At 59.8% G+C, this 56069-nt stretch carries 55 protein-coding genes, 1 tRNA gene, 1 pseudogene and 1 riboswitch (2 of these 58 running past the window's edge); of the genes and pseudogenes, 26 read left to right on the forward strand and 31 right to left on the reverse strand.

Translation table 11 applies throughout. The features are described 5' to 3' along the window. Positions 1–616 carry the 5' portion of a TatD family hydrolase gene (locus tag DFP86_RS05950; RefSeq protein WP_133679147.1) on the reverse strand. It extends 197 nt beyond the left edge of the window, so 616 of the gene's 813 nt are visible here — the first part of the coding sequence; the start codon lies at positions 614–616; its stop codon lies off the left edge, out of view. A 123-nt stretch (positions 617–739) separates the two neighbouring features. Between DFP86_RS05950 and DFP86_RS19260 the strand changes: the two genes are divergently transcribed. Genes DFP86_RS19260 through DFP86_RS05960 form a run of 3 tightly spaced genes read left to right on the forward strand, consistent with a single transcriptional unit; the run spans position 740 to position 4747 of the window. Further along, complete coding sequence (locus tag DFP86_RS19260) at positions 740–1600, forward strand: DUF6502 family protein (RefSeq protein ID WP_166642171.1); 861 nt, start codon at positions 740–742, stop codon at positions 1598–1600. Next, positions 1560–3443 (forward strand): FecR domain-containing protein, encoded by a 1884-nt coding sequence (locus tag DFP86_RS05955; protein ID WP_166642172.1) that lies wholly within the window; start codon positions 1560–1562, stop codon positions 3441–3443. The genes DFP86_RS19260 and DFP86_RS05955 overlap by 41 nt, the downstream gene beginning before the upstream one ends. A 23-nt stretch (positions 3444–3466) precedes the next feature. Further along, complete coding sequence (locus DFP86_RS05960; protein ID WP_166642173.1) at positions 3467–4747, forward strand: tetratricopeptide repeat protein; 1281 nt, start codon at positions 3467–3469, stop codon at positions 4745–4747. Between the two features lie 5 nt (positions 4748–4752). On the opposite strand, the gene DFP86_RS05965 is transcribed toward DFP86_RS05960, so the two are convergent. After that, positions 4753–5019, reverse strand: coding sequence for a hypothetical protein (locus DFP86_RS05965; RefSeq protein WP_133679153.1), 267 nt, complete (start codon positions 5017–5019; stop codon positions 4753–4755). 811 nt (positions 5020–5830) lie between these two features. Here DFP86_RS05965 and yjeM point away from each other — a divergent pair. Further along, positions 5831–7468: a glutamate/gamma-aminobutyrate family transporter YjeM gene (yjeM, locus tag DFP86_RS05970; RefSeq protein ID WP_279526891.1), complete on the forward strand. Its 1638-nt coding sequence runs from the start codon at positions 5831–5833 to the stop codon at positions 7466–7468. Positions 7469–7561: 93 nt separating this feature from the next. Here the strand turns inward: yjeM and DFP86_RS05975 are convergent, their stop codons facing one another. Next, complete coding sequence (locus DFP86_RS05975; protein ID WP_133679157.1) at positions 7562–7879, reverse strand: PAAR domain-containing protein; 318 nt, start codon at positions 7877–7879, stop codon at positions 7562–7564. A 124-nt stretch (positions 7880–8003) separates the two neighbouring features. Beyond that, a riboswitch (cobalamin riboswitch) is annotated at positions 8004–8211 on the reverse strand. A 53-nt stretch (positions 8212–8264) separates the two neighbouring features. Continuing rightward, positions 8265–9146, reverse strand: coding sequence for an EamA family transporter (locus DFP86_RS05980; protein WP_208108248.1), 882 nt, complete (start codon positions 9144–9146; stop codon positions 8265–8267). A gap of 107 nt (positions 9147–9253) precedes the next feature. On the opposite strand from DFP86_RS05980, the gene DFP86_RS05985 reads away from it, so the two are divergent. Beyond that, complete coding sequence (locus DFP86_RS05985; RefSeq protein ID WP_133679159.1) at positions 9254–9766, forward strand: MarR family winged helix-turn-helix transcriptional regulator; 513 nt, start codon at positions 9254–9256, stop codon at positions 9764–9766. Between the two features lie 30 nt (positions 9767–9796). Here DFP86_RS05985 and DFP86_RS05990 read toward each other — a convergent pair whose 3' ends face one another. From DFP86_RS05990 to DFP86_RS06035, 10 genes are all read right to left on the reverse strand, one after another. After that, complete coding sequence (locus DFP86_RS05990) at positions 9797–11068, reverse strand: carbohydrate porin (protein WP_133679160.1); 1272 nt, start codon at positions 11066–11068, stop codon at positions 9797–9799. Positions 11069–11192: 124 nt separating this feature from the next. Beyond that, the gene (gene treC / locus DFP86_RS05995; protein WP_133679162.1) at positions 11193–12845 is read right to left on the reverse strand and encodes an alpha,alpha-phosphotrehalase; all 1653 of its coding nucleotides are present in this window, start codon (positions 12843–12845) and stop codon (positions 11193–11195) included. Positions 12846–12868: 23 nt separating this feature from the next. Further along, positions 12869–14308, reverse strand: a complete 1440-nt coding sequence (gene treP / locus DFP86_RS06000; RefSeq protein WP_133679164.1) for a PTS system trehalose-specific EIIBC component — start codon at positions 14306–14308, stop codon at positions 12869–12871. 135 nt (positions 14309–14443) lie between these two features. Further along, a complete protein-coding gene (gene treR, locus DFP86_RS06005) occupies positions 14444–15148 on the reverse strand; it encodes a trehalose operon repressor (RefSeq protein WP_133679166.1) in 705 nt (234 codons plus the stop codon). Between the two features lie 145 nt (positions 15149–15293). Next, a complete protein-coding gene (locus tag DFP86_RS06010) occupies positions 15294–16013 on the reverse strand; it encodes a LytR/AlgR family response regulator transcription factor (protein WP_133679168.1) in 720 nt (239 codons plus the stop codon). Continuing rightward, positions 15998–17029 carry a sensor histidine kinase gene (locus DFP86_RS06015; RefSeq protein ID WP_166642174.1) on the reverse strand — a complete coding sequence of 344 codons (1032 nt, stop codon included), beginning with the start codon at positions 17027–17029 and terminating at the stop codon, positions 15998–16000. Before DFP86_RS06015 ends, DFP86_RS06010 begins: the two co-directional genes overlap by 16 nt. A gap of 24 nt (positions 17030–17053) precedes the next feature. Further along, positions 17054–18271, reverse strand: coding sequence for a hypothetical protein (locus tag DFP86_RS06020; protein ID WP_133679172.1), 1218 nt, complete (start codon positions 18269–18271; stop codon positions 17054–17056). 17 nt (positions 18272–18288) lie between these two features. Next, the gene (locus DFP86_RS06025) at positions 18289–19056 is read right to left on the reverse strand and encodes an outer membrane lipoprotein-sorting protein (RefSeq protein ID WP_133679174.1); all 768 of its coding nucleotides are present in this window, start codon (positions 19054–19056) and stop codon (positions 18289–18291) included. A gap of 9 nt (positions 19057–19065) precedes the next feature. Then, positions 19066–20454 (reverse strand): ABC transporter permease, encoded by a 1389-nt coding sequence (locus DFP86_RS06030; RefSeq protein WP_133679177.1) that lies wholly within the window; start codon positions 20452–20454, stop codon positions 19066–19068. Then, on the reverse strand, positions 20451–21152 hold the full coding sequence (locus DFP86_RS06035) for an ABC transporter ATP-binding protein (RefSeq protein ID WP_133679179.1): 702 nt from the start codon (positions 21150–21152) through the stop codon (positions 20451–20453). Before DFP86_RS06035 ends, DFP86_RS06030 begins: the two co-directional genes overlap by 4 nt. A 346-nt stretch (positions 21153–21498) precedes the next feature. Here DFP86_RS06035 and DFP86_RS06040 point away from each other — a divergent pair, with 346 nt between their 5' ends. After that, the gene (locus DFP86_RS06040) at positions 21499–23115 is read left to right on the forward strand and encodes a methyl-accepting chemotaxis protein (RefSeq protein ID WP_133679181.1); all 1617 of its coding nucleotides are present in this window, start codon (positions 21499–21501) and stop codon (positions 23113–23115) included. Here DFP86_RS06040 and DFP86_RS06045 read toward each other — a convergent pair. The 9 genes from DFP86_RS06045 to DFP86_RS06085 all read right to left on the reverse strand — a co-directional run bounded on the left by DFP86_RS06045 (position 23110) and on the right by DFP86_RS06085 (position 32542). Next, on the reverse strand, positions 23110–23799 hold the full coding sequence (locus DFP86_RS06045) for a 2'-5' RNA ligase family protein (protein ID WP_133679183.1): 690 nt from the start codon (positions 23797–23799) through the stop codon (positions 23110–23112). The two genes, DFP86_RS06040 and DFP86_RS06045, sit on opposite strands and share 6 nt — an antisense overlap. A 4-nt stretch (positions 23800–23803) precedes the next feature. Beyond that, positions 23804–24076, reverse strand: coding sequence for a DUF2164 domain-containing protein (locus tag DFP86_RS06050; RefSeq protein ID WP_133679185.1), 273 nt, complete (start codon positions 24074–24076; stop codon positions 23804–23806). Positions 24077–24328: 252 nt separating this feature from the next. Further along, positions 24329–24586 (reverse strand): hypothetical protein, encoded by a 258-nt coding sequence (locus DFP86_RS06055; RefSeq protein ID WP_133679187.1) that lies wholly within the window; start codon positions 24584–24586, stop codon positions 24329–24331. A gap of 358 nt (positions 24587–24944) precedes the next feature. After that, positions 24945–25577 carry a hypothetical protein gene (locus tag DFP86_RS06060; protein WP_133679189.1) on the reverse strand — a complete coding sequence of 211 codons (633 nt, stop codon included), beginning with the start codon at positions 25575–25577 and terminating at the stop codon, positions 24945–24947. A 133-nt stretch (positions 25578–25710) separates the two neighbouring features. Next, positions 25711–26514, reverse strand: a complete 804-nt coding sequence (locus tag DFP86_RS06065) for a hypothetical protein (protein ID WP_133679191.1) — start codon at positions 26512–26514, stop codon at positions 25711–25713. A gap of 89 nt (positions 26515–26603) precedes the next feature. Further along, entirely contained in the window at positions 26604–27398 is a 795-nt protein-coding gene (locus DFP86_RS06070) for a hypothetical protein (RefSeq protein WP_133679193.1), read from the reverse strand. Beyond that, positions 27399–28709, reverse strand: coding sequence for a hypothetical protein (locus DFP86_RS06075; RefSeq protein WP_133679195.1), 1311 nt, complete (start codon positions 28707–28709; stop codon positions 27399–27401). A gap of 4 nt (positions 28710–28713) precedes the next feature. Continuing rightward, complete coding sequence (locus DFP86_RS06080; protein ID WP_133679197.1) at positions 28714–31368, reverse strand: type VI secretion system Vgr family protein; 2655 nt, start codon at positions 31366–31368, stop codon at positions 28714–28716. Positions 31369–31537: 169 nt separating this feature from the next. Further along, complete coding sequence (locus DFP86_RS06085) at positions 31538–32542, reverse strand: nitrilase family protein (RefSeq protein WP_133679199.1); 1005 nt, start codon at positions 32540–32542, stop codon at positions 31538–31540. Positions 32543–32640: 98 nt separating this feature from the next. On the opposite strand from DFP86_RS06085, the gene DFP86_RS06090 reads away from it, so the two are divergent. Then, positions 32641–33516, forward strand: a complete 876-nt coding sequence (locus DFP86_RS06090; protein WP_133679201.1) for a LysR family transcriptional regulator — start codon at positions 32641–32643, stop codon at positions 33514–33516. 140 nt (positions 33517–33656) lie between these two features. Here DFP86_RS06090 and DFP86_RS06095 read toward each other — a convergent pair whose 3' ends face one another. Beyond that, positions 33657–34043 carry a hypothetical protein gene (locus DFP86_RS06095; RefSeq protein WP_133679203.1) on the reverse strand — a complete coding sequence of 129 codons (387 nt, stop codon included), beginning with the start codon at positions 34041–34043 and terminating at the stop codon, positions 33657–33659. A 467-nt stretch (positions 34044–34510) separates the two neighbouring features. Between DFP86_RS06095 and DFP86_RS19820 the strand changes: the two genes are divergently transcribed. From DFP86_RS19820 to DFP86_RS06110, 3 genes are read left to right on the forward strand one after another with little or no spacing between them, the layout of a single operon-like run. After that, a complete protein-coding gene (locus DFP86_RS19820; protein ID WP_133679205.1) occupies positions 34511–34738 on the forward strand; it encodes a hypothetical protein in 228 nt (75 codons plus the stop codon). Then, entirely contained in the window at positions 34735–36933 is a 2199-nt protein-coding gene (locus DFP86_RS06105; protein ID WP_133679207.1) for a DNA cytosine methyltransferase, read from the forward strand. The genes DFP86_RS19820 and DFP86_RS06105 overlap by 4 nt, the downstream gene beginning before the upstream one ends. Next, positions 36930–38081: a hypothetical protein gene (locus DFP86_RS06110; protein ID WP_133679210.1), complete on the forward strand. Its 1152-nt coding sequence runs from the start codon at positions 36930–36932 to the stop codon at positions 38079–38081. Before DFP86_RS06105 ends, DFP86_RS06110 begins: the two co-directional genes overlap by 4 nt. Before the next feature lie 40 nt (positions 38082–38121). On the opposite strand, the pseudogene DFP86_RS06115 reads toward DFP86_RS06110, so the two are convergent. The 3 genes and pseudogenes from DFP86_RS06115 to rsmI all read right to left on the reverse strand — a co-directional run. After that, positions 38122–38391, reverse strand: a pseudogene (locus DFP86_RS06115) (DDE-type integrase/transposase/recombinase); the annotation flags it as partial. Positions 38392–38647: 256 nt separating this feature from the next. Next, positions 38648–38732 (reverse strand) — tRNA-Leu (locus DFP86_RS06120). Between the two features lie 46 nt (positions 38733–38778). After that, complete coding sequence (gene rsmI, locus DFP86_RS06125; RefSeq protein ID WP_243729318.1) at positions 38779–39678, reverse strand: 16S rRNA (cytidine(1402)-2'-O)-methyltransferase; 900 nt, start codon at positions 39676–39678, stop codon at positions 38779–38781. On the opposite strand from rsmI, the gene DFP86_RS06130 reads away from it, so the two are divergent. Genes DFP86_RS06130 through DFP86_RS06145 form a run of 4 tightly spaced genes read left to right on the forward strand, consistent with a single transcriptional unit; the run spans position 39673 to position 42438 of the window. Continuing rightward, a complete protein-coding gene (locus DFP86_RS06130) occupies positions 39673–40881 on the forward strand; it encodes a penicillin-binding protein activator (RefSeq protein ID WP_133679214.1) in 1209 nt (402 codons plus the stop codon). The genes rsmI and DFP86_RS06130 overlap by 6 nt on opposite strands. After that, positions 40878–41216, forward strand: coding sequence for a YraN family protein (locus DFP86_RS06135; RefSeq protein WP_133679217.1), 339 nt, complete (start codon positions 40878–40880; stop codon positions 41214–41216). Before DFP86_RS06130 ends, DFP86_RS06135 begins: the two co-directional genes overlap by 4 nt. A 20-nt stretch (positions 41217–41236) precedes the next feature. Continuing rightward, positions 41237–41827, forward strand: coding sequence for a phosphoheptose isomerase (locus DFP86_RS06140; RefSeq protein ID WP_133679219.1), 591 nt, complete (start codon positions 41237–41239; stop codon positions 41825–41827). Continuing rightward, a complete protein-coding gene (locus DFP86_RS06145) occupies positions 41824–42438 on the forward strand; it encodes a BON domain-containing protein (protein WP_243729319.1) in 615 nt (204 codons plus the stop codon). Before DFP86_RS06140 ends, DFP86_RS06145 begins: the two co-directional genes overlap by 4 nt. 30 nt (positions 42439–42468) lie before the next feature. Here DFP86_RS06145 and DFP86_RS06150 read toward each other — a convergent pair whose 3' ends face one another. From DFP86_RS06150 to DFP86_RS06165, 4 genes are all read right to left on the reverse strand, one after another. Then, positions 42469–43671 (reverse strand): sensor domain-containing phosphodiesterase, encoded by a 1203-nt coding sequence (locus tag DFP86_RS06150; RefSeq protein WP_133679221.1) that lies wholly within the window; start codon positions 43669–43671, stop codon positions 42469–42471. 157 nt (positions 43672–43828) lie between these two features. Beyond that, positions 43829–44782, reverse strand: a complete 954-nt coding sequence (locus DFP86_RS06155) for a Tim44 domain-containing protein (protein WP_133679223.1) — start codon at positions 44780–44782, stop codon at positions 43829–43831. Positions 44783–44837: 55 nt separating this feature from the next. Next, complete coding sequence (gene tsaA / locus DFP86_RS06160) at positions 44838–45539, reverse strand: tRNA (N6-threonylcarbamoyladenosine(37)-N6)-methyltransferase TrmO (protein ID WP_133679225.1); 702 nt, start codon at positions 45537–45539, stop codon at positions 44838–44840. A gap of 60 nt (positions 45540–45599) precedes the next feature. Continuing rightward, on the reverse strand, positions 45600–46352 hold the full coding sequence (locus DFP86_RS06165; RefSeq protein WP_133679227.1) for a GNAT family N-acetyltransferase: 753 nt from the start codon (positions 46350–46352) through the stop codon (positions 45600–45602). 206 nt (positions 46353–46558) lie between these two features. Between DFP86_RS06165 and mnmG the strand changes: the two genes are divergently transcribed. The 12 genes from mnmG to atpD all read left to right on the forward strand — a co-directional run. Then, positions 46559–48451 (forward strand): tRNA uridine-5-carboxymethylaminomethyl(34) synthesis enzyme MnmG, encoded by a 1893-nt coding sequence (gene mnmG, locus DFP86_RS06170; protein WP_133679229.1) that lies wholly within the window; start codon positions 46559–46561, stop codon positions 48449–48451. Positions 48452–48531: 80 nt separating this feature from the next. After that, positions 48532–49158 (forward strand): 16S rRNA (guanine(527)-N(7))-methyltransferase RsmG, encoded by a 627-nt coding sequence (gene rsmG / locus DFP86_RS06175; protein ID WP_133679489.1) that lies wholly within the window; start codon positions 48532–48534, stop codon positions 49156–49158. Continuing rightward, a complete protein-coding gene (locus tag DFP86_RS06180) occupies positions 49155–49946 on the forward strand; it encodes a ParA family protein (protein ID WP_133679231.1) in 792 nt (263 codons plus the stop codon). The genes rsmG and DFP86_RS06180 overlap by 4 nt, the downstream gene beginning before the upstream one ends. Positions 49947–49949: 3 nt before the next feature. Continuing rightward, complete coding sequence (locus DFP86_RS06185; protein ID WP_133679233.1) at positions 49950–50795, forward strand: ParB/RepB/Spo0J family partition protein; 846 nt, start codon at positions 49950–49952, stop codon at positions 50793–50795. A gap of 90 nt (positions 50796–50885) precedes the next feature. Further along, on the forward strand, positions 50886–51245 hold the full coding sequence (locus DFP86_RS06190; RefSeq protein ID WP_133679235.1) for an ATP synthase subunit I: 360 nt from the start codon (positions 50886–50888) through the stop codon (positions 51243–51245). 15 nt (positions 51246–51260) lie between these two features. After that, entirely contained in the window at positions 51261–52067 is an 807-nt protein-coding gene (atpB, locus tag DFP86_RS06195; protein WP_133679237.1) for a F0F1 ATP synthase subunit A, read from the forward strand. 65 nt (positions 52068–52132) lie between these two features. Further along, positions 52133–52423 (forward strand): F0F1 ATP synthase subunit C, encoded by a 291-nt coding sequence (atpE, locus tag DFP86_RS06200; protein WP_133679239.1) that lies wholly within the window; start codon positions 52133–52135, stop codon positions 52421–52423. Between the two features lie 47 nt (positions 52424–52470). Continuing rightward, positions 52471–52941, forward strand: coding sequence for a F0F1 ATP synthase subunit B (locus tag DFP86_RS06205; protein ID WP_133679241.1), 471 nt, complete (start codon positions 52471–52473; stop codon positions 52939–52941). Between the two features lie 7 nt (positions 52942–52948). Continuing rightward, on the forward strand, positions 52949–53485 hold the full coding sequence (locus DFP86_RS06210; RefSeq protein WP_133679244.1) for a F0F1 ATP synthase subunit delta: 537 nt from the start codon (positions 52949–52951) through the stop codon (positions 53483–53485). An 8-nt stretch (positions 53486–53493) separates the two neighbouring features. After that, entirely contained in the window at positions 53494–55038 is a 1545-nt protein-coding gene (gene atpA, locus DFP86_RS06215; protein WP_133679247.1) for a F0F1 ATP synthase subunit alpha, read from the forward strand. A 47-nt stretch (positions 55039–55085) separates the two neighbouring features. Then, positions 55086–55952, forward strand: a complete 867-nt coding sequence (atpG, locus tag DFP86_RS06220) for a F0F1 ATP synthase subunit gamma (RefSeq protein WP_133679249.1) — start codon at positions 55086–55088, stop codon at positions 55950–55952. Between the two features lie 39 nt (positions 55953–55991). Next, positions 55992–56069 carry the start of a F0F1 ATP synthase subunit beta gene (gene atpD / locus DFP86_RS06225; protein ID WP_133679251.1) on the forward strand. 1320 nt of this gene lie beyond the right edge of the window, so the window shows 78 of its 1398 coding nt (coding positions 1–78); it begins with the start codon at positions 55992–55994; the stop codon falls past the right edge of the window.

Raw genomic sequence — 56069 nt, forward strand, 5'->3', positions numbered from 1 at the left:
GTGCATCGGTTTCCAGCACTAGGCTATCGAACGGTAGCTCGGCGGCCAGTCGGCGGATACGTTGCGAGCCGCTGTAGGTCATGGCGCCGCCAAAGCCCAGCTTGAAGCCCAAGTCGATGAACGCGCGCGCTTGCTGTTCGCTGCCATTGAAGGCATGCGCGATACCGCCGACCACCGGAATCTGGCGCAGGTATTTCAGCACGCGATCCTGCGCGCGACGCAGGTGCAGGATGACCGGCAGATCGAAGCGTCGCGCCAGTTTGAGCTGTTCGGCGAACAGCACTTCCTGGCGTGCCATATCGGCTCCCGGCTGCCAGGCGTCAAGACCGATTTCGCCGACGGCGACCGGGCGATCCTGTGCCAGGCGCTCGGCCAATTGCGCGAGATGCTGGTCGAGGTGCTCGCGGTAATACAACGGGTGTAGGCCGAAGGCGATCAGGCAACCATAACGTTGCCGCATGGCGAGCGTATCGGCGAACGACCGGGCGGCTACCGACGGCACGATCACCTGATCGATGCCGGCGTCGAGCGCGGCCAACACGACCCGGTCGCGTATGCCGGAGAATTCGTCGGCATCGAGATGGCAGTGGGTATCGATCAATCGGGACGCGTTCATCTGTTGTATATACGGCATAACACTGGCCGCTGGCACAGTGGCGTGGGAAATTTGCCCATTTTTTACTGTAAGGTGCAATGATTCATGCTACGCTAGGCTCTGTTATAGGCTCAGATTATTCGCATGAATACCCCCGCCAGTCCACCGCCGAAGATGTTACAGGCCCTGCGTTATCTGCTGGAACCGTTGGTTCGGTTGCTGCTGGATCACGGCTTGGCCTACCCCGCATTGGCGGAGCTGCTCAAGCGCGTCTACGTGGATGTGGCGGCCAGGGATTTCGCCTTGCCTGGCAAGGTGCAAACGGATAGCCGGCTCAGCGTGCTCACCGGCGTGCATCGCAAAGATGTCAAACGCCTGCGCGAAACGGCCGATGCGCCGCTCAACCTGGCCAAGACCAGCCATGTTTCGGTACAGGCACAATTGCTCGCCAAATGGCTGGGCGATTCGAATTACCTGGATGCGGATAGCCGCCCTCTACCTTTGCCGCGCCTGGCGAACCATGGCGGGCCCTCCTTCGAGCAAATGGCCAGCGAGATCAGCAAAGACGTTCGTGCCCGGGTATTTTTGGATGAATGGCTGCGCGTCGATATCGTGCGACTCGATCAGGACGACGTGGTACACCTCAATGTGGCGGCGTTGCTGCAATCTCCGGCGCTAGAAGAAAAGATGGACTTCTTCGGCCGCAATATCCACGACCACTTGGCGGCCGTGGTGTCGAATCTCGAAGGGCAGGCGGCCCCCTATATGGATCGCTGCGTGTTCTATCATGGGCTGACCGAGCAGCAAGTCCAGCAATTGAAGCAACGCGCCGAGCATCTGAGCATGGATGCCTTGCTGGAAATCAATCGCATCGCGCGCGAAATGGTCATGCAAAACCAGGCATCGACCGACCCTCTCGCTGCGCAAACCCCGCAGCGCATGCATTTTGGCACTTACTTCTATCATGCCGACGACTCCCGATCGCAAGAAAACGATCCTGCCTGAGTGGCTTGGACGCGTCGTCTGCCTGGCCGCGCTGGCCATGGTCAGCGTGCACGCCTCGGGTGCGGCGACCTGTGCATTCGATGCGCATGGCCGGCAGATCGCGCCTGCGATCGAGCCGACTGCCGTCGACCCGCATACCGGGCACAACTGGGGCGGCATCGGCGGCACCGGTATCCGCACGGCGTCGGCGGTGGCGAAGCCCGGCCAAGACGATGGCTGGGGCGGCATCGGCGGCACCGGGGTCAAGCATGCGGCACCGCTGCCGGCAGGGCTAGTCGCGGATCGCGGCACGGCGACGGAACACGAGGGCTGGGGCGGCATCGGCGGCACAGGTATTTCCCACACGCCGGCGGGCGGCCAATCCCATTTGGCAGGCTATGTCCTGTTTGCCAGCGGCCAGACCATGGCGCGCCAAGGCGAGCTGCCGGCGCGTATGCTCGCCCGTGGCGACGCGATCTGCGAAGGCGATGCCGTCGCCACGCAGGCGGGCATGCTGCAGATCCGTATGGCGGATCAGGGGTCGGTGATGTTGTATTCCGGTTCGAAGTTGCACATCGACACCTTCAATCTGCCGGCGAAGATCGATGGCAGCGAGCGTTTGGCGATGACGTTGACCGAGGGCGGCATGCGGGCGATGACCGGTGAAATCGGTCACGTCAACAAGGCCAATTACCTGATTCAGACGCCGGCGGCGCAAATCCATATCCGCGGCACTGATCACCAGGTGTTCCACGTGCCGGCGGCCGTCGGCCGCTTCGGCAACGTCGCGCCCGGCACGTACAATCATGTGATCAGCGGCGGTACCACCATGCTCAATGGCGCGGGTAGCGTGCGGCTCGAGCCCGCCCAGTCCGGCTTCATTCCGCTAAACAATGGTCAGCCGCACGTCATCGAGGCTTTGCCGGAGGTGTTGCGCACCCTGCCGCTGCGAGGCGCGCTGCGCGCCACCGGTACGTCCTCGACCGGCAAGACCGATTCGGCGGATGCCGGTATCACCTCGCCGCTCGACCCGCTTACGGCGATGCCGGATCGCATCGTCTCCAACAGTGTCGCCCTCGATTTCAATGTCGATCCTGTCGATAGTCCGGCAATGTCCGCCTATGTCGGCGCGACCTTATCGGGTGGTAATGTGGCGCTAGGCGCGATCGACGGCAATACCGACGAGGCTTGGCGTATCGGCGTCGACCCCCGATATGGGATACCGCTGTATGCGGTGACCGCCAACCCGAGCACAGACTGGCAGTTGCTGTTCTTTGTCGACGACGACACCGTACAGCCTGTCCAGTTCCAAAGTACCGAGCATGACCTGGACGGTGCGAAGGTGTACTGGGGCATCTACTATGGCGGCGCTTCCTCCGACATTAACGGCGATTGGCAATACGCGGATGCCCATGCCTATGCGTTCGCACCGGGCGGCAGTACCCCGCTATCCGTCATTCAAGCCATGACGGGGTCGCTGACTTATTCGACGGTGGTGGGCTCGACGGCACCGATCGACGAAAATGCTAGCGCAGGCGGCCGGCTCAATAGTCTGAGTATGGGGGTGCGTTTTGACGGTAATCCCCAGGTCACGAGCTACAACATCAACGTGACAGACGGCCAGAATCGAGTGTGGAATGCCTCGGCTACCGGTTCGGTATCGCTAGCCGGTTTCAAGAACGGGCAGATGCAGTTGAGCGGCGGCTGCACCGGCTGCCAAAGCAGCACCATCACGGCCACCGGCACGGCGGCTGGGGTATTGATCGGTCAACATGCCGGCGGTGCGATCACCAGTTATACTCTGCAGACAAATCAGCCAGATCAAAATCAATCTGTCAGCGGAGTGGCGGTATTAAAGCACTAGCCTTTACCTTTTTGCTGTCCCTGTTGTCGCTAAGCGCATGGGGCGCCGACCAATGCGTCGGTGTCACCGGCGATGCGCGTCAGGCGCTCGAGCGCGGCGACGCGGTCGGTGCACAGCGCCTGCTGCAAGCGGCCGAAGCGAGCTGCGCCGGTAATGCGGCGTTCGATCAGCTACTGGGCTTTGTCCTGCTGCGCAACGATCAGGCCGCCGAGGCCTCCTGGGTGCTGGAGCGCGCGGTGGCCGCCAATCCGCGCAATGGCGCCGCTTGGCTTGACCTGGCGGACGCCGGCCTGCGGTTGGGGGATACGGAACGGGCGCAGGAAGCGCTGCAGCGTGCCGTCAACCTGAATCCTCCTCCCTCCGCGCAACAAAAGATCGCCGTCCTCCGCGACGCCTTGCAGCACATGAACCGCCGCTGGTCGTTCGACGGCTACTTCGCCAGCGAGGCCGGTTGGGACTCCAACGTTAATTCCGCCACCGATCTGACGGCTCTCTCCGCACCGGGTTTCTCGCCTCTGCCGATCAAACTGGATCCCGATTCGCGTCAAGAAGGCAGCAGCTATGCGGACGTCGAGCTGGGCGGGACGCTGGCTTGGCGCGCCGACGACGCCCTGACCCTATATTTGTTACCCAAGGCCAAGAGCCGGTCGTTTCTGCAACGACACCAATTCGACCGCGCGATCTTCGGACTGCAGGGCGGTGTCGGCTGGCGACTGGGCGATAGCATGCTGATCGCTCTGCTGCAATCGGAGGATCAGCAGCTGAGCGGTCAAGAGTATTTGCATAGCGAAGGGGGGGTGTTGGAGTGGCGCTTGCCGCTGTCGAACACCCGGCAATTGAGTTTGACCTCGCAATTTACCAGTACCCGCTACGCGGATCCCAAGATGCGCAACTACGATAGCGACCAACTGCTGGCAGGTTTATCGCTGACGCAGCTATTTTGGCAGGATCGGTTGCGATGGATGGTGAGCGCTTACCGCGGCGAGGACGACGGGGTCAATAATCGCGCGGGCGGCAGCCGGCGCATGGTCATTCTGTCGTCGGATCTAGGCTACAAGCTGTTGCCCGAGCTGGATGCCCATTTGGCGCTGACGCATGAGTCGGATGCCTACCGTAAGATCGATCCTGGCTTTCTCCGGCCGCGCAACGAGTCGATCTGGAACTATTCGGCGACCCTGGCCTGGCAGTGCGGCAAGCAGCATACCCTGACTGCCGGCTATACCTACATTCGCGACGATGCCAGCATCGTGCTCTATACCAGCCATCGGCAGATTGTCAGCCTGGGGTGGCGCGCGGCGTTTTGAACCGCCTACTGTTTTGGATCTTGCCGTTGGCTGACGTGGGCCCAGAAGGCGGTGTTCGATTTCTTGACGATACGCGACCAACGCGCAAGCGTGCGTTCGTTCTGCAGTGTCCGGCTCGTTCTGCGCGTCAAGTGTTGCATGCGCCATGGTATCTCATGTCTGGGATGGCGCTGGGCATGCCGGATAGCTCGCCGTAGCGACCATATCGCCAAAATCGCCAGCACGAGCAGCAGACCCCATAACCATGCCTGCAGCGTCAACAGCCTGTCCATTTGCCATTCCATCCCGCGTGATCAGGTTGTGGATGATAGCCTTTTCTTTCCCTTTCGTGTTGTTGTCAATGTCATTGGCATGATGCCGTGGCGCCATTTCTGCAGGTTTCGACTCGTTCCTATTGGGGTGGCAAGCCTTGCGTCTCATGAAAACGCCATAGCGCGCTTATTCCCATATCAGCAATAGATAATTTTTTACTTGGCATGATTTGTGCACTGCGGCAAAAACGTGCGTTTCCAGCCTGTCGCCTTGCTGGCGGTTGACGGCTGTCGGTGCGTCATCGCAGGTGATTTCCGCAAAGTTTTCAGGCGGCTAGCGATGATGAACGCATCCGGCATCTCGTTGCTTTGTTATACCTAATGACAAAAAATCATGCTATTGAATTTGATTTATGCGGCATATGTGCGATATGGCTGCGCGAAAGCATGGTTTTTTTGATAAACGACAACGTCTTGTCATTTTGTGCATGAGCATAATGTGCGCGAGCCGCCAAAGGTATCGAAAAAAAACAGTGGGTGGGCCGTGAAACGTGCATGCGATGGATGCAAATCGCACGTCTTTCGGCGCCGAGACCAAGCCGTGGTGGCCAAGTACTACACCTGATGCGTTTTTGGTTGACCTGCAAGGGATGCACAGCATCTTTTGATCGCGAACAGGGCGAATGGCCCGCGCAGCGGCAGGCCGCGCGAAGTCGAATCAGGCGTCATTGCCCATCAGGCAATAGCTCGTAGTTAGAACCGGTTTCGTCGCGGTTATGTTGCAGGCGGTCATGGCCGCCGCCGCCTCGAAGCCTACTCAGGGAGATGTATCGTGTCAGTTAAAACTCCAGCTCAAAAAATTACATTAGTCGGATTCGTCCTTATGTTCTTTACCTCGGTACTTGGGTTCTCCAACGTATCGCGCGGTATTTTCTACATGGGGCAATCTTCCATCCTGTTCTATGTCTTTACCGGTTTCTCGTTCTTCCTGCCGTACTCGATCATCTGTGCCGAGATGGGTGCGAGCTTCAAGAATGAAAAAGGGGGTATCTACTCCTGGATCGAGAAAAGTGTCGGCGGCAGCTTCGGCCGTAAGTTGGGCTTCATCACCATCTTCATGTGGTGGTTCTCTTACGTGGTATGGATGATGAACGTCGCCAGCATGATCACCATCCCGCTGTCGTACGTTCTGTCCCCGTTCATCGACGGCGGCTTCAGCCATGCAACCAAGATGGTCAAGGATCTGCTCGGACCGGTCGGCATGGGCCTGATCGGTATCGTCGTGATCTCGCTGATCACCTACCTGATCACCCACGGTGTCACCAAGCTGGCCAAACTGGCTTCGGTGGGCGGTATTGCCGTGATGTCGCTGAACGTGATCTTGATCGTCTGCTCGCTGTTCATCCTGATCAGCCATGGTTTCCATCCGGCCAGCACCTACTCCTGGGCTGACATGACCACCGTACCGAAATTCTCCAAGTACGCTGGCGACGGCCTGATCGGCATGGTCGGCCTGTTCGGTTTTGCCGTGTATGCCATCTTCGCCTATGGCGGTGTTGAAGCCGTCGGCGGCCTGGTGGACAAACTGGAAAACCCGGAAAAGAACGTCAAGCGCGGTCTGCTGATCGGTGCCGGCGTCGGGATCTTTGTCTACTGCTTCGGTATTTTTGCTGCAACGTGGTTCATCGACCGCAATTCGGTGCAAGTCATGCATGACATCATGACCACCAAGCAGGGCGGTACGGGGCTGTTCTATGCCGGTAATGCGGTGTACTACTTCATGTATACCCTGGGTTCCACCGTCGGTTCCAGCCTGCACCTGAGCGCTAGCGCTTGCGGTACGCTGGGCAATATCTTTGCCGCCTACACCGGCGTGTCGATGTTCTGTGCACTGTCCGGCGCCTTCTTCGTGCTGATTTACGCACCGCTGAAGCAGATGATCGAAGGCGTGCCGCAAGGCATCTTCCCGGCCAGCTGGAGCAAGGAAAACAAGAACGGCATGCCGACCGTCGCCCTGATGTGGCAACTGGGTCTGGTGATCTTCCTGGTGCTGATCAGCACCCTGGGCGGCGATGCCGTAGCCGATCTGGTGCAAAACCTGGTGACTCTGACCAACGTGACCATGACCGTACCGGTGATCTTCATCATCTACGCCTACATCCACTATCTGAAGAACGACAAGGTTGAAAAGCCGATCCGCATCTTCAAGTCGGATGGCACGGGCATCACGATGGCTTGGTGCGCCATGCTGACCATCGGCTTCGCCAACCTGTTCACCGTGGCTGAACCGCTGATCCATGTCTACATGGGCGACGATGTTGCGACCAACATGAAGGAAGCGCTGATGTCCATCGGTGGCGTGGTTGTGTTCGCCATTATCGGTTGGTACATGGTGGCTCGTTACGAACGTCACTGCGCAGAAGGCAAGCTGCCGATGCCGGCGACCGAAGCCGAATCCAGCGGCAAGTAATCCTCGTTGTTAGAAGTGCAAAAAGCCGATCGCGCGAGCGATCGGCTTTTTGTTTTTAACCGTAGGCGCAATCGCCTACGGCATTGCGCCATCTCAGTGCCCCAGGTAAGCCGGATCTAGGAAACCGACGGCGCGTTTACCCTCCGGCATCACCGCGCAGCTAGTCTGGGTGGTGGTCACGATGCGATCGCCGTTGGCCAATTCGCTGCCGACGATGGCCGCCGGTCGGCCGGCGATCAACAACAGGCTGCCGGCGCCGGAAACGATTTCGGTCTCCGATCCATCCGGATAACGGACCTTGTCGCCGACTCGGGCGATCAGTTCCATCCCGGAGGAAGCCGTGACGACGGTGCCGCCGCGACGGGTTCGCGAGCCGATAGTGGCGAGGTAATAAGGTTGGGCTGTAGTCATGGTGTCCACGCTTTCCGTGCTGTATCCCCCCACCGGGGAGGCAAGGTTGGCGGTTCAACGCAGAGGGTGGAGATCGAGCGGGCACGCAAGCGAGCCGGCGAGACCATACCCCATCCCCAGGGTTGAACCTCGAACGACTCAGGCCGGTCTTCTGGCTTGCCTTCATCCTCGGCGGCCGGCCTTCCCGGGTGGTGTACCCAGTGGCATGGTGGTCGCGTCGTCAGGCCTACAGCAGCGGGGGCTGCGCCGGACTGGCTGCATAGCAGCGGCACCGGCTTCCCGTTTCACCCTGGCCCGGATGGGCGTTGGGCACCTGAATCAGTACGGTCATGATCGACCGGCGGCGTATCGCGCGTCAAACGATAAAAAATCAGTACGTGGTGCGTCACGGGCAAGATCTTGCCGGCCGCGGCATCATGCCGCGCTGCACCGTCAACACGCCGGCCAAGACGGTGCACAGCCCCAGCAGCGAAAAAGTGGATAAGGATTGGCCGAGCAACAGCCAGCCGAGCAGGACGGCGGTCAGCGGGCTGAGCAGCCCAAGCGACGAGACCGCCACCGGCGAGAGCCGGCTAAGGCCGCGGAACCACAGTAAGTAGGCGAGTAGCGCGCCGAACAGACTCAGGTAGCCATAGCCCAGCCATTCTGTCGGACGCAGCGCGGGCAGCGGCGGGTCGACCAGTAGTGCCAGCGGCGCCAGCATCAGGCCGCCGAGCAGCAATTGCCAACCGGTCATGGCCAGTACCGGAATCGATGACTGCCAGCGCCGGCTCAGATAGGTGCCGCAGGCCATCGACACCGCGCCGACCATGGCCGCCAACATGCCGACGCTATCCCAGCGACTACCGGGCGATAACAGCAGCGCCGCCATGCCGGCCACGCCGGCCAAGCTGCCCCATAGCGCCATCCGGGCCGGTTGTTGACGGTCCAGCCCCCAGGCGAGCGACATCACCAGCAAGGGCTGCGTCGCGCCGACCACTGCCGCCAGGCCGCCGGGCAAACGGTAGGCCGCCACGAACAACAAAGCCTGGAACGCGCCGATGTTCAAGGCCGACAGCAGCAGCATCCGCCCCCACTGGGCGCGCGGCAGACGATAGCCGCTGGCCAGCACCAGCAGCAGGCCGGCGGGCAGCACCCGGATCAGTGCCGCGATAAAGGGGCGATCCGGCGGCAGTACCTGCGTGGTGACGATATAAGTGCTGCCCCAGATGATGGGGGTGATGGCGGTCAGCAGAACATCGCGCCAGCGCAAGCGATCGGAACGCATCTTCATGATCTCCCGTTGTATAATCTTATCGATATAGGTTGAATTCAAGATAACATATAGGTTGAATTCAAGACAAATTAATCTTAACTTCAAGGCAATTGACAAGCATGGAAGCGTTTGAAAACGCCGATGCGGTTGAACGCATCCTCGATCAGTGGCGCCGAGAACGGCCGGAATTGGATGTGTTCCCCATGGGGGTGCTGGGCAGGATGAAGCGCTGTGCCTTGCTATTGGAGAAACAATTGGAGCGGGTGTTCGCCCAGTTCGGATTGTGTGCCTGGGAGTTCGACGTGTTGGCCACCTTGCGCCGATCCGGTGCGCCGTACTGCCTGACGCCGACGGTATTGTTCTCTTCGCTGATGATTACCTCGGGGACACTGACGCATCGACTGCGCGTGCTGGAGGAAAAAGGCTGGATCGAGCGCATCGACAGCGACCAGGACGCGCGCAGTACCCTGGTGCGCTTGACCGACGTCGGCTTCAACTTGATCGACGCGGCGGTCACTGCGCATGTGGCCAACGAGCAGGATCTGCTGCAAGCGCTGAGCAGCCGTAGCCAGCAATCGCTGAATAATCGCCTGGCCGAGCTGTTGGCCAGCCTGGAGCTGCGAGGCGAATAAGCCCCCGCGGCTAAGCGGGGGCGCGGGTTCTTACCACCAGGTTTCCAGTTGGATCCCGACGGTATTGGCGTGGGTCTGACCGTCGGCGCCAAAGGTGCCGGCGTTGGCGCTGGCCGCCGCATCGTTCCAGTTGAACCGGCTGGCGTACAGGCGGATTTCCGGCCGGGTCCAGAATGCCGTATCGGGCGACAGCGCCACGGCCAGCGTCACTTTGTTCAAATGCTGCGTCGGCTGGTTGTCGATGGCCCGGGCGGTCAAGCCCGCTTCGGCCAGCAATTTGACATGTTGCGACAGGCCATAGGAAACACGTCCGCCCACCGAACTGTCGCGCCAGGCTGCGGCAATGTCCGGCGCCACGCGCTGGTAGCTTGCCAGGGCCTGCCCGCCAAAGCGGCCGACCTGCCAATTGAGCACCTCGGCGATGCGTTGCTGGCGCGCCCCCTCTTGCGCCGCGCCGTTGTTATCCAAGTTGTAGAACTCGCCGGTCAGCGCGGCGTGGCCGGTCGAGGCCTGCAGGAACAAGGAATTGTTCAGGCCGCTGTGCAGGAAATCCTTCTGACTGTGCAATAAACCGAGCGCGCCGCCGGATTTGCCGATGGCGAAGTCGCCATGCACCAGCGCACCGGTCAGGCTGAGGGTGCCGCCGCTGTTGACCGGAATGCGGGTCAACTGAAAGTTGAAGCGCCGCGCGTTGTCGATGGTGGTGTTGTTATTGTCGTAGCTGCCGGAGGAGTACAGCGCCAGGTTGAGGCTGGCGGCGCCGACCGCCAGGTTGTCGATCCCCGCGCCGTAGTTGTCGCCATCCTGCATCAGCCAGTTGTCGACGATGTGGATGTCCTGGATCCGGTGGTAGCGCTGACCGGCCCACAGGGTGGCCTGCGGCGCGAACGGCAGGCCGGACAAGGTGCCGTAGAGCTGCTTGGTACTCTGCGTCCCGTTGTACCAGGACGGCATGGCGTACACGCCCCACTTGACGCCATCGCCGGCGTCCCACTGCTTGCCGACGCCGAATTCCAGGTAGGTGTCGCCCTCATTGCCGAGGCGGTAGTGCTGCAAGTCGCCGCCCAGTTGGTATTGCTGCTTGTGATTGCTGCCTGAACCGTCGTAGAAGCCGCTGCGTAGATAGCCGTCGAATTGCAGCCCGAGCGAGTCGGTCACCTGCTTGGCCAACGAGGCCAGTTGTGTCGGCGTCAGGGTCGGCGCAGCCGACGACTCGGTGGCGGGGAGTTCCGCGGCAAAGGTCGGCAAGGCGGCGGCCAAGAGGATCATGGCGGCACCGTGCGCGAGAGAGCGTTTGATCATCACTTTGTTCCTTATTTTTTGGTCGAACCTGGTTGGATCGGATCTGCTGCCACGCCCGGAAACAGGCAAAGCCGGTCCCTGCCGGCCGGGCGTTCCGGCAGGGATGGTGTACTGCAATCGGGGATCAGCCGCGTTCGGCGAGGAAGATCAGGGCTTCGTACGGGCGTAGTCGCATGGGGCCGGGCCGATCCGGCGCAGCCGGCCAGTTGGCGCACAATCGCTGCCAACGCCAGCCGATCGGCAGGGGTGCCAGCGCCGGGTCGAACTCTTGCGGCTCGCCTCGGAAGTTGGCGATCACCAGCAAGCGGGCGTCGGCACTGGTTCGCAGATAGGCCCAGATCGCCGCATGCGCCGGCGTCAGACAGCGATAGTCGCCGTCGGCGAACACCGCATGTCGCTTGCGTAGCGCAATCAGCCGGCGATAGTGATGCAGAACGCTATCCGGTTCTGCCATGGCGGCGGCGACGTTGACCCGCGCCGCGTCGGGCGCGATACCGATCCAGGGTTGATCACGCGAAAAGCCGGCATGCGGCCCATCGTCCCACTGCATGGGTGTGCGGGCGTTGTCGCGCGATTTCTGGCGGATGGCGGCCATGGCATCCGCCTCCGCCACACCGCGTGCGCGCAAATCGCGCCAGGCGTTCAGACTTTCAACGTCGCGATAGTCCTCGATGCGGGAAAAGCCCGGATTGGCCATGGCGATTTCCTCGCCCTGGTAGATGTAGGGCGTGCCGCGCAGGCCGTGCAGCACAGAGGCCAACATCTTGGCCGATTCCACACGGTAGCGGCCGTCGTCGCCGAAGCGGGAGACCACGCGGGGCTGGTCGTGATTGCACCAGAACAGCGCGTTCCAGCCGTCGCCCGCCACCATGCCCACCTGCCACTCAGACAGAATGCGTTTGAGGGCGATGAAATCGAACGGCGCCGCCTGCCACTTTTCCCCTTGCGGATAATCCACCTTGAGATGATGGAAGTTGAAGGCCATCGACAACTCGCGCCGCTTCGGCTGGGTGTAGTCGATGCAGTGCGCCAGCTTGGTGGACGACATTTCTCCGACCGTCAACAGCTCGCGTCCGGCGAAAACTTCGCGATGCATCTGCTGTAGATAGTCATGCACTTGCGGCCCATCGGTGTAGAAGCGTCGGCCGTCGGTATCGTCTTCGGGATAGTCGGCCGGCTTGGCGATCAGGTTGATCACGTCGAGCCGGAAACCGGCCACGCCTTTGTCGGCCCAAAAGCGCATCATTTCGAACACCGCCTGGCGTACCGCCGGATTCGCCCAATTGAGATCGGCCTGTGTCTTGTCGAATAGGTGCAGATAGTACTGGCCGCTTTGGGCGTCGAATTCCCAGGCCGAGCCGCCGAACTTGGATTGCCAATTATTCGGCGCATCGCGCCAGATGTAGAAGTCGCGGTATGGGTTGTCGCGCCCTTGCCGTGCCTCGCGGAACCACGGGTGTTCGGTCGAGGTATGGTTGACCACGATGTCCAACATCAGGCCGATGCCGCGCGTCCTGGCCTCGGCGATCAAGCGCTCCAGATCCTGCATGTCGCCGTAGGCCGGATCGATGGCGTAGTAGTCGCTGATGTCGTAGCCGTGATCCTGTTGCGGCGACTGAAAGAACGGCGTCAGCCACAGGTAATCCACACCCAGCCAGGCCAGGTAGTCCAGCTTGTCGATCACCCCGGCCAGATCGCCGGTCGGCCCGCCGCGGTGGCTGTAAAAACTCTTCGGGTAGATCTGGTAGACCACCGCGCTTTTCCAATTGTGCTTCATCGGTTTGCTCTCGCCATCGTGTTTCAAGCCGCGGCCAGTTGGGCGCGGATGCGGCTGGCCAGGGCGAACGTCATGCCCATCGGCACCATGATCGCCACCAACATGCCGACCAGGAACATCGGGATGTGCTGCGGCACGATGGAAATGAAGGCCGGCAAGCCGCCCACGCCGATGGCCAACGCGCGCACATGGTTCAAGGTGATGACCGCGGCCGACAGCGCCGAGCCAGTCAGCGCGGCGTAGAACGGTAATTTGAAGCGCAGATTGACGCCGAACATTGCCGGTTCGGTGATACCGAAGTAGGCCGATAGTGCCGACGTGGAAGCCATGCTTTTGTCGTTGTTGTCGCGCGCCACCAGGAACATGGCGAGTGCCGCGCTACCTTGGGCGATATTGGACAGGGCGATCATCGGCCAAATGAAGGTACCGCCTTGGCTGGCGATCAACTGCAGATCGACGGCGATGAACATGTGATGCATGCCGGTGATCACCATCGGGGCATACAGCGCGCCGAACAGCATGGCGCCAAGCACCGGCGCCAGGTTGAAGATGTGTACCAAGCCGGTGGTCAGCGCCATGCCGAGGTGGCGGGCCAGCGGGCCGATGACAGCTAGCGCCAACAGGCCGCTGATCACGATGGTGACAATCGGCACGATCAATAATTGAACCGAGTTATGCACCCGGGCGCGCAGCCATTGTTCGATCTGGCTCATCACCCAGGTCGCGATCAGGATGGGCAGAATCTGGCCCTGATAACCGACCTTCTCGATATGCAGCACGCCGAACAGTTCGAAGTAGGGCAGGCTGGCGCCATCGAGCCCCGCGGCGGCTTTGCCGTAGTTCCAGGCGTTGAGCAGGTCAGGATGGACCAGCAACAGGCCGAGCACGATGCCGAGGATTTCGCTGCCGCCAAAGCGCTTGGCCGCGGACCAGCCGACCAGCGCAGGCAGGAACACGAACGAAGTGTTGGCCATCATGTTGATCAGACTCCATACGCCGGAAAGACCGGGATAGGCGTCCAGCAGGCTCTTGCCGGCAATGAACATGCCCGGGCTGCCCAGCAGATTATTCACACCCATCAACAGGCCGGCCACGATGATGGCCGGCAGAATCGGCATGAAGACGTCCGAGAACACCTTGACCAACTGTTGCAGCTTATTTTGCTTGCTACCGCCGCTGGCCTTGACGTCGGCCACCGTCGCCCGTTGCAGGCCTGTCTGTGCCAACATCGACTCATAGACCCGCTCGACATCGCCCGATCCGATGACGACCTGGTAGACACCGCCGTTGCTGAAGTGCCCCTTGACCAGCTCGATCTGGCGCAAGGTTTCGCCGTCGACGCGGCGCTCGTCGCGCAACGACAGTCGAAGCCGGGTGATGCAGTGCGCAGCCTGCTGAATATTGTTCTTGCCGCCCACCGCCTCGACGATGCGCGCGGCAATCCGTTGGAAGTCGTGACTCATTTTGGTGTCCCTGTGTGTGGTAAGGGCACCATAACTCGTACATACGAGTTGCGTCAAATACTTGTATATACGAGTTGGCGAGCGTCGACAAAAGCCGTGGCCGGCGTGCAACACGCCCGGGCGGCTAGCAAGGTGTTAACGCCGTGCTACGTCGGAGAAATAGAACTTGTCGAGCCGGTGGCGCGATTCGGTGTATTCGAACAGCCGCCCGTCGTAGAGGTGGGTATGGTTCTTGACCACGATGACGTGATCCATGCCGTTGAGATCGAGATAGCGACGGTCGTCGTCGCTGCATGACTGGGCTTCGATGATGCGCTGGGCATAACTGATGTGCAGGCCGAGATCCTGCTCCAGATAGCGGTAGATCGAACCGCCGGCGATGTCGCGCGTCAGGCCGGGCACCAGGCTGGCAACGAAATGGTTGATGTCCAGAATGACATTTTCTTCGTCGATGCGGCGCACCCGCTTAAGCTTGATCAGCGGCGTCTTCTCGCGCACGTCCAACAGCCGCGCCAGTTCCGGCGTTGCCGGTATCGTCTCCATCTCGACTACCCGCGACACCACCACGCGCCCCAAGCGCTGATTGGCCTCCTCGAAGCTCACGATGCCGTTGAGCTGGAATTCGATATTGCCTGGCCGCAGTACGAACACGCCCTTGCCGTGGATCTTCTGCACGTAGCCGCGCTCTTGCAGCAGATCGACCGCCTTGCGCACGGTGCCGCGGCTGGCCTGGTAGCTATCCATCAGCTCGGATTCGGAGGGAATACGATCGCCCTGGCGGTAACGCAGGTTGTCGATGTCGGCGACGATATCGGAAAGAATCTGGTTGTATTTGTTCACAAGCGTGCGGGACTAGGGTAGGGAAAATTCGACCTCAGTCTGCCCGAAGTCCGATCAACAATCCAGCCTTGGGTGCCGCGTTCGTCTCTGCGCAAGAAAGAGAGCCAGGGCCTCCTCGTGTCGCCACGGGCTCGATGCCAACCCCTTACATCGACTTGAACTTGCCGGCAAAGCCGCGGCTTAGCGGCAGCTGCACATCGCTGTCCTTGAGCACGATGTGCTGGCGTCCCAGCAGGTCGGTCTGGATGCGCCAGACATGCGCCAGATTGACGATCACGGCACGGTGGATCTGCACGAAGCGATGCGGGTCGAGCCGGGCCGCCAGCTCGCGCAACGGCGTGCGGATCAAGTGGGTTCCCGCCTCCGTCACGATCTCGACGTACTTGTCGCACGATTTGAAATAGATCACCTCGTCCACGGCAATCAGGCTTTTATTCTCGCCCAGGCCGGCGGTGATCCAATTGAGCACCGGCGCGGCAGGCGCATCGCTTGGCAGCGCCGGTGCCGCAACCGGGCGTTCCTGCTGCAGTCGAGCGATGCATTTGAGCAGGCGGGCATCGTCTACCGGCTTGAGCAGATAGTCGCAGGCGGCCGCCTCGAACGCGGCTAGGGCGAATTCGTCATAGGCGGTGACGAAGACCACCCGGCAATGCTCGATATGCTGGGCCACCTGCATGCCGGACAAACCCGGCATGCGGATATCCAAAAAAGCGAAGTCCGGCTGCAAGCGGTTGATCTGCTCCAGCGCGGTCACGCCATCGGCCGCCAGCGCCACGATCTCCAATTGCGGCCAGAAGTGGGCCAGCCGCTGCTGCAAGGCATTGGCCAGCAGCTTTTCGTCGTCGGCAATCAGTGCGCTTGGCATGGTGCGGTCTCCGCAAGGGGCAGTTCGAGCTGGGCGATCACGCCGCTTGGCTGATTCGGCTGCAGGTGCAGGCTGGCCTGCTCGCCGTAGAGCGCTTTCAACCGGTGTTTGATATTGATTAATCCGATGCCATTGGGCGCGCTGGCGTCCATGCCCACGCCGTTGTCTTCGACACTGAGCAGTAGCTTGCTGTGGTCGGCACGAGCGACGATCGTCAGCCGTCCACCCCGCAGGCAGGGCTCCAGCCCATGGCGAATGGCGTTTTCCACCAGCGGTTGCAATAAGAGCGGCGGCAGCGGCAGATCGTCTAGCGACCGATCCACCTGCCACACCGGTTGTAGCCGGTCGCCCATGCGGATGGCGGCAATGTCCACCAGCGCGCGCACCAGTTCCAGCTCCTGTGCCACCGTGCCGTTTTGCTGCCGGGTGCGGTTCAAGCTGGCGCGCAAATAGGTGTTCAGGCTCGCCAGCATGTGCACCGCCTGTTGCGGCTCGGCGGGAATCAGGCTTTGCACCGTGGCCAGGGTGTTGAACAAAAAATGCGGCTCGACCTGCGCCTGCAGCAAGGCCAATTGCGCGGCCAGCTCCGCCTGCCGGCTCTCCGCTTCGCGGCGCCTGGTGGCGTCCAGTTCGCTGGCCAGTATTTTTGAGCGGAAATAAAACGTCTGCATAGTCAGGACGATCAGCGAAATAATCACCGCCGGCAACCACACCGCCAGCGGCCCATTGTGGTGATGCCCGTCCTCGGCCAGTAGATCGACGGTACCGAACAGCGCCGCGATTTTCAGGCCAATCGGAATACACAGCAGAACCAGAACCGGGTGGAGCCAGACGTTGTGCGCCGGGAACAGGGCGCTCATGCCACGGATGCTCAGCCAACAGCAGCCGCCGATGCTGAACGAGATCAGCAAGTTGCTGCGGAAGGAGTCCATGCCGTCGATGGCACTGAATAGCCCAGCGACCGCGAAATTGACGATACAGCACAGCACCAGGCTGCGTGACCAGGAAATGCTCATGCGCGAGGTTTGCATTGCCGCCGCTCAGTAAAAGTAGTCGAACACCAACTGCCAGATGGCCGCCGTGTTGCCTGCGCCGTAATGACTCAGCGCGCCGCCCCGGTTCTGCTGCCACTGCAGCGCCAGATCGCACGCCCCGAGGTGGTAGCGCGCCTCCAGCCAGTGCGATGCACTGTGGTCGATCAGATCGAGATTGTAGATCGCGACCAGATCCAGTTTATCGATCATGGCATCTTGCCAGGCGGCGCGCACCATCGCCGACCGGCGCGTCAGCAGATCCGACGAGTTGGCCATGGCCGCGCGGTAGGCGCCATACTGCGCCGGGTTGGCCTGCACGGCCTGCCAATCTTGCCGGTCGGGTGCCGCGCCATCGAACTGCCACTCGACAATCCAGTTCAGCTTGCCGGCCGATGACCAGTTGATGCCTACTGTGCTGCGATTATGCCAGACGCTTGGGGTGTCGGCAGCCAGTGCACGATCCACCATGCGCTGTTGCCGCCCGCCGGCCCATTCGAGATAGAGCACCGTCGCATTGTCGAAACCCCATGACAAGTTGAAGCCCAGTTGCGGCGAGCCATCCTGCTCGTTGAGCAGCATCCACTGCGGATAGAGCGTCGGCGTCAGGTGCTGACTGAGCACCAGCAGCAGCCGATCGCGCGGGTTGCTGGCGCCCCAGTCCGGGCTCGAACCGCGATTGTCCGGCTGCCCGGCGAGCCTGGGCGACCAGATGGCCGTCAGACTGCCGCTATCCCACAGGTTCTGCCAGCGCAGCATGACGTTGCCCAGACGGTTTTGCCGCCAGCTTTCCTGATCGGCCGACACCACCGAGCGCACGGTGCCCTGGCCGAGGAAGTCGGTCGGGTTGTAGCCATAACCCACGCCATAGCGGGTATTGATCCGCCCGAGATCCAAAATCCGCCGCTCGTCGATGGTGCGGCTGACATAGGCCTCTTTCAGTGTGTTGACGGTCTGGTTGCGCGCCGGCGCATCGAAAAACCGGCTATCGACCCGATCGGCCAGCACACCCTGCCAATCCTGGCCAAGCCGGCCATTCCAGCGGACATCGACCGATTGGCGCTGCATACCCGGCTGGCCGGCGCCAACCAGCAGCGCGCTTTCCAACAGCACGCTCACATCGCGCGGTTTTTCCGAGACCTGCGCGGCCTGGTCGGCCAACTGCAGCGCCATCTCGTCGTCGGCCAGCGCGGCGGCGCACGCGAGTCCCGCCGCCAGAGCGGGCAAGAGTATCCGCCACACCATCATTCCCCGCGGAAGCGTGGCAGATAGTCGCGTTGCAGCCAGGCTTCGGGAATATCGCGCCAAGCATGGTTGCTATAGCGCATGACGGTCACCCACCTCGGATTGAGACCATCGATGATCACCGTTTCGGTGGGCCGCGTGCCGCCCAACACCTGCGCATAGCCGCGGTAGTAGGCCTGCTTGAGCAGACTGCCGCTCTCGGCGTAGAACAGCGCCTTTCTACTACGCAAATTGTCGACATCCACCCACAAATCGATGGCGTGGTAAGTGACGCTGTCGTTCTGGGCAACCAGACGCAGTTTGTAGCAATGCCGCATCTGCCGGTCGCCGTCCTTGATCACCTCCTCGCTGACCTGCGTCGCCCGGTAATCGCGTGCCAGATTGACCGTGACGACGTCGCCGTTGGACGCCTGCCCCATCAACCGTTGCTGCGGCGAAATGGCGATGCTGGCCTTGCTCGACGGGTCATAGAACCAGAGTTCGTTACCGTTTTTCAGCATCAGTTTGCCGGCATCGCGGCGCGGCAGCAGAAAGCGGATCAGGCTGCGGAATTGCCCGCTTTGCGCCTCCGCCTTCGAATACACCACCAGCGTATTGCTTTCGCCCGCAGCGCCGTCCTTGTACTCGGTCAGCGATACCGTCAGGCTGAACGGCCGGTCCGGGTTACGCACCGCATCGCTTTGCGCCAGGATCTGCTGGGCATCGGGCGCGGCCAGCGCCAGCGCGCACCACAGCCAGCCGCACAAACTCAATAGCCATGTTTTCATGATGTTCTCTCAGGCGTGACGCAGCGCATCGACAATATCCAGCGCCGCGGCGCGCCGGGCCGGCCACCAACTGGACAAGGTGGCGGTCAACGTCAGGATCAGAATCGTACCGAGCATCAGCCCGTTCTCGCCCCACAGAATGATGGCGATCGGGCTGGGGTCGACGCTGCCAGGCGGCGTCCAGCTGAGCCCGGCATGGTTGACCAGGCCCGCCGCCAGCAAGGCGGCCAGCACGCCCAGCACGCTGCCGACGCTGCCCAGCAGCACGCCCTCGCACAAGAACAGCCGGCGGATTCCCCCGCGCCGCAAGCCCATGGCGCGCAAGGTGCCGATTTCGCCGGTGCGCTCCAGCACCACCATATTCATGGTGTTGCCGATGGTGAACAGCGTGACGCAGGCGATCAGCAGGGCGATGAAGCCGAAGATCGAGCCGAACATGCCGGTGATCTGGCCATATTGCGGTTGCAGCTCGGCGTAGCTATAGACCGCCAGCGGCTGGTCGCGCAGCGGGCCGGCGAACAACTGCCGCAGCCGGGCGCTGGCCTGCGCAATCTGCCGCGTGTGATGCAGTTGCAGCACGATGGCGGACACCATCGGCTCGCCCTGGCCGTACACCAGTCGCTGCGCCTGCGCCAGATGCATCCCGACATAGCGGTCGTCCAGCGCTTTCACCCCCTGGCTTTGCGCCTTGACGATGCGCAGACGGGCAATATTGGGCGCGCCCGACGCCGTGGCGGCCAACAATTCGATGCGCTGATCGCTAGGCGGCGCTGGTGTGTTCTGTGCCAGTGCCGCCAGATCGGCGGGCAGCACCGGGCCAGCCGCCGAACGGGGCTCGGGCTGTGGCTTGGGGCAATGGGCAAGCTGCAGCGCATCGCACAACTGCAGCACCCGCGCCACGCCCATGCCGATCACCGCCGCATCCGGCGCGGTGCCGGTCAGCGCGCTCGGCTTGCGGCGATGCGCATCGCCGAAATGGTAGTCGTCCCATTGGCGCAGCTGGTTCTGTCCGGTCACTTCGCTGCCGAACACCATCACCGTGTGCGAAGTGGCGGCGGCATAGTTGCCGGCAATGCCGTCCAGATACAGCGTCGGCGTGACCACCGTCAGCATCGGCTTGAGCACCGGGTCGTCGGCGATGACCCGCATCACGCGCCGGTAGTCGCGCACACCGTAAGCGGCCGGATTGCCGCTGCCAAACTCGAAGAAATCCTTGTTCTGCACCTGCAAATGCCCGCCATCGCGCACGAAACTCGTTTGCAGGCCATACACCACGGCGTGGTCATAACCGCCGAACAACAACATGGCGATCACGCCGACGATCATCGTCAACAGCGTCGACACGGTGCGGCGCCGATTGCGCAGCAGATTGCGCCAGGCCAGTTTGAATACGCTCATGCCAGCTCCTTCGCGCGCACTTCGCGCTTTTGCTGAATCTTGCCGTCGAGCAGGGTATAGAGATCGTCCGCCGCGGCAATCACCTGCGGATCGTGGGAAGAGAACACCACCGCCACCTGTTCTTGCTGCTGCAGCGTACGCAGCAGCGCCAGGATCGTGGCGCCGGTCGCGCTATCCAGATTGGCCGTCGGTTCATCGGCCAGTACCAGCGCGGGTTTGTTGATCAGTGCCCGGGCGATGCTGACCCGCTGGCGCTGACCGCCCGACAACTGCCCAGGCAGATTGCGCGCCTTGTCGGCCAAGCCGACCGCCTCCAGCATGTGCAGCACCCGGCGCTTGCGCTCGGCCGGCGCCACCTTGGCCAGCAACAGCGGGTACTCGACATTTTCATAAGCGGACAGCACCGGCAGCAGATTGAAGTTTTGAAACACAAAGCCGATGTGTCGTGCGCGAAACGCGCTGAGCGCGTCGTCCCGCAAGCGCAGAATGTCCTGCCCGGCCACCTCGATCGACCCCTGGTCGGGCCGGTCGATGGCGCCGATCAGATTGAGCAAGGTGGTTTTGCCGCTGCCGGACGGCCCGGACAGCACGGTAAAGCGGGCCGGATGGATGGCTAGCGTCACCGCTTGCAACGCCGGTACGGCGACCTGCCCCAACTGGTAGTTTTTGCAAACCTCGTGCATTTCCACCGATAGCATTTCTCACCCCCAGTGATGGCTAACGGCTCGAATATAGGCCTGCGCGGCAAGTGATTTTTCAGGATGCGACGAATGGCGCCAGTGCGGCGCGAAATGCCGTGGGAAGGCGGGAAAAGCGCTGGCGTGAGAGATCGCCAGGGGGAACGGCGTCAGCCCCCGGCGGGCCGTCGGCGCCGGGCTGATGGCATCGCTATCGCTGAACCATGCCGATTTGTAACCAAACGCAGCAAGTGTTTGTTCTGGTTGGAATTATTGATTCGTATCAATGAGATTGGCGGACTAAACCCCCTACCATCGTCGAAAAACACCCACACCGACGAACATCTCACAATAAATAAACCGAACAATGAAGAAGAACCTGCCCGTTACAGATATTGAGTCTTATTTACCCGAAGGGAAATTCATCTATTCGCGCACCGACCTGAAAGGGGTGGTGACCGAAGCCAACGACGTCTACCTGGAGATCAGCGGCTTTTCCCGCGACGAAATGATCGGTTCGTCGCACAACATCGTGCGCCATCCTGACATGCCGCCAGCGGCGTTCGCCGACTTATGGCAGGACTTGAAACAGGGCCTGCCTTGGCGTGGCTTGGTGAAGAACCGGCGCAAGGATGGCGGCTTTTACTGGGTGATCGCCAATGTTTCGCCGGTGCGCGAAGGCGGGCGGGTGGTCGGCTATCAATCGGTGCGCTCGCGCCCGAGCCGAGAACAAATCGCCGCCGCCGAGGCGGCCTACCAAGCGATCAACAAGGGGGCAGCCGGTTTGTCGGTGCGCCACGGCGAAGGCTTGGCCGCCTCGACCACCCGCAAAAAACGGCTGCTGTCGTTCCAATTCGGCGCCGGGCTCGCCCTCGTCGGTATGGCGGCCAATATCGCGGCACTGCTGTTCAAGTCCGCCATGCCGGATGCGCTGGGACTCGCCTGCGCGATCTTCAGCGCTCTGACGCTAAGCTATTTCGTCTTTGCCTGCTGCCTACCCGTCAAACGCGGCCTGGTGCGCCTGGAACGCGACCTGAACGCGGTGCTGGCCTCGGGCAACCTGAATCGAACCCTCGAACGCGGCGGCCCGAGCGACGAGGTCGCACGCCAGATCAGCTTGTTGATTACCTCGTTGCAAGCCACCTTACAAGGCATGGCCAACATCGCCGACGAGCTGCAGGCCGTGATGAACGTGACCGGCCAAAGCGCCGAGGATATCCGCCTGCGCTGCGCCGAGCAGCGCGACTCGGCCGCCGCCACCGCTGCGGCGCTGGAGGAAATGACACAGTCTCTGCACGAAGTGGCCACGCACAGCCACGACACCTATAACGTGGCCGGGCGCGTCGGCGAGCAAGCCAAGCAGGGCGTGACGCAGGTGCATGGCGCCGAGTCGGCCATGCAGGCGCTGACCCAAACCATCAACCATTCGGCCGGACAGATCGACACCCTCAATCAACGCTCCAACGAAATCGGCCGTATCACCGCCGTGATCCAGGAAATCGCCGACCAGACCAACCTGCTGGCGCTGAACGCCTCCATCGAAGCCGCCCGCGCCGGCGAGCAAGGACGCGGCTTCGCCGTGGTCGCCGACGAAGTGCGCAAACTGGCCGAACGCACCCACGTGGCGACCGAAGAGATCGGCAGCATGGTCTCCGCCATCAAAACCGACACCGCCGCCGTGGTCGACGGCATGGGCATCGGCAACACGCAAATTCAGGAAGGCTGCGTGCGGGTCGGCGAATTGAGCCAGTCGCTGCTGTCGATCAACGACGAGATGATCGAAACCCTACAACGCATTCAATCGGTTTCCACCGCCACCGGCGAACAAAGCCAAGCGCTGCAATCGATCGCCAGCAGCATGGATCAAGTCTCGCAGGGCACCGACAGCACGCTGCAACACGCCCAGCACATGAGTGCGCGTACCGTCGAATTGGCGCGCATGGTCGAACGCATGCGCATGGCGGTCAATCAGTACGACCTATAGCCAACGTGGCGCCAGCTGGGCCTTGAACGCCGGCCGCCAAATCAGTTCGCCTGATGCCAGCCTGTAATCGGCCATGGTTTCCAGCTGGCCGCCGATGTCGGCGCTGGCATAGCGCATCAAACTCAGCCGCTCGACCGGCAGATTCAAACGGCCGCCGGCCGGAAACTCCAGCAAGCGCTCAGCCAGCGAACCGGTCGGCCAGCGGCCGCCATACAACCCGACCGTGATGTGGGGCACATAATCCTCTGGGGGATGATCCAACGGATAGCCCACCAGACAGCCGCGCACCGCGGCCAGTTGCCGGCCAGCATCATGCACTTGCAAGAAGGGCGCCGATAGAAAGCTGTCCAAAGCGCCGATCTGCAACACGAACGGCGTCGGGGCCAGCCGCCGCAAGGCACGCAGCTGGGTGCTCAGCCGCACGGGCGCATAGTCGCCATCGCCCCCCGGGAAACCGCACAGGCTGAGGGTGATATGCGGCTCGCGGCAATAACCCGGTAGCAAAGTACCTTCCAGATGCCGGCACGCCGCCGCCATGCGTGCGGCAACATCGGCTTCATCGGCATCGATGGCCCACAGCCAGAACCAGGGGCGCCCACGATGCCAATCGGTAAAGTCCCCGTGTTCATGCGCCAGGGTATGGCTGGCCGCCTGAAGCTCAGGCTGCAGTAATCGCGCCGCCATCGGCCTACCTGCGCGACTTGGCGCCCTTGTCGTTGCGCCAGTACAGGAATGCCTCCTCGTTTACCTCCATATCGAGCTCCTGCACCCGCACCAGCATTCTGGCCTGCGCATCCGCCACGGCCTGGTTGTAGATCGCCGGGCCGATTTCCTCGATAAAGAAATCCAACAATGCCTCGGTGGCGAGATTGCCCAACGGTTCTTCCAGATTGCGCTGGCAATATTTATACAGCGACGAAACCGCCGCTGCGCGGACGACTTTGGTGAGTTCGATGGCCATGGGTGAGTTTGTGGGAAGGTGGTGGGGATGGGGGGATTTTAGCTTAGGGAGAGGGGGCGGTAGTAACTGACACGTCTGTCACCCGATTAGTGCTGTGCTCCGGGTGTACGTTCGGTAGTGTGCGTTCGCGCAGCAACGCACAAACCCTCAACACCTCCAAACCCCAGTCGATGCTGTCGGCCAATTGTGCAGTGTTGGCATCTGACCCACATCCGGCCGGGGAGCTTTGCCCCCCGCCTCCGGTAGGTGGCCTTAATCGGCCGTGAGCACCAGGCAGCCCGCCAGTTCGCGCGCTTGCGCAGCCTTGGGCAGATAAATCCATGAAGTGTCGGCATCGATGCGTTCGAACGCCCACGGCAAGCGGCTATCGACGATCAAACGGCACTCGTCGGAATTTGGACGACTGCCGCGCGGCGTGCACAACATGGAAATCAGCGAAAACAACTGCTGTTGGCGGGAATCCGGGTTTTGAGAAAAGACAGGGACTGTTTTACTATCGACGGCAACCATTCTGACTTGCTCCTCAAGTTGGTTTGGCCAGCGGGTTCGGTGGTGTTCGTAGCACCCCGGACCCGCGCCTCATTGCGACGAACGTCGCACCGCCTACCTTACCCAGCAAGACACCAACTGACAACCAAGCGCGGCTGTCAGAAAAGGCTGAAATTTTCAGCCTGTGGGAGGGTTTCGTCGGTTCGCTAGTGTGATTGCAGTTATACGGATTGGGCGGGTTGTTGGGTGTTGCCGAATAGTTGGTGGGCTAAGCTGGATCGACTCCCCAGTCGATGGCATATCAACTGGGGGAAGGTCAGGAGTTCATTAACCAGCAGTATTGAAATCGGACCCCGAATGCCGATTTATTCGAGTACAGCTAAGGTTGTAGAACGTCAGCGCCGACTCTCTGAGGTGTATCGAAAAAATCAACATGGTTGGTGTCGAAAATATCGGGTTTGATTTTACCTTCTGCACTTGCAGCTTTGTTTTTTCCTTTTTTTATTGATCTTTTGTAAGCGCCATTTATTAGATTAACGTCGGCACAAGTTTTTACTTTTGGATGAGTATCGTTGTGCTTGTCATCAAATATGCTTTCACATCCCGTATATCCAATAATCTGAAAAATTCCACGACGAAATTTCATCTGGTATGTTTCATCAAGTACATCATCCGGGCTGGAGCTATCGCCAGATAGGTATACGCTATTATTTTTTATTTCAACTATGCAACATTCTTTAAATGGTATACGAAAAAGTGCAGAGCTATATACTGGTTCCTTGTTGCTTTTGTCTAAGTTCCATAAACTAATTCTATATTTTCCACTTGCGTCAGATTCTATGCTTGCAAAATTGAAATTAGAATCGGTTTTTTCAATGTTTGAGCAATACATTGGTCCAGTTAGGGTCCTGCTATCTAGTTTTTCTTGTAAGTTTGAGCATGACGGATTTGCTGTGGCTATATGTGGAAATAAAGCAAATAACAAATAAAAAAATAAAAAATTCTTTTTCATGGGATATGTTTTTTTATCTAAGTGTTGCCCAAGGTAAAGAGTGTAAAAAGGATACGATATTTCTTGTTTCAATACCAGTCAATTACGTTGCATGCAGCAAGAAATGTTTTGCGCAGAGTGCCGGTTGCCAATGTCAGAATTCATCTCCACCAATCAAACCTCTGAAGGTATCAGGATATTTGTCATAAACGACAGGTTTGCCAGTGCGTAGTTCAAGTCGCAGGGGCTTGTACAAATTAACGTATAGATTGATGGCAGCACGGGACCAGAGGATATAAGTTAGCGGAGTCATCAATAGGGCCTCCACGTAGCAAATTGCCATTGCCCCAGTTGCATTGGCTAACAAACGCGTCGCTAAGAAGATCCCGCCCATACCGAGCGGAGCGACCAGCATTAGCATGTAGTTGAGTATCCGGTAGTTCCAATGTGCGAGAACAGAGTTATCCCGAGCACTAATAAATCCACGTTTTTTCCACAACATGACCACTTCGCGTTCTCCCTCTCTGAAATCCGCGTCGAAGCCTATTGCTTTCATTTTCTGATGCACTCTCATCAGTTCGGAGATGATTATGCATAACAAACCGGTGAGTAGTGTGGCTACAGCAGCCTTTAATTCCGATGTCTTATGTGGAGAGAAAAAATAGAACAATAAATTAATGGAAAGGCTAAAGAATAGCCAAACCCACCCCTCTAGCAGCATAAAAAATGCACGTAGAAGCACTCTTCGAGTTTCTTTGACAAAGCGAACGACCACCCAATCAAGCAGCAGCTGAACACCCCACAGCATCAGAATAAGGAGAGTAAAGTGCTTTAGGTTTTCCCCTCCTGAGAACGCCATTCCTCCAAATGCAGCCACTTGGATTAAAAACATCATTGAATGCGCAAGAAGCGAAACTTTATATAATCTCGATATTGATATTTTTTCTGTTTTCTTCATCTAATGGAAATTGGCATCATATGAGGCCAATACCCTTGATGGTCTTTCTAGTGGGGATGAGATAAATAGCAGTAATTCTCAGCCAAAAATCAGAACTCATCTGTCCCGACCAGACCTCTAAACACATCCGGGTACTTATCATAAACCACAGGCTTACCTGTGCGTAACTCGACTTGCAACGGCTTGTAAAAATTAACGTATAGATTGATGGCGGCACGAGACCAAAATATATACGTTACTGGGGTCATTAATATCGCCAATAAAAAGCAAATCGCCATATTGCCGCTGGAATTTTGCAGCAAGCGGGTAGCGATCATGACGCCACCCATGCCAAGCGGTGCCAAAACCATTAAAATACGGATAAGTATCTTATCGTTCCAGCGAGCAATTGCAGAGGCGTTATGCGTGCTGATAAATCCATGCTTTTTCCACGATAAAACAATTTCGTTTTTTTCTTCCTTGAATTCATTGTCAAAGTCAGTTTCTCTGATTTTGTTTTTGACCCGTATCAATTCCGCAGCGATCATGAATAATAATCCAGCAACTAAAATGAAGGCTGAAATTTCAAACCCAATATTTTTTTTCGGCGCAAAAAAATAAAAAAGCAAGCTGATGGCCAGCGTGCTGTAAAGCGTTACCCAGCCCTCTAGACACATATAAAATGCTCTAATTAGTGGTCTGCGTGTTTCTTTGGCAAAATGATAAACGCACCAATCAATTAGCATCTGAATGGCCCAGAGGAAAATATTGAAAATGGCGAAATTATTTAAATTGACGCCATCAGATGTGGAGAAGGCTGCATAGGGAGTTGCCATGAGAAAAAAAAGTACAGAATGCCCGGCGAGCATAAATTTAAAGAAACCGGAAATTGTGGAATTGTCCATTTAGTGCATCCATGAAAGTACGGGCATCATATGTGGCCCATAAGCATGGTAATCTTTTGGCCGGTACTGATTCAGATATTCAAAAGAGCCTCTGAGTGCCTTCGCCAAGCTACCAGTGATATGCAGCTTGTTATCCACCATGCCCAGTAGGACGCTAACCACAACCCCACCCACAAGCACAGCAGCGACAGCTACGCCAACTGTTGCCCCCACTCCACCGGCAAGCGCGACCAACACGGAGCCAACTAGAGACGTTGCTATCGCCCCAATCCAAAAAAACGCCACATCCGTCAGCATTTTAGCGGCCAAGTCGAAGACATCGCTGATCGGTTTTCCGGTTTTGGGATCGATGGTTTGACTATCGTGCCACCACTCCGCCACGTCAGTGGTGATCTGCAGTAAAAACAGGAGCCGGCCAGCCTTGGATGCTAAGGCACCGCCAGGAGCCTCCCAGGCGGCTTTCCCCGCCTCCTTCAATGACCCGGCCCCAGCAGTGATTTGCACGGCCTTGATATTGCTGGTTTTATACTTTGCAGCATTATATTCTTTTCTGAGCTGCGGCCATTCGCGGAAAATGATGTAGACGTTGTTGCCATATTTTCGCAAATAGAAGGTCGTGGTTCCCAACTCTTTAAAAATGGTCGCCTTCTGTGCCACCGAGACACCGACCGTGGAGATTTGGTTGATGATCCAGTTGCGTGTAATGACATCGCTCTTGTCGACGGCTGTGGGGGTGCCACCATTGGCCACAAACTGCGCCACCGATTTGAGCTCTGTGTACGCGCTTTGGGGTACTTGTAGTACGCGGATATGCTCGACTGGCTGCGCCGGCGCTGGCGCATGAGACTGTGGGCTTGGTGCTGAGTTGGTATGCGGTGCGGCCGCACTGGCGGGCGCGGTTTGCTGCTGGGGCCGTAGAGTGAAAATCAGCGGAGCGGGTTTTTCCTTCGGGTCTTCACTGCAACCATGAGTGCAATCCATTTGCTTGACGTTAATGCGGTTGATCACCTTGCCATTGCACCGCAGGTGTAATTCCGCGCGGATGTTTCGTCCCACCCAAACATGGCATCGCTCGCCGTCTTTGAAATCCAACTTGGTCAGCAACTTTTTGCTTTTTGGGTCGTAGAACCAGTCGCGCTGCGCCTTACCGGTTGCTTGCAGCGTGTATTGAGCATTGTTGCCTAGCTTGATATCGATAATGATGTCGCGGTGCTTGCGCAGAATTACGCGATTGGCGCAGCCGACCATGATGTTGTGGGCATCTTGGCCCGGCAAATCGATACAAACGGTATTTTCAACCAGGTTATCCATCGACTTATTCGCCTACGCGTTGGTGTTGTTGTGATTTGAATTCATCGAAATCGATGTTGCTCAGCTTGCCCCAACCATCGCCGTCCAGCGCCAGCGGAATTTCCTTACCGTCCTCGTTCTTCAACTTCAGGGGCTCGCCAGCAGGGGTGTTACCGTCTGCGTCTTCATAACGAATCTTCAAGTCCCCCTTCTGTCCGGTTTGTTTGAACGATTGCATCAGGCTGGTCGGCCCATCCATACTCTGTGACGTACCCTTGATACTGACCTTGCCCGGCGCATGCAGCTCGATCTTGCCGTCGGCGATGCGGATATATGCGCCGCCGCAGGTCAGCAGCACTTCCTTCTTGCCGTTGTACAACTGTTTGCCGTTGACCGAGGTGATCGTCAGGTTTTGTTCCGACGTCAGTTCCATCTCGCCGCTTTGCGCTTGCACCTGCACTTTGCCCTTGCTGGCGATCAGCTTGAGGCTGACGGCCTCTTTCACCCCGGCGACGAACAGGCTAATGTTTTTGCCGACGTTGGCGAGCCAGCGACGGCCGGCCGTGTGGTTGACGTCGCGCTGGGCCACCAGATCGAGGTTGCTGCCGGCGGCCAGCGTTTGGCTTTGTTCCGTTAGGCTCGCGATACCGGCTGGGGCGCTCATGACCAGAATGGGTTGTTGGCCCTCGCCTTGGGCATTGGCGCCGGTGTTGGTACCGGTTTCCCAGGCCTTGGCGTGCTCATCCAGCGTTTTTTGCGGCTCGCTGTCGATGGTGTCGGCCAATTGTGCGGTGGCGGTGTCGCCCAGGCTTTGGCTCAAGGCGAGTGCGGCATCGAGTTGGCTTTGCGCGTGAGTGCGTGCCAGTTGATTGCCGGCAGCGCCTTGTTGCGCTTCGGTGGAAAGCAGCAGGCCGTGTGCGGCGCGGACGGTGCCGTGCTGGTCGGTTCGAAGTTCGAAGCCTTCGCCGCGCGGTTCGGCTTTGCCGTCCGCTCTTGGGTGGGCCAGGAAGCCCTGGTTGAGCTGCGTGGCGCCGTGCGTACTTGCCAACCGGGTGCGGACTTGGTTCGGCGTGTCGTCGAACAGCAGTTCGTTGTGGCCGCTGCCCTGATGTTCTTTCGATTTAATCCCGGACAGCGTCTTGTTGCCCGGAAGTGCGCCGCTGGCGGAGAAGGTCGGCGGGTTATGGCTGCCGTTGTACAGCACGCCGGTCACCAGCGGGCGGTCGATGTCGCCTTCGATGAAGTCGATCAACACTTCCTGGCCGATACGCGGAATGAACTGGTGGCCCCAGGCGGCGCCGGCACTGGGCATGGCGACGCGTACCCAGCAACTGGAGCGTTCGTCGAAGTTGGCGCCGGCCTCGGGGTGTTCCTGGTTACGCGCCCAGTGGAATTGCACCTTGATACGGCCTTGTTCGTCGGTGTGCACTTCCTCGCCGGCCGGGCCGACCACCGTCGCGGTTTGCACGCCCAGTGCGGTCGGTTTGGCGTGTTCGGTGCCGCTATAGGCCGGTGACAACGGTAGCCCCCTGGGTTGGGCGTCGAATTGGGTTTGATAGGGGGTGCTATCGGCCGGAGAGGCGAGCAGGCGTTGCAGTTCGTCCGGCAGGTTGTTGCGCGCGCTGAAGGTTTGGCGGGTAACGATGAACTCGCGTTGCTCTGCCGGTAGACGGTCGTGGGTAGGGTGATCGTCGAGCCGGAACCAGTGCCCGGCGTGCAGCCCGCGCGCGGTGCCGCTGCCTTGGAAACCCTGCGCGGCCAGGTCGTGTGCTTGCTGGCGCAATTGGGCATAACGGGTCAGGCCATCGGCATCTGCGGCGTAGTACAGCGACTGTGGATCGTAACTTTCCAAGGATCGCTCGGCCGGCTGGTCGGGGCGCTGGCTGCTGTCCATGGCCTGGCCGGTCTGCACCGCTTTGTAGTCGAAGCTGGCCAAACTCACTTGGCGGGTGCCGAGGTTCTGGCGTGCCTGCCATTCGGTCAGGCTGTCTTCGCTTTCGGTGGCATCGGCGCGCTGAAAACGCACGCGCTGTTGCGCCGACTGCGGCAGGGAATACGGGTCGTCGAATACCGTCAGTTGAATGTGGTCGTCGACGGTATGGAAGCGCCAGCCCAAGCCTTCTTCAGCCAGCAAGCGGGTCAAGAACGCCAGATCGCTTTCGCGGTACTGGACTGTATAGCTACGAGGTGCGGCGGGGCGAGTCAGATCAAAGGCCAGCGTCTGCAGCCGGGCGAACACCGGGTTGTTGGCCTGATGTTCGGCGATGACCTGCTTGACGATGTCCGGTACCGATAGATCTTGGAAAACCCGGCTGGTGCTTCGGTGGCGCAGCAGCGCGAACGGCGGCTCTAACGTCAGCCGGTAGCGGCTAAAACCGCCGTCACTGCCGAGCGCTTGCGCCTGGGTTACCACCCCGGCACGCACTACCTCTTCGCCGTTTTGATCCTGAATGGCCAATTTCGCCGACTGACCGAGCAAGTCCCTCAACGCCAGCTTGGCGTCGGGCGACAGGCAGTCGACGCTATAGCGATAGTTGTCAGAGACGGCTTCTTCTCCGTCGACGCTTTGCGGTAGGAGGACACCGTCCCATTGGCCGTCTTGGCCAATGTCCAAGGTCATCAGACGTTGCTTCTGGTCGAAGGCGGAGGCAAAGGCGGCGAGGAGGTCGGTCAGGGGCATGGGCGGTTCAGACAGTCTGCTAAATGATAAATGATTATTTAAGATGTGCTAGCAAACTATAAACGATAGTCGGATGACGGACAATGAGACCTGTCTGAAAGTACAGGTATTGGGCATCGGTCGGTGCTAAGAGCGAACACGCAATGTGCCAATGCGGCATCACTGGGCATTACCTCGTTTTTCCTGTTATCGATTGGATATCGTCATGCGTCGGCCGGGTTGAGAAACGCGCCTCGCGGGCATCCAGTTCCCGGCCATCCACCTGGCACAGCAAGCCGTAAAGCGCCGGGCGGCGACCGCGCAGCCAGCGTTGCCCGGTGCTCATGTTCACCAGGCTGAAGTCCAGCTCAGCCGTCACCATATCATCTTGCGCGGCCCAGGTTTCCGCCAGGATGCGCCCGTAGGGGTCGAGGATCATGGCGTTGCCCGTGCGCACTTCGTCTTCGTCTTGGCCGACACCGTTGCTGAAGACCACGAAGACGCCGTTATCATGCGCACGGGCTGGTAGCCAGCGCATCAGCCACTCCCGACCATTCGGCCCTTTGAAGGCGGCCTCGATGGCTTCGGGATCTTCATGTCTACGCTGCCATAGCGTCAGCGGGATCGGTTTCATACCATGCGGAGAACGGGAGCAGGTGCCGCCGGTCTGGTGCGGGGCGATCAGCAGGGTGGCGCCCAACAAGGCATTGGCACGGACGTTTTCCACCAGGTTGTTATCCCAGCAAATCAGGATGCCCGCCCGGATGCCCCACGGGGTCTCAAACACCGTGAAGCGGTCGCCGCTGTCGATACACGCATGTTCGAACGCATGCAGTTTGCGGTGGCAGTGCCGCGTGCCATCCGGCAGGCAGACCACATAACTGTTGAATAGCCGCCCATCATCGGCGCGTTCGATGAACCCGGCCCCCACGCCAAGATGGTACTGCATGGCCAACTGCTGCAGCCGGTTGACCGATGGCCCATCCAGCGGTTCGGCCAGGGCTTCGACCTCGGCTGGCGGCAGTTTGGGTACATGCCAATAGCCGGTGATGCACATTTCCGGGCAAACCAATAACTGCACCCCACGCGCTGCTGCCGCGGCGGCAAAAGCGGCAATACGCGCCAGGTTATAAGACTTGTCGTTCGCGCGGTGTTGAAACTGGACGGCTGCAACCTTCAAGACAGGGGCGTTCATTTCGTCTCTTTCGGCAATCATGATCGGAGCGTTCATTTCAAGCCGGTCGTGCATCGCTGTAAAATGAATATCATTGCCACATTCAATAGAACTTCGGAATGAATCTCCGCCTGCTACGCGCGTTTGTGACGTTGGCCGACCTGGGCCACTTCGGTCGTGCGGCCGATCTGCTGTGCATTACCCAGCCGACGCTCAGCAAGCAAATGCGCCAGTTGGAATCCGAATTGGGGGCCCGGCTGTTTGAGCGAGGACGGCACGGCGCCCAGATCACGGCGGCGGGTACCGCATTGCTGCCCGATGCACGCCGGCTCTTGCAGGACGGCGAGTCTTTGCAGCAGCGCGCCCGCCTGACCCGGCAAGGCGCGTTCGGTACCTTACGACTGGGGTTCGGCCTGTCCACCTTGTCGCTGGCTACCCGTTTGGCGGCCTTGTTTCAGCAGCAGCACGCAGGTGTGCGAATGGCCATGGACGATTTCGCCTCGGCCGAACAGACCAGGCGCTTGCTGACCGGCGAGCTGGATGTCGGGTTCATCCGCTTGCCCAGCATGGCCAATCTGGAAACGTTACCGCTATTGGATGAACAACTGGCCCTGTGCCTGCCGCCAGACCACCCCTGGCAGACGGTGCCCGCCGAGGCCGATGCCTGGGCCGAGCTGAATTTCATTGCGCTGTCGCACAACCGCGGGCCGGGCCTGGCGGCGCAAATCCGGCATTGGAGCGCCACCAGGCATTTTCAGCCGAGCGTGACGCAATTCGCGGACGATCTGCTCACGGTGCATGCCATGGTCAAGGCCGGACTCGGCGCCGCCTTGCTGCCTTGGCATGCGGCGCAACAGTTGCCGACAGGGGCGAAACTGATGGCCATCGACGACCCGGCGGCGCATTGGCAGATCGGGCTGGCTTGGCGGGCTCCGGTGGCATCGCCGCTGTTAGCGCGGTTCATCGAGTTCGTACGGGCGACAGAGAAGGCGTAGCGTGCGTTCGCGAAGCAACGCACGACCTTGGCATTCTCGCCCAAAAATCGGAGCTAAGCGGCGAGGACGCTATGCACTAAGCTGCGTCAAAGCAAACGGGCCGATGCATCGGCCCGTTCCAAACGCCTCAGACAGCAAGCCTAGCCGCCGCTTTTGAGCTTGCGGTAGTCTGCCAACACCCCATCCGCCAACTGCCAAGCCTGGCGCAACGCTTCGCCGAGCTTGTCGTCGGTGAAGGCCAGACTCGGATCCTGCGCTTGCAAGGCGCGTAGCGCGCACTGACACACCTCGACACATTGGTTGAAATCGCCGGCACTGATCACCTTGCCGTGGCGGATCTTGCGATAGTGGATCGCGGTCATCGACAGGTATTGCTGCGTGCGCTCGGCCAGTATTTCACCCTGCTCGCGTTGCCATTGAAACAAGGTGTCCATCAGCGTGCGGCAGGCGTTTTCGGTGCGCTGCCAGCGCTTGCTCTCGTCTTGGCGTGCGGCTTTGGTTGGGGTGGTGGGTTTTTTGTTGGTCATGTGGGTGGGGATACTGTGGTGGTAGGGGGATTTTACATGAGGAACCGCCACCCATCCCATTGGCGGCTTTTCACCTTGTGCTAACGCTGACCCTAGTCCGAAAATCCCTAGCACCTCACCTGAGGTCGTTTTCCAGGAATGAATTGAATCACCCCGCGTTTTGTAGTCACAGTGACGTCTGCTTCCCCTCAAAATCGGTTGTTTGGGTCGGGAGCGTCGAATGGCTACTTCGGCCAAAGCGGTCTGTCAGCATGGTGGAACGTAACGACCGGTTTACACCGAACTTCGGACACGTCCCCTGCTGGGCTGTTCAATTCAGGCTGACCATCACATTAAGCCGATCACCTCACACCTCTTAGGGACCTCTTTAAGCAATCCTGAAAGGTTCGTTTCAAGCGATGTGATCTTGACAGTATCTTCGCGTGTGTCAACAATGAACACATTGCACATCCAGCGGGTTTTTTGCCATGAGTGAAGACATTGGTCTGCGCATCCGCGTGGATGATAAACTGCGGCACGAATTTATCGAGATTTGTAAGGCGCGAGATACCACGGCGGCTCAAGTTCTCCGTGCATTCATGAGATCGTATGTCGAAGAGCATGGAGAAAGAATTCGACAACCTAGGCTCTTTGAAGCCCCCTCCTCTCTGGACTCAGTGATTCGCGAGCCGACTAATGCTGAAAATAATAGATGAAAAAGCTCACGACAATTTCGCTGTTCGCTGGTGGTGGCGGACTAACCCTTGGTATCGGCAAAGCTGGTTTCGAAACGTTGTTCGCGACGGATTTGGAGCCCTCTTCAGCAGCAACCTTTGGCATCAATCTTCCTAAAGTCCCTTTCTATCAAGGTGACGTACGGCGCTTAAGCAGAGATTTGCTTGAAAAAAATATTGGCAATAGGAAAGTCGATTTGGTTGTTGGAGGACCTCCTTGCCAAGGCTTTTCAACTCTAGGCGACCAAAACCCCGCGGATCCAAGAAATGGACTTTTCTGGTGCTTTGCGAGGGTGGTGGAATGGCTTGCCCCTCCGTGCTTCTTGATGGAAAACGTTAATTATCTCCGTACCCAATATGGCGGGCGGTATGAGCGCGAGATCGTCGAAGCCTTTGAGCGCTTGGGTTATCACGTTTGGGTGACAACGCTTAACGCTGCAGACTTCGGTGTCCCGCAAGTCCGAAAAAGAGTTTTCTTCTTTGGCTCCAAGTTAGAGTTCCCATTTAAATGGCCTACTCCAACTCACGGTACTTCTGAGACACCGTACGAAACTGTTTGGCAAGCAATTGGTGATTTGAGTCATGGGGCCACCGAGATCCAGAATCATTCGTTTCTACGCCACGGGGACACCGTTGTCGCAAGGTACCGCTTGATTCCTGAGGGGGGGCGAATGCCGCCTCCGGCGGAGCTACCTGAGGAAATCCGCCGCAAAAATTTCGGAAATACATACAAGCGACTACACCGTCATCGGCCGTCGCTTACGCTTGTTCCCGGAAACAACGCATTTCCTGTGCACCCTATAGAGCATCGCAGCCTGTCTCCTCGTGAGGCAGCCCGTTTACAGACTTTTCCGGACCACTACGTGTTTCAGGGCTCTCGCGCTGAACAGTGCAAACTTGTTGGCAACGCGGTCCCGGTCTTGCTGGCTCAGCGACTGGGAGAGGCAATCAAGGCCCATATTGCGGGAGAAGTGCCTGCGTCCGAGGGCGAGCAACTGCAATCATCTATATCAAACGTACCAAGGAATACACGGACAGTGAAAACACAGCCGAAGGTAAAACCGACTGATGTAACGGCGGTGAGCTTCTTTACCGGAATAGGCGGGCTCATGCTCGGGTTCCTTAACGCCGGAGTACGTGTTGCAGCGTCGTACGACATGAAAAACAGTGTCGAAAAGAACCTAAATCTCAACTTCCCTAATGTCCAACATGTTCGAGCGGACGTCGCTGAGTTGTCCCTTGATGACGTTAAGGCGCAGTTGGCGGGTCAAAAAGTCGATATTGTTTTTGGAGGGCCCCCCTGCCAAGGATTTTCGATTTTCGGTAGACGGCGGTTCGTAAATACTCAAGACCACCGACCTGATCAGGACGAGCGGAATGAGCTTTCGCTGAAATACGTCGATTTGGCAATTGGTTTGGCACCGCGCGTAATTTTTTTGGAAAATGTGAAAGGGTTTACCTCAACACCTAGAGGCAACTCGAGCTATTTGGTGGAAATTGAAAGGCTTCTCCACGAGGCCGGGTACGAGCTTGAGTATCGTGTCGTGAATTGCGCAGATTATGGTATTCCGCAACTCAGAGAGCGCTTCATACTAGTAGCATGGGCTCAAGGTCTGAAATTTCAATGGCCAGAACCAAAACACTTTATGGCCCCAAAATCATGGCAAAAAGCCTACGTAACTGTTGGGGATGTGCTCACCGATTTGATGGATACATCCACCCATAGCGCGGACTTCAGCCACGTTCCAATGGCACACAAGGAACTTGTGATTGAGCGATATAAGCTAATCCCGGAGGGTGGAAGGCTTCCTGAAAGCGGTCTGCCTGAACACCTGAAGAAAGGCTATCGAACCGACGAAGTCAAAAATTTCAGCCATGTTTACAAGCGTTTGTCTATGAGCGCGCCCGCAACAACAATGGTTCCAGGGCATAATGCTTTCCCTGTACACCCTATTCTTCACCGGACGTTGACTGTGCGAGAGGCTGCACGGATTCAAACATTTCCAGATTGGATGCGGTTTGTAGGTACGCGGCAGCAGCAATGTACCCTTGTTGGTAACGCAGTACCTCCTTTGCTTGCTGAGATATTCGCAAATAACATTGTGAAAACCATCAAGGGAAACTTCGATTCTGAAGGTTATAAGCGAGACGTATACGATCTAGCGACTGCAAAATGACTAACCACGATATATTGGCGTACGCAGTGGCCACGGAGGCCGTCGCCCGCTTGAGAGCGGGAGCGGCTCCTTGGAATTCGATTTTTTCCGCCAGCGCCTACATAACCGCGTCTCGCGCTTGGCCTGTCCCCGACTTCGTCCTGGTCGACAGCACGAACTCGCTAACCATCGCTGCAGAGTTCAAGCCCCCTCTTCAGTCCAAGCGCGAATACCTGACAGGTCTGGGCCAAGCGATCGCGTATTCAAAAGATTTTCACTACGGGTTGTTGATCCTTCCAGAAATCGCAGATGATGGATACCCAATCGCTAGGCATGTTGTTGATGTTCTACAGCAGGGGTCTCTTGCTGGGATTCCTGTTGGCGTCCTTAGCTATGCGCCAGCTACCTTCTCCCCCCATCATCCCGCGTTTACGGAAGCACATTTCTTCTCTCCCCGCTCCACGGCGCCTAGCCACCTTGCTCATCTCGACAATAGCTTCTACGCCAAATGGCGAGAAATGAGTCCACAAGAGGTTTTGCTTTTGCTTGCATTTTGTTACGACGAGATGCGCACACCGTCCTCATCATCGGGGACTGTCCGAGACCGTGCCTTTGATCTCCTGTGGCAGGAGATTCAAGCTGGGAGAGTAACGCATTGGGCAGGAGGGGTTCGCCACTATTCGGCGGGAACCAAAACAGCAGTCAGCAAAAATTACCGGAATTTCCTATTCCATTTAGGGTGGACTGAGGCGGATGGGGCGTTAACGAAGGAGGGTTTGGATGCTCTCCACGTAGGTACCTTGTATGGCCATTCCTCTCGCCCTTTTGGGGATTCCATTGCTACGGCTGCGCTTACGACTGGCAAGCACCTGATTCTCTTCAATGCAATCAGTGAATTTCAAGATTCGCTTGGCAGCGCGTTCCCGAATGAGAGCGACTGGCTAGATCAACTTGAGTCATTCTTAGAGGTGAAGGGGTTGCTGAAACGTAACCCAGCCCGTGGCGCAGCTGCCATAGCAGGTTCAGCCAGGCAATTTCTCAAGGCAGAAAAACAGTTCTGGAAAAATCTTGAATTAATTATTCCAAGAGGAAGCCGCGTATTTCATCCTAGCCGAGGATTCATTTTCAATTGGTCGCGCATCACGGATCTCCTTCAGTCCTCCCTGTGACCAACTGAAGCTGTCGCGACTCATTCCATCGCATGGTGGTATGCTGCCCTGTGCTGTAGGCGTCCAGCCCCAGCACGACCGTCTTCATGTTGTCGAACAGCACCTCCTGCGGCACCTCGTGGAAATAGTCACACGCGGCCTGCAAGTAGGCACGTACCGACTCAAAGCTCTCGCAGATGACAAAGCGCACGAACGACATGCGGCTATAACCCAGTGTGGCCACGAAGGCCGATAGCGGCGACCGTCCGCGAAACACCACGAAATCCGCCTGCATCCGACGTCCGGGCTCGGTTTCGAAACGAACCGCTGGGCAACGTCAGACCGCCTTCATAGCCCTGCGCTTGGATTCGACGGCTGACGAGGTTGGGTGATCGCGTTCTTCGATTGAACGGGGCGCGGTAGACGCCGATTGCCAGCAGTTTTTCTTTGCCGTCGATCCGGTATTTGAGGCGTCAGTGCTTGGCGCTGTTCAGATTCATATGGATTCCCGTGGACGACGCCAAAAACAAAAAACCCGCAAGCCAAAAAAGCTTTGCGGGTTTCAGTCGGCACCCCTCGAAGGGGTTTGGTGCCCAGGGCCGGACTCGAACCGGCACACCTTGCGGCGGGGGATTTTGAGTCCCCTGCGTCTACCAATTTCGCCACCTGGGCATACAGAGATCGGCAGTTTACCCAAAGAGGGAGTAAATGTAAACGCTCATTCGCGATCTTTTTTCAGGGTCAGTGCGTGATCGTACAGCGCCTTCTTGTTTGCCCCGGTCAGTTTGGCCGCCAGCGCGGCGGCTTGTTTGGTCGGCAGTTCGGCCGCCAGGGTGGCGAGTACGTGCAGCGCTTCGGCGCTCGGGCCTTCGTCTTGCGGCACGGGCGGGGCGGCGTCGATGACCAGCACGAATTCGCCGCGTTGCTGATTGGCGTCGTCGGTGACGAAGGCCAGCATCTCGCCGGCTGGCAGGGTGCGCAGGGTTTCGAAGGTTTTGGTGAGTTCGCGGGCGATGAACAGCCGTCGCTCGGGGCCGAGTTCGGCCACGATGTCCTGCAGGGTGTCCAGGATGCGATGCGGCGCTTCGTAGCACACCACGCTGTATTCGGTTTGGCGCCATTGCGCCAGCGTGCGGCGCCGTTCGCCCGATTTGGGCGGCAGGAAGCCGTGGAACAGGAACGACGGTGCGGTCAGGCCGCTGGCCGATAGCGCCGTCACGACCGCGCTGGCGCCCGGTAGCGGGCAGACCGGCAGGTCCGCCGCGCGCACGGCTTCGACCAGCCGAGCGCCGGGGTCGGAGATGGCGGGGGTGCCGGCATCGGAGACTTGGACGACGATCAGGCCTTCGCGCAGCCAGCCGATGACTTGCTCGGCCATGGCGCGCTCGTTGTGTTCGCGCAGGCTGACGAGCTTGGGAGCGTGCAGGCCGTAGGCTTTGAGCAGTTGCCCGGTGACGCGGGTATCTTCTGCGCAGACCACGTCGGCGGCGGTGAGCGCAGCCAGGCCGCGCGCGGTGATATCCGCCAGATTTCCAATGGGAGTGGCCAGAACATATAATGACCCGGGTAGGAAAGACTCCCCGGACGACTCAATCAAGCGAGCGAACGAAGTATGCAAAAACTGGCTCCACTGATGGTTGGTGCACTGGTGGCATGGCTGAACATGGCCCATGCGCAGGAACCCGACTATATCATTCAAAGCAATGCCGCGCCGCTCAATCCGCTGAGTGTCTCCCCCCTTGCCCAGCCCCGGCCCGCACCGGCTCCGCCACCGACGTCGGCGCCACCCGCCGCGCCTGTGTCGGTGCCGCAGGTTGTTCCTCCCGCACCGGTGCCGACGCCTGCTCCAGTTCCTCAAGCCGCGTCCGCGCCGCAGCCGATGCCGCTGGCGTCGAGCAAGCCCAAGCTGAAGATCGGCGTGTTGCTGCCGACCGGTTCGGCTACGTTCGGCGAGGCCGCGCAGGTGGTGCGCGATGGCATGGATGCCGCCGCCGCCACCGATGGCCAGGCCGAGTTGGTGTATGTCGACGAGCAAACGCGCGATCTGGTGGCGCGTTATCGTGCGCTGGTGGCTTCCGGCGTGCGCGTTGTGGTGGGGCCGTTGACCCGGCCTGGCATCGCCGCCATCGCCAAGGATGTGTCGGTGCCAACTTTGGCGCTCAATGCCGTCGACCCCGCACTCAAGGCTAGCCCGCGCCTGTTGAGCCTGTCGTTGATTGTGGAAGGCGAGGCGCGGCAGGTGGTGCGCATCATGCAGGAAGACGGCCGAGGTAAGCCGCTGGTGGTCAGCACCGCCGATCCGTTGTCGCGGCGCTTGACCCAGGCGTTCGTCGACGAGTGGCAGAAGCGCACCGGGGTGACCCCGTCCGTGCTCGACTGGCCGTTCGATGCCGCCATGACCGGCGCTTTGGCGCAGGCCGATGCGGTGTTCATCGCCATGACGCCGCACGAGGCTTCCGCCTTGAAGGCCGCCTTGCCGGCGACGCTGTCGGTCTACGCCACTTCGCAGTTGGATACGCGCAAGCCCGATGCATCGCTGGCCGGCATCCGCTTTATCGATATGCCGTGGTTCCTGATGCCGGGGCAAGAGCAGGTTAAGCATTATCCGCGGCCGTCGGCGGCGCTGACTATGCAGACCGAACGGTTGTACGCCTTGGGCATCGATGCCTACCGTCTGGCGGTGCTGATGGCCAATGGCAAACCGGCGCCCGGCACGCTCAAATTGTCCGGGGTGACCGGCGATTTGATGTTGGGTCACGATCGCCAGTTTGAGCGAACTTTGCCACTGGCGGTGATGATGCCGGATAATAACGGCCAATGAATAAGATCGGCCGTGAGGCCGAGGATCGGGCATTGAGCTGGCTGTTGCGCCAGGGGCTGGTATTGGTCGAGCGCAATTGGCGTTGCCGGGGGGGCGAACTGGACCTGGTGATGCGCGATGCCGGCGTTTGGGTGTTTGTCGAAGTGCGCCATCGCGGCGATAGCCGGTTCGGCGGCGCCGCGGAGAGTCTGACGCGCGCCAAGCTTGCGCGCCTGCAGCATGCGGCGACTTTATATATGCAAGGCAAGGGGTTGTTCGATGCCCATTGCCGTTTCGATGCCGTGCTGTCGCGAGGCGACGGTGGGCTGGACTGGATTAAAAATTTTCTGGCGTGAAGTCGCGCGGAAGGAAAAGCATGGATTTGATCGAGCGTGTCAACGCACATTTTTTGGATAGCATCGCCGCCAAGCAGGAAGCGATGGCTTCATTGGCGCCGGTCGTGGCCGCCGCGGCCGAGCGCATGGTGCAGTGCTTCATGGGCGAAGGCAAGATTTTGTCTTGCGGCAACGGCGGTTCCGCCGCCGATGCACAGCATTTCGCGGCCGAGATGGTGGGGCGGTTCGAGAAGGAGCGCATGGGCTTGCCGGCTATTTCGCTGGCCACCGATACCTCGGCGCTGACCGCCATCGGCAACGATTACGATTTCGACATGGTGTTCTCCAAGCAGGTACGTGCCTTGGGTCATGCCAACGATATCCTGCTGGCGATCTCGACTTCGGGTAATTCGGCCAACGTGATCGAGGCCATCGGCGCCGCGCACGAGCGCGGTATGTGCGTCATCGCATTGACCGGGCGCGATGGCGGCAAGATCGCCGAGGTGCTGTCGCCGGACGACTTGCTGCTCAATGTGCCGGTGATGCGCACTTGCCGCATTCAAGAGGTTCACATCCTGTTGATCCACGCGGTCTGCGATGCGGTCGACTATATGCTGCTGGGGGCCGAATGATGCGCCGTTCTCTGATGACCGTTTTGCTGGCGGCTGCGCTCGGCTCGGCGCTGAGCGGCTGCTTCCCCCTGATCGCCGGCGGTGTGGCCGGAACGGCCATGGTGGCCAGCGACCGCCGCACCAGCGGGGCCTATGTCGACGACCAGTCCATCGAACTCAAGGCTTCGTCGCAGCTGTCGAACAAATTCCCCAATGCCCATATCAACGTCAATAGCTTCAACCGTACCGCGCTGATGACCGGCGAGGTGGCGAGCGACGACGAGCGTCTGCGCGCCGAGATGGTGGTGCGCGCGCTGCCGGGCGTGAAGCGGGTGGAAAACTACACGGTCGTGGCCGATCCGACGACTTTCAGCCAACGCAACAACGACACCTGGATCACCACCAAGGTGCGTAGCCGCTTGGTCAGCGGCAAGGGTAATTACTCGTCGCAAGCCATTAAGTTGGTGACCGAGCGTGGCGTGGTCTACATGATGGGCCTGGTTACGCGGGAAGAGGGCGATGCCGTGGCCGAGGTGGCTAGCCAGACGGCCGGCGTGCAGAAAGTCGTGACCTTGTTCGAATATCTCAATGCGATACCGGCTTTGCCGGCCGACGCTTCGTCGGCGCAGTAGCGCCGCATTTCCCTGCGCCGTCGTCTGCCCTCAGCGGCCGGATGACGGCGCCAGCATATCGGTGCACAGCACGTGCATCGATTCGTCGATCTCAATTGCCATCGATAGCGTGACACAGGTTCGGGTATCGGTCATCGACAGGTACGGCTCGCTCATGTACAGCACGCCGGGTTGATCGATGGCGTGCTGGAAGTAGGCCCGGCGCGACCAGATGGCGCCGGTGGTGTCGGCCAGCGGGGCGAATTTGGGGTGGGTGCTCTGGGTCGCGGCCTGTTTGGTGTTGAGGTTGCGGCCGATCTGGCGCCCTTCGCTATCGAGCAGGAAGCAGCGCAAGACATTGGGCATCGACAGCAGCGGCCGCGCCGCTTCGTCGAACGGCGTGTTCTGGATCAGCAGGATGGCGCTTTGCACGAAGGACTGGCGTGCCAGTTCGAGCTGGCGCCGAGTGATCTTGCGCCGTAGCAGGTCGCGCACCATCAGTTCGTCCCAGCGCGCATCGATGCGCGGGGTGATCAGTTCGTCGCCGTCGGGGGCCAGGCCGGGCCGAGCGATGTAATCGCCTTGCACCAGATCGCAGCCCGATTCCAGTGCGACCAGCACGTCGTTGTCGGTTTCGATGCCTTCCTGGATCACCAATGCACCAGATTCGTGCATCAGATGCACCAAACGGAACAGCAGATTGCGCAGGCGCGGATTGTTGCTGGCGCTACGCAGCAGTTGGCGGTCGAATTTGACCAGGTCGGGCTCCATTTCGCAGATGTGGTCGAGATGCGCGTGGCCGACACCGAAGTCGTCGATGGCGATCAGGAATCCCTGCTTGCGCAGTTGGCGTATGCATTGCTGCAGCTTGTCGTCGCCGCCGAGGGCGTGCTCCTGCACTTCCAATACCACGCTTTGCGGTGAGAGGCCGGCGGCGGCGATCGACTCGGTGACCAGGGCGGTGCGTGCCGGATCGATCAGCGAAGCCGGGTGTACATTGAGAAACAGCCAGCGCGGTTCGCTTGGCACCGGGGCGTGGGCGACATGGGTGCGCAAGATGGCCAGATCAAGCTGATAACAGGCTTCGGGATCTTCCATCAATGCAAAAACCTGCCCCGGCATCAACGGTCGGCCGGCATGCTTGGCGCGTAGCAGGGCTTCGAAGCCGACAGTGCGGCGGTGCGCCAGACTGTAGATCGGCTGAAAGTGCGAGCTGAGCGCGAGTCCGGCATGTTCTGTCGGCGCCTGATTCATCTTGGATCTCCCGAAACCTGCAAACGGAATGCCGCTTAGCATTCCAATGGTGCAACCATATCTTCTGACAGCTTACCAAGCAAGCAGCATTCCAGTATGACAAGCACCATGAAAAAAGGGCCGCGAGGGCCCTTTTTTGTCGTTGCAACCGATGGCGTCAACTTTGTTGAATGCCGGAGACCATCCACTTGCCGTTGGTGTCGGCGCTCTTGATGAAATGCCAGGTTTCCGAGAACGGCACCGGCGCCGCGTTGACTTCTTCGCTGACTTGTCCCAAGAAGCGCACGCTGGCGACGATGCGGCCGTTTTCTTCGCTGCATTCGACCAATTGGCAATCCAGGTTGGTGAAGTCGGCGACCGCTTGATTGCCGGCGATGTCGTGACGCAGTTCTTCGAACAGCTCCGGGGTCATATAACGGCGCACTTCGTCCAGCGAGTCGGGCGAGTTCAGGCTTTGCAGGTGCAGGAAGATGCCCTTGGCCTGGCGCAGGAAATACGGGGTTTCGGTGCCATCCGGCAGGCGGCGGGTGTCGAATGCCGCGGTGGGCGCCGCATTGCCGCCATTGTTCGGGAAGCCGGAACCGATGGCCGGAATCGGATCGAAGCGATTGTCGTTGGCCAGCGGCTGCGCCGAAGGCGGCGCGGGGCGATGGGCCTGCGGGGCGTGTTCCGGCATGGCCATACGGCGGCGGAACCATACCAGGCCGATCAGGAAGACCGCGCCGAGCAGGATGACCCAATGCCAAGGAATGCCGGGTTGTTGCGGCGCCTGCTCAGCGGCGGCTGCTGCCGGTGCCGAAGCGGTCGCCGGTGCGGCGTTGGCCTTGTTCGACATGGCGGAGCCCGCCATGTAGCCGACCGCGGCGCCGGCCGCGCCGGCGGCGATGGCGGTGCCGACGCCGACACCCTTCTTCTGCGGTTGTGCCGGTACCTGGGCGGGCGCGGGTTGCGGTGCCACAGGCGTCGTCTGGCGCTGGTAGGACTGCGTGGGCGCGGCGCGGCGCATGCCGACGCTACGTCCCTTGCCCATGCGTGCCGCTTCGGCCAACGGCGAGAGCAGCAAAGAAATCAGTGAGAAGGCGAGAATCGCCGTCTTCGCGCGAGAATTCATAACCTAGTTTTCCCAAGTGAGATGTCAGCATGCTTTCGGACACCGACATGTTCAGTTAGTTCAGGGGCGCATCGCGGATTTCAAGTACTTCGACATCTTGTTCGCTCACGCGGAAACGCACGTCGGTGTCGAACAGGCGCACGCCATAAACTCTGGCGGGGTCATCCTGGTAGGCGGGGCGCGGGTCTTGCGCCAGGATCTGGTCCACCAGCCGGCGGAAGTCCGCGGGCAGGGTCGGACGGGCGTTCAGATCCGCTTCGGCCCGCGCACTCCAGTTGACGGGCAGTTGCGGCGGTGGGCCGTCGACGAAGCCGCTTCGCGCGTCGGGGCGCGACTCGACAAACGGGATATAGGGCTTGATGTCGAGTACCGGTGTGCCGTCGAGCAGATCGGCGCCGTTCAGTATCAGCCGCACACCTTGATCCCGTTCGATACCGGCCAGTTCGACCAGCGACAGCCCGATCGGATTCGGCCGGTGGGTCGAGCGGCTGGCGAACACGCCGACCTTGGCGTTGCCGCCGAGGCGTGGCGGCCGGATCAGCGGTGTCCAACCGCGCGCGGCGGTTTCATGGAACACGAACTGCAGCCAGATGTGCGAAAAGGTTTCCAGCCCGCGCACCGTATCCGGGTGGTCGAACGGCGGCAGCAGCACCAGTTCGGCACGCGCGGCGGGGGCAAGCGAACTTTGGCGTGGAATGCCGAATTTCTCCTTGAACGGAGAGCGGATCAGGCCAATGGGCTCGAAGGTGAATTGCATTGCCGCATTATAACCCACCGATGCGCGCCGATTCGTTCGAATCGGCGCGTGCGGATGGGGTTATTTGCTGCCGAAGTGCTTGTCGTAGCGCTTGCTCAATCGGTTCATCGACAGCAGCATGAAAAAGTCGGCGCAGTTGAAGTCCGGATCCCAGGCCGGTTCGCCGCAAACAAAGGCGCCGGCACGCAGGTAACCCTTGATCAGCGGCGGCATCGGCGCCGGCGCGGCGTCGTCCACCACGCGATCCAATGGCAGCGGCAATAGCGGGAACACTCGCCATTCGGCCGGGGCCAGATGGCTGGCTTCCAGTTGGCGATACAGGCTCACGGCCTGATGGCCGCCATCGGCCAGGCTGACGCTGGCGCAGCCGGCGAGGTATTCGCAGCCGTGCTTGCGTACGTAATCGGCCAGACCGGCCCACAATAGCGTGATGACGCCGCCGGTACGGAAATCTTTGTGTACGCAGGAACGCCCCACCTCGATCAGCCGCGGACGCAGGTGGTCGAGCCGGGCAATGTTGAATTCGTGTTCCGAGTACAGGCTCGGCGCGCGCGCCGCGGCCTCCGGCGTCAGCATGCGGTAGGTGCCGACGACCATGCCCGTGGCGTGATCCTCGACGATCAAGTGTTCGCAGTAATCGTCGTACTCGTCGCAGTCCAGCCCCAGATCGGCCGAGGCCAGCTGGGCGCCCATTTCGCCGGCAAATACGTCGAAACGCAGCTTCTGGACGCGCAGCAGATCGCCCGCGCCTTGGGCCAGACGCAGCGACAGCTTGTTTTCACGGCGGGCAGCTAGGTTTTGATTCAGTTGCATGCTTGGCTCCAATGGCTGTTGGTGGGGATCATGCTAAGCAGCGCGTTTGAAGTTTGTATGTAATGCCGATGACTATCCGGTTACAGCGGCGCGGCCCGTTTTGAGGCGAACGCGCCGCTGTATGTGAATTGAAAGAAATCAAAAGCTTAAATTCGATCGGAATTTGACGTAAAATGATACGTTTTTAGCTGAATTTCGAGCAGGCCATGATTTATCCGACGCATTTCGACGTCATCGTCGTAGGGGGCGGTCACGCCGGCACCGAGGCGGCGCTCGCCGCCGCCCGTATGGGACGCCAGACCCTACTGTTGAGCCACAACATCGAATCGCTCGGCCAGATGTCTTGCAATCCGTCCATCGGCGGTATCGGCAAGGGGCATCTGGTGCGCGAGGTGGATGCGCTCGGCGGCGCCATGGCGTTGGCGACCGACATTGGCGGTATCCAATTCCGCACTTTGAACGCGTCCAAGGGGCCGGCGGTGCGTGCCACCCGCGCCCAGGCCGACCGCGTGCTGTACAAGGCGGCGATCCGCCACATGCTGGAAAACCAGCCCAATTTGATGCTGTTCCAGCAGCCGGTGGACGATCTGCTGCTGGAAGGCGAGCGCGTGATCGGCGTCAAGACCGCCATCGGCGTCGCGTTCCACGGCAAGACCGTGGTGTTGACCGCCGGCACTTTCCTTGCCGGCAAGATTCACGTCGGCCTGTCCAATTACACAGGCGGCCGTGCCGGCGACCAGGCGGCGTCGGTGCTGGGCGCCAAGCTGCGCGAATTGAGCCTGCCGGTCGGCCGTTTGAAGACCGGTACGCCGCCGCGTATCGACGGCCGCTCCATCGATTTTTCCGTCATGGAAGAACAACCGGGCGACGCGCCCGAGCCGGTGTTTTCGGTGAGGGGTTCGCGCGCCATGCATCCGCGCCAGCTGCCGTGCTGGATTACCCACACCACCACGCAGACGCACGACATCATCCGCTCCGGTTTCGACCGCAGCCCGATGTTCACCGGCGTGATCGAGGGGGTCGGCCCGCGCTACTGCCCGTCGATCGAGGACAAGATCAACCGCTTTGCCGATAAGGACAGCCATCAGATCTTCCTCGAACCGGAAGGGCTGGATACGCACGAGTATTACCCTAACGGCATCTCCACCAGTCTGCCGTTCGATATCCAGCTGGCCGCCGTGCGCAGTATTCCGGGGCTGGAGAACGCGCACATCCTGCGTCCCGGTTACGCCATCGAGTACGACTACTTCGATCCGCGTGGCTTGAAGTCCACCTTCGAAACCAAGGCCATCCACGGCTTGTTCTTCGCCGGCCAGATCAACGGCACCACCGGCTATGAAGAAGCGGCGGCCCAAGGGTTGTTCGCCGGGATGAACGCCGCGCTGTTGGCGAGCGAGGAGGAGGGCTGGTGTCCGCGCCGCGACGAGGCCTACCTGGGGGTGTTGGTCGACGACCTGATTACCAAGGGGGTGTCCGAGCCGTATCGCATGTTCACCAGCCGCGCCGAGTTCCGCCTGCAGTTGCGCGAGGACAATGCCGATCTGCGCCTGACCGAGGCCGGCAGGCGCTTCGGCCTGGTGGGCGACGCGCAGTGGGAGGCGTTCTGCCGCAAACGCGATGCCGTCGAGGCGGAAAAAGCCCGGCTCAAGGCGACGTGGGTGCATCCGGCGCGTAGCGACCAAGCCATGTTGACGGCTTTGCTCGGCCGGCCAATCGAGCGCGAGTACAATCTGCACGATCTGCTGAAGCGGCCGGATGTGACCTATGCCGCCTTGATGGCCTTGCCGGAAGCCCAGGCCGGCGTCGATGACGACGTGGTTGCCGAGCAAGTGGAAATTCAGGTCAAATACCAAGGCTATATCGACCGTCAGAACGACGAACTGGCGCGGCGGGACAATCTGGATGAAGTGCGGTTGCCGGCGGACATCGATTACGCCCTGGTTGCGGGCCTGTCGAAGGAAGTGCAGCAGAAGCTTAACGGCCAGCGCCCGGAGACCCTGGGGCAGGCATCGCGCATCCAGGGGGTGACCCCGGCGGCCATCGCCTTGCTGATGGTGCACCTGAAACGCGGTTTCGGCGACGCCAAGAAAACCGCCTGACGATAACAAGGTAGGGTGCCGTCGCCGGCCAAGGCACGGCGGGGCGCCCGCGGGACTCGTGACACGTAAGGGTGAGCAAAATAAATACAATCAGCGAACTGTCTTTGGGGCTGGAAAGCATCGGGCTCGATCTGAGCGCCCGGCAATTGGCCTCGCTCGATGCCTATCTGGCCTTATTGGCCAAATGGAATCAAACCTACAATCTCACCGCCGTGCGCGAAACCGAGCGCATGGTCAGCTACCACTTGCTCGACAGCCTGACGCTGGTGCCGCATCTCGACGGCGGAACGCGGTTGCTGGACGTCGGTTCCGGCGGCGGCATGCCGGGCATTCCGGCGGCGATCGCCCGCCCGGATCTGCAGGTGGTGTTGTTGGACGCCAACCACAAAAAGACGACTTTCTTGCGTCAAGCGGCAATCGAGTTGAAACTGCCCAATGTCGAAGTGATGACCGAGCGGGTTGAGCTATTCCAGCCGGAGCGGAAATTCGACCGAATCACCAGTCGCGCTTTTGCCGAACTGGCCGAATTCGTTAAGTTGACCCGCCATTTGCTGGCAGAGGACGGCCAGTTCGTGGCGATGAAGGGGGTCTACCCTTACGAGGAGATCGCCCAATTGCCCGCCGACATCGCGGTCAGCGAAGTGGTGCCGGTCAGCGTGCCCGGCCTCGATGCCGAGCGCCATCTGGTGAGAATGGTGATGCAATGACTAGCCGCATAATCGCGGTCGCGAATCAAAAAGGCGGCGTCGGCAAGACCACCACCGTGGTCAACTTGGCCGCCAGTCTGGCCGAACTCGGCCGCCGCGTGCTGATCGTCGACCTCGATCCGCAGGGCAATGCCACGATGGGTAGCGGCATTGCCAAGCAAACCCTCAATCACAGTATCTATCACGTCTTGCTCGGCCACGCCGACGCGCGCGACGTGCGCCAACATGCGCGCGAGGGCGGCTTCGACGTGTTGCCGGCCAACCGCGATCTGGCCGGTGCCGAGATCGAGCTGGTGCAGGAACTGGCGCGCGAGCAACGGTTGAAGAATGCGCTGGCGCAACTCGAAGGCCTCTACGATTACATCCTGATCGACTGCCCGCCCTCGCTCAATCTGCTGACCCTCAATGGCCTGGTGGCGGCCGACGGCGTGCTGATTCCCATGGTGTGCGAATACTATGCGCTCGAAGGCTTGTCCGATCTGGTCGGTACGCTGCGCAAAGTGCGCGCCGCCGTCAATCCGCGTATCGAGATCCTCGGGTTGTTGCGCACCATGTTCGATGCGCGCAGCAACCTGTCGCAACAAGTCGCCGATCAGTTGGCGCAGCATTTCCGCAACAAGGTGTTCGAGACCGTCATTCCACGCAATATCCGGCTGGCCGAAGCGCCGAGCCATGGTTTGCCCGGGCTGGTCTACGACCGCAATGCGCGCGGCGCGCAAGCCTATTTAACGTTGGCGGGCGAATTGTTGACCCGTCTTGAATCTGAACCCGCACAAGCAACCCACTAAATCATGGTCAAACTCAAAGGACTCGGACGCGGCCTCGATGCGCTGCTTTCCGTTGCCGAAACGGCGGAAGACCGCTTGCAGACGCTCGCCATCGATCTGATCCGCCCGGGCAAGTACCAGCCGCGCTCGCGCATGAACGAAGAAGCGCTTAACGATTTGGCCGATTCGATCCGCTCCCAGGGGATCATCCAGCCCGTGGTGGTGCGCGAGGTCGGCTTTGGCGAATACGAGCTGATCGCCGGCGAACGGCGCTGGCGCGCGGCACGCATCGCCGGGCTCGCCGAGCTGCCGGCGGTGATCAAAACCGTGCCGGACGAAGCCGCGCTGGCGATGGCGCTGATAGAAAATATCCAGCGGCAGGAGTTGGACGCGATTGAAGAGGCGCAAGGCATTCAGCGCTTGATTAATGAATTTGGCATGAGTCATGAAACGGCCGCCCAAGCGTTAGGACGTTCGCGTAGCGCGGTGTCGAATTTGTTGCGTTTGTTGTCTCTGCCCGAGGCCATCCAATCCATGTTGCATGAAAGCCAACTGGAGATGGGGCATGCTCGCGCCTTGTTGACCTTACCGCCGCAGCGACAGATGAAACTGGCGCAAGAGGCCGTCAAACACGGCTTGTCGGTGCGCGAAGTCGAACGCCGCGCGCAGCAGGAAGACCGCCCGGCGCCGGTTCGGCCGCCGCAGGATCCCGACGTCAAGCGCCTGGCGGACACGCTGGCCGAACATCTTGGCGCCGGTGTCGCCATCCGCCATGGAAAGGGCGGAAAGGGCAAAATTACAATTGAATATTCTTCTGTCGCGGCTTTGGAGGGGATATTAGAAAAACTGCAAGTAAAATCAATGGAATGATCCTGTGTTACAAACAGTTTCGAGCGGTCGCTCGGTTGACTGATCTTCCATGCCAAGCCTATAATCGTGCGATTTTTCACAAAATCGGACATGAATAATCCGGATATAGCACGAGTGCTGCGCCTGCAGCTCAAACTGGTTCTGGCTGCGGTGGCGCTGAGCGCAATCCTTGGGGGGATGCGCGCCAATGTCGTGGTATCGACGTCCCTGGGGGGGCTTTCCGCGTTGATACCGGCCTGGGTCTACAGCCGGATCGCCTATGCCAAGCGCCATGTTCCGCCCAGCGTCCTGATGAGGGCGCATTTCCGGGGCGAGGCGGTCAAGTTCATGCTGACCGTGGCGATGTTCGGTTGCGTGCTGGTGTATTACAAGAATTTATCCGTAGCCGGTTTGTTCTGCGGATACCTTGCCGCGGTATCCGGCTATTGGTTCGGGCTTCTAATTAAATAAACAGAGAAAAGCGCAATGGCAAGCAACGCATCTGAGTATATCAAGCACCATTTGACGTTCTGGAATTCCGCCGACGGACTCTCGAGCGTCCATATCGATACCTTCTCCGTTTCCCTGCTCCTCGGTTTCCTGTTCGCTATCGTGATGGCCTACGTCGCGCGCAACGCGAAGATGGAAAACCCGGGTCGTCTGCAGCTGTTCGTCGAGTCGTTGATCGAAATGATCGACAGCCAGGTCAAGGACGTGTTCCACGCCAAGAGCAAGCTGGTGGCGCCGCTCGCGCTGACCATCTTCTGCTGGGTGTTCCTGATGAACGCCATGGACATGCTGCCGGTCGACCTGATTCCGACGGCCGCCCAGTGGATCGGCCACAGCTTCTTCGGCATGGAACCCGAGCACGTGTACTTCCGCGTGGTGCCGTCGGCCGACGTCAACGCCACCTTCGCGATGTCGCTGTCGGTGCTGTTCCTGATCTTCGCCTTCTCGATCAAGCACAAGGGTGTGGGCGGCTACGGCAAAGAACTGCTGACGGCGCCGTTCCATGCCTCGGGTCCGGTAGGCACCCTGATCCTGGCCCCGATCAACTTCGTCTTCCAGTTGATCGAATTGCTGGCCAAACCGATTTCGCTGTCCTTGCGGTTGTTCGGCAACATGTACGCCGGCGAACTGATCTTCATTCTGATCGCGCTCCTGCCGTGGTGGTGCCAATGGGCTCTGGGGGGTCCGTGGGTCATCTTCCACATTCTGATCATTACGCTGCAGGCGTTCGTTTTCATGATGCTGACCGTCGTGTACTTGAGCCTGGCAGTCGAAAGCCATTGATTTAGTCGTAAAGCTTTAAACCCTTTTTCCAACCATACGTGTTTCAAAGTTCTTAGGAGAATTAAATGGAAGCATTCGTTTCTCAGATCCAGTCGATGACCGCTCTGGCCGCTGCCCTGATCATTGGCATGGGCGCCCTCGGTACCGCCATCGGCTTCGCCATTCTGGGCGGCAAGTTCCTGGAGTCCTCCGCACGCCAACCGGAAATGATCGCGGTTCTGCAAACCAAGCTGTTCATTATCGCCGGTCTGCTTGACGCGGTATCGATGATCGGTGTCGGCGTTGCCCTGCTGTACACCTTCAACAACCCGTTCCTGTCCGCTGCCCTGGCCGCCATTCATCAGCACGCTGGTTAATCAGCCTGAAAACGGTGTTGTAGACACTCTACTGGAGGAAAACAAGCGTGGAATTTAACGCGACATTACTGGGTCAGGCGCTGACGTTCGCCGTCTTGGTATGGTTCACCATGAAGTTTGTTTGGCCTCCGCTTACCAACATGATGGATGCTCGCGCCAAGCGCATCGCCGACGGCTTGTCCGCCGCCGAGCGCGGCAAGCAGGATCTGGAAGCTGCCGAGAAGCGCGTCGCCGACGAGCTGCGCAAGGCTCGCCAACAAGCGACCGAAATCCTGCACGCTGCCGAAAAGCGCGCTCATCAGATCGTCGATGAAGCGGCCGACGCCGCGCGCGCCGAAAGCGCACGCATCGTGGCCGACGCAAAGACCGAAATCGATCAAGAAGTCATGCGCACCAAGGAAACCCTGCGACTGCAAGTGGCCGAACTGGCCGTTGCCGGCGCGCAGCAAATCCTGAGTCGCGAGATCGATCCGGCCAAGCACGCCGATCTGCTCGCCTCCATCAAAGCGGAGTTTTAAGACACTCATGGCAGAACTCATTACCGTCGCAAGGCCCTACGCCGAAGCGGTATTCAGTCTGGCAAGCGAAGAACGGCGCCTCGACGCCTGGCTCGAAGCGCTCGAGTTGCTGGCTGCCATGGTGAACAACCCGGACGTGGCGAATGCCGTCACCAACCCGAAACATACCGCAGAAGAGATTGAGGCATTGTTCCTGGACGTTTTGGGCGAGCGCGCCGACAACGAGGTGAAACGCTTCGTGGCCATGCTCATCGAAAACAGCCGACTGATGCTGTTGCCGGAAATCGCCAAGCAGTACGCCGCGTTGAAGGCCGAGGCCGAAGGCGCGATCGAAGCCCGCGTGCAGTCCGCCTATCCGCTGACCGACGGTCAAGCGGCCGAGCTGGTGGCCACCTTGTCCAAGCGCTACGGCAAGTCCGTGCGTCTCGACGTCAAGGTTGACCCCGAACTGATCGGCGGCGCCCGTGTCCTGGTCGGCGACGACGTTATCGATGCGTCGGTCCGCGGCAAACTGTACGCCCTGGCGGCAAGCCTCAAGAATTAGGAGAGATCATGCAGTTGAACCCCTCTGAGATCAGCGATCTGATCAAAGCCAAGATCCAGAATCTGTCGGCTGGCGCAGAGACCCGTACCCTGGGTACGGTTATCTCCGTCACCGACGGTATCGTCCGGATCCACGGCCTGGCGGACGTGATGCAGGGCGAAATGCTCGAATTCCCGGGCAATACCTTCGGCCTCGCCATGAACCTGGAGCGTGACTCCGTGGGCGCCGTGATTCTCGGCGAATACGAGCACATCTCCGAAGGCGACGAAGTCAAGTGTACCGGTCGCATCCTGGAAGTGCCGGTCGGTCGCGAACTGATCGGCCGCGTGGTGAACGCGCTGGGTCAGCCGATCGACGGCAAGGGCCCGATCGGTGCCACCGAGTTCTCGCCGATCGAAAAGATCGCACCGGGCGTGATCGCCCGTCAGTCGGTATCGCAACCGATGCAAACCGGTCTGAAGGCCATCGACTCGATGGTACCGGTCGGCCGCGGTCAGCGTGAGCTGATCATCGGCGACCGTCAGACCGGCAAGACCGCCGTTGCGCTCGACGCCATCATCAACCAAAAGGGCACCGGCGTTGTCTGCATCTACGTAGCGATCGGCCAAAAGGCCTCCTCCATCGCCAACGTGGTGCGCAAGCTGGAAGAGCACGGCGCGCTGGGCCACACCATCGTGGTTGCCGCCACCGCTTCCGAAGCCGCCGCGCTGCAGTACATCGCGCCGTACTCCGGCTGCACCATGGGCGAGTACTTCCGCGACCGTGGCGAAGATGCCCTGATCGTGTACGACGACCTGTCCAAGCAAGCCGTGGCCTATCGTCAGATCTCGCTGCTCCTGCGCCGTCCGCCGGGCCGCGAAGCCTACCCGGGCGACGTGTTCTACCTGCACTCCCGTCTGCTGGAACGCGCTTCGCGCATCAACGATGTCGAAGTGGCCAAGCTGACCAATGGCGCCGTGACCGGCAAAACCGGTTCGCTGACCGCGCTGCCGATCATCGAGACCCAGGCGGGCGACGTTTCCGCGTTCGTACCGACCAACGTGATCTCGATTACCGACGGCCAGATCTTCCTGGAAACCGACTTGTTCAACGCGGGTATCCGTCCGGCCATCAACGCCGGTATCTCGGTATCGCGCGTCGGCGGCGCCGCCCAGACCAAGGTTGTCAAGAAGCTCGGCGGCGGTATCCGTCTCGCGCTGGCCCAGTACCGCGAGTTGGCTGCGTTCTCGCAGTTCGCCTCCGACCTGGACGAAGCCACCCGCAAGCAGCTGCTGCACGGCGAGATCGTGACCGAACTGATGAAGCAGAACCAGTACGCCACGCTGTCGGTTGCCGAAATGTCGCTGACCCTGTGGGCTGTGAACAAGGGCTACTACGAAGATGTGCCGGTCAAGAAGGCACTGGAATTCGAAGCCGCGTTCCTGGCCGACCTGCGTGCCAACAACGGCGCTTTGCTGGCCGACGTTGACCGTACCGGCGAACTGACCGGCGAGCAGGAACAGGTTCTGGTCAAGGCGATGGAATCCTTCAAAGCCGGCTTCAGCTACCACTGACCTTTTGACTGACTCACTACTTACGAGACATACGAAAGGTTCAGGATATGGCAGTCGGCAAAGAGATTCTCACCAAGATCCGTAGCGTGCAAAACACGCAGAAGATCACGCGCGCAATGCAGATGGTGTCGACCTCCAAGATGCGCAAGACGCAAGAGCGTATGCGCACTGCCCGTCCTTACGCCGAAAAGGTGCGCACCGTCATGGGCCACCTTGCCATGGCCAATATGACCGACGTGGTGCACCCGATGCTGGTGCAACGCCCGGTCAAGCGTGCCGGGGTGATCCTGATCACCTCGGACAAAGGCCTGTGCGGCGGCTTGAACGTCAACACCCTGAAGCGATTCTTCGCCCAGGTGAAGTCGTTGACCGACGAGGGCATCGAGGTGGACGTGTGCTGCTTGGGGCAAAAAGGTCTGGCGGCCTGCCAACGGGCGGGCCTGAACATCGCGGCCAGCGCCACCCAACTGGGTGACGTGCCGAAGATGGAACGCCTGATCGGCCCGTTGCGCGTGTTGTTCGAGAAATACGCGGAAGGTGAACTGGACGTCATCCACGTGGTGTATTCCAAGTTCATCAACACGATGAAACAGGAACCGGTCGACGAGCAATTGGTGCCGGTGAAGCCGAAGCAGATGGTCGTGGAAAGCGGACCCTCGTGGGATTACCTCTACGAGCCGAACCCGTTCTCCGTGCTGGACGTGCTGGTGCGTCGTTACCTGGAATCGGTGGTTTACCAAGCTCTGGCCGAGAACATGGCCTCGGAGCAGGCGGCGCGTATGGTCGCCATGAAGGCCGCCACCGACAACGCGGGCAACGCCATCAAGCAATTGCGCCTTGTGTACAACAAGTCGCGCCAGGCGGCGATTACCACCGAACTGTCCGAAATCGTGGCCGGAGCCGCCGCGGTATAACGCGCGCGCCGTAACAGTTTACAAGTTTAGGAACCGATAATGAGCCAAGGCAAAATCGTACAAATCATTGGCGCCGTCGTCGACGTGGAGTTTCCGCGCGACGCCATGCCAAAGGTT

It is taken from the genome of Paludibacterium purpuratum (assembly GCF_004363805.1).
Lineage (GTDB): Bacteria > Pseudomonadota > Gammaproteobacteria > Burkholderiales > Chromobacteriaceae > Paludibacterium > Paludibacterium purpuratum.

Excerpts from the sequence above, each read along its gene's own strand:
- DFP86_RS19260 (WP_166642171.1), top strand. The coding sequence starts at position 740 with ATGAATACCCCCGCCAGTCCACCGCCGAAGATGTTACAGGCCCTGCGT.
- DFP86_RS05955 (WP_166642172.1), top strand. The coding sequence starts at position 1,560 with ATGCCGACGACTCCCGATCGCAAGAAAACGATCCTGCCTGAGTGGCTT.
- DFP86_RS05965 (WP_133679153.1), bottom strand. The coding sequence starts at position 5,019 with ATGGACAGGCTGTTGACGCTGCAGGCATGGTTATGGGGTCTGCTGCTC.
- DFP86_RS05975 (WP_133679157.1), bottom strand. The coding sequence starts at position 7,879 with ATGACTACAGCCCAACCTTATTACCTCGCCACTATCGGCTCGCGAACC.
- DFP86_RS05980 (WP_208108248.1), bottom strand. The coding sequence starts at position 9,146 with ATGCGTTCCGATCGCTTGCGCTGGCGCGATGTTCTGCTGACCGCCATC.
- DFP86_RS05985 (WP_133679159.1), top strand. The coding sequence starts at position 9,254 with ATGGAAGCGTTTGAAAACGCCGATGCGGTTGAACGCATCCTCGATCAG.
- DFP86_RS05990 (WP_133679160.1), bottom strand. The coding sequence starts at position 11,068 with ATGATCAAACGCTCTCTCGCGCACGGTGCCGCCATGATCCTCTTGGCC.
- treC (WP_133679162.1), bottom strand. The coding sequence starts at position 12,845 with ATGAAGCACAATTGGAAAAGCGCGGTGGTCTACCAGATCTACCCGAAG.
- treP (WP_133679164.1), bottom strand. The coding sequence starts at position 14,308 with ATGAGTCACGACTTCCAACGGATTGCCGCGCGCATCGTCGAGGCGGTG.
- DFP86_RS06010 (WP_133679168.1), bottom strand. The coding sequence starts at position 16,013 with ATGCCAAGCGCACTGATTGCCGACGACGAAAAGCTGCTGGCCAATGCC.
- DFP86_RS06015 (WP_166642174.1), bottom strand. The coding sequence starts at position 17,029 with ATGAGCATTTCCTGGTCACGCAGCCTGGTGCTGTGCTGTATCGTCAAT.
- DFP86_RS06025 (WP_133679174.1), bottom strand. The coding sequence starts at position 19,056 with ATGAAAACATGGCTATTGAGTTTGTGCGGCTGGCTGTGGTGCGCGCTG.
- DFP86_RS06030 (WP_133679177.1), bottom strand. The coding sequence starts at position 20,454 with ATGAGCGTATTCAAACTGGCCTGGCGCAATCTGCTGCGCAATCGGCGC.
- DFP86_RS06035 (WP_133679179.1), bottom strand. The coding sequence starts at position 21,152 with ATGCTATCGGTGGAAATGCACGAGGTTTGCAAAAACTACCAGTTGGGG.
- DFP86_RS06040 (WP_133679181.1), top strand. The coding sequence starts at position 21,499 with ATGAAGAAGAACCTGCCCGTTACAGATATTGAGTCTTATTTACCCGAA.
- DFP86_RS06045 (WP_133679183.1), bottom strand. The coding sequence starts at position 23,799 with ATGGCGGCGCGATTACTGCAGCCTGAGCTTCAGGCGGCCAGCCATACC.
- DFP86_RS06050 (WP_133679185.1), bottom strand. The coding sequence starts at position 24,076 with ATGGCCATCGAACTCACCAAAGTCGTCCGCGCAGCGGCGGTTTCGTCG.
- DFP86_RS06055 (WP_133679187.1), bottom strand. The coding sequence starts at position 24,586 with ATGGTTGCCGTCGATAGTAAAACAGTCCCTGTCTTTTCTCAAAACCCG.
- DFP86_RS06060 (WP_133679189.1), bottom strand. The coding sequence starts at position 25,577 with ATGAAAAAGAATTTTTTATTTTTTTATTTGTTATTTGCTTTATTTCCA.
- DFP86_RS06065 (WP_133679191.1), bottom strand. The coding sequence starts at position 26,514 with ATGAAGAAAACAGAAAAAATATCAATATCGAGATTATATAAAGTTTCG.
- DFP86_RS06070 (WP_133679193.1), bottom strand. The coding sequence starts at position 27,398 with ATGGACAATTCCACAATTTCCGGTTTCTTTAAATTTATGCTCGCCGGG.
- DFP86_RS06075 (WP_133679195.1), bottom strand. The coding sequence starts at position 28,709 with ATGGATAACCTGGTTGAAAATACCGTTTGTATCGATTTGCCGGGCCAA.
- DFP86_RS06080 (WP_133679197.1), bottom strand. The coding sequence starts at position 31,368 with ATGCCCCTGACCGACCTCCTCGCCGCCTTTGCCTCCGCCTTCGACCAG.
- DFP86_RS06085 (WP_133679199.1), bottom strand. The coding sequence starts at position 32,542 with ATGAACGCCCCTGTCTTGAAGGTTGCAGCCGTCCAGTTTCAACACCGC.
- DFP86_RS06090 (WP_133679201.1), top strand. The coding sequence starts at position 32,641 with ATGAATCTCCGCCTGCTACGCGCGTTTGTGACGTTGGCCGACCTGGGC.
- DFP86_RS06095 (WP_133679203.1), bottom strand. The coding sequence starts at position 34,043 with ATGACCAACAAAAAACCCACCACCCCAACCAAAGCCGCACGCCAAGAC.
- DFP86_RS19820 (WP_133679205.1), top strand. The coding sequence starts at position 34,511 with ATGAGTGAAGACATTGGTCTGCGCATCCGCGTGGATGATAAACTGCGG.
- DFP86_RS06105 (WP_133679207.1), top strand. The coding sequence starts at position 34,735 with ATGAAAAAGCTCACGACAATTTCGCTGTTCGCTGGTGGTGGCGGACTA.
- DFP86_RS06110 (WP_133679210.1), top strand. The coding sequence starts at position 36,930 with ATGACTAACCACGATATATTGGCGTACGCAGTGGCCACGGAGGCCGTC.
- DFP86_RS06130 (WP_133679214.1), top strand. The coding sequence starts at position 39,673 with ATGCAAAAACTGGCTCCACTGATGGTTGGTGCACTGGTGGCATGGCTG.
- DFP86_RS06135 (WP_133679217.1), top strand. The coding sequence starts at position 40,878 with ATGAATAAGATCGGCCGTGAGGCCGAGGATCGGGCATTGAGCTGGCTG.
- DFP86_RS06140 (WP_133679219.1), top strand. The coding sequence starts at position 41,237 with ATGGATTTGATCGAGCGTGTCAACGCACATTTTTTGGATAGCATCGCC.
- DFP86_RS06145 (WP_243729319.1), top strand. The coding sequence starts at position 41,824 with ATGATGCGCCGTTCTCTGATGACCGTTTTGCTGGCGGCTGCGCTCGGC.
- DFP86_RS06150 (WP_133679221.1), bottom strand. The coding sequence starts at position 43,671 with ATGAATCAGGCGCCGACAGAACATGCCGGACTCGCGCTCAGCTCGCAC.
- DFP86_RS06155 (WP_133679223.1), bottom strand. The coding sequence starts at position 44,782 with ATGAATTCTCGCGCGAAGACGGCGATTCTCGCCTTCTCACTGATTTCT.
- tsaA (WP_133679225.1), bottom strand. The coding sequence starts at position 45,539 with ATGCAATTCACCTTCGAGCCCATTGGCCTGATCCGCTCTCCGTTCAAG.
- DFP86_RS06165 (WP_133679227.1), bottom strand. The coding sequence starts at position 46,352 with ATGCAACTGAATCAAAACCTAGCTGCCCGCCGTGAAAACAAGCTGTCG.
- mnmG (WP_133679229.1), top strand. The coding sequence starts at position 46,559 with ATGATTTATCCGACGCATTTCGACGTCATCGTCGTAGGGGGCGGTCAC.
- DFP86_RS06180 (WP_133679231.1), top strand. The coding sequence starts at position 49,155 with ATGACTAGCCGCATAATCGCGGTCGCGAATCAAAAAGGCGGCGTCGGC.
- DFP86_RS06185 (WP_133679233.1), top strand. The coding sequence starts at position 49,950 with ATGGTCAAACTCAAAGGACTCGGACGCGGCCTCGATGCGCTGCTTTCC.
- DFP86_RS06190 (WP_133679235.1), top strand. The coding sequence starts at position 50,886 with ATGAATAATCCGGATATAGCACGAGTGCTGCGCCTGCAGCTCAAACTG.
- atpB (WP_133679237.1), top strand. The coding sequence starts at position 51,261 with ATGGCAAGCAACGCATCTGAGTATATCAAGCACCATTTGACGTTCTGG.
- atpE (WP_133679239.1), top strand. The coding sequence starts at position 52,133 with ATGGAAGCATTCGTTTCTCAGATCCAGTCGATGACCGCTCTGGCCGCT.
- DFP86_RS06210 (WP_133679244.1), top strand. The coding sequence starts at position 52,949 with ATGGCAGAACTCATTACCGTCGCAAGGCCCTACGCCGAAGCGGTATTC.
- atpA (WP_133679247.1), top strand. The coding sequence starts at position 53,494 with ATGCAGTTGAACCCCTCTGAGATCAGCGATCTGATCAAAGCCAAGATC.
- atpG (WP_133679249.1), top strand. The coding sequence starts at position 55,086 with ATGGCAGTCGGCAAAGAGATTCTCACCAAGATCCGTAGCGTGCAAAAC.